This window comes from Alistipes intestinihominis (assembly GCF_040095975.1).
In the GTDB taxonomy this organism is placed as follows: domain Bacteria; phylum Bacteroidota; class Bacteroidia; order Bacteroidales; family Rikenellaceae; genus Alistipes; species Alistipes senegalensis.
Window position 1 is genome coordinate 1 of the sequence record NZ_JBBMFL010000010.1, and the last position, 57,671, is coordinate 57,671.

35 protein-coding genes and 1 pseudogene (1 of these 36 running past the window's edge) are annotated in these 57,671 nt (G+C 56.4%); 26 read left to right on the forward strand and 10 right to left on the reverse strand.

All coding sequences use genetic code 11. The features are described 5' to 3' along the window. The 7 genes and pseudogenes from WMO46_RS09360 to WMO46_RS09390 all read right to left on the reverse strand — a co-directional run. Positions 1-268 (reverse strand): annotated as a pseudogene (locus WMO46_RS09360) (restriction endonuclease subunit S); the annotation flags it as partial. A gap of 3 nt (positions 269-271) precedes the next feature. Continuing rightward, a complete protein-coding gene (locus WMO46_RS09365) occupies positions 272-2,047 on the reverse strand; it encodes an AIPR family protein (protein WP_349094225.1) in 1,776 nt (591 codons plus the stop codon). A gap of 15 nt (positions 2,048-2,062) precedes the next feature. After that, complete coding sequence (locus tag WMO46_RS09370) at positions 2,063-2,533, reverse strand: Fic family protein (protein WP_019129799.1); 471 nt, start codon at positions 2,531-2,533, stop codon at positions 2,063-2,065. Beyond that, on the reverse strand, positions 2,526-3,542 hold the full coding sequence (locus WMO46_RS09375) for a DNA-binding protein (protein ID WP_349094226.1): 1,017 nt from the start codon (positions 3,540-3,542) through the stop codon (positions 2,526-2,528). Before WMO46_RS09375 ends, WMO46_RS09370 begins: the two co-directional genes overlap by 8 nt. A gap of 15 nt (positions 3,543-3,557) precedes the next feature. Beyond that, a complete protein-coding gene (locus WMO46_RS09380) occupies positions 3,558-5,063 on the reverse strand; it encodes a class I SAM-dependent DNA methyltransferase (RefSeq protein ID WP_349094227.1) in 1,506 nt (501 codons plus the stop codon). An 11-nt stretch (positions 5,064-5,074) separates the two neighbouring features. After that, a complete protein-coding gene (gene hsdR, locus WMO46_RS09385; protein WP_349094279.1) occupies positions 5,075-7,468 on the reverse strand; it encodes an EcoAI/FtnUII family type I restriction enzme subunit R in 2,394 nt (797 codons plus the stop codon). A 64-nt stretch (positions 7,469-7,532) separates the two neighbouring features. Next, a complete protein-coding gene (locus tag WMO46_RS09390; RefSeq protein WP_349094228.1) occupies positions 7,533-7,739 on the reverse strand; it encodes a helix-turn-helix domain-containing protein in 207 nt (68 codons plus the stop codon). Between the two features lie 117 nt (positions 7,740-7,856). Here WMO46_RS09390 and WMO46_RS09395 point away from each other — a divergent pair, with 117 nt between their 5' ends. Then, positions 7,857-8,933: a ComEC/Rec2 family competence protein gene (locus WMO46_RS09395; RefSeq protein WP_349094229.1), complete on the forward strand. Its 1,077-nt coding sequence runs from the start codon at positions 7,857-7,859 to the stop codon at positions 8,931-8,933. Next, positions 8,930-9,889: an HAD family hydrolase gene (locus tag WMO46_RS09400; protein WP_349094230.1), complete on the forward strand. Its 960-nt coding sequence runs from the start codon at positions 8,930-8,932 to the stop codon at positions 9,887-9,889. Before WMO46_RS09395 ends, WMO46_RS09400 begins: the two co-directional genes overlap by 4 nt. 194 nt (positions 9,890-10,083) lie before the next feature. Here the strand turns inward: WMO46_RS09400 and WMO46_RS09405 are convergent, their stop codons facing one another. Continuing rightward, positions 10,084-10,848 (reverse strand): class I SAM-dependent methyltransferase, encoded by a 765-nt coding sequence (locus WMO46_RS09405; RefSeq protein WP_349094231.1) that lies wholly within the window; start codon positions 10,846-10,848, stop codon positions 10,084-10,086. Next, positions 10,835-11,683: a CvfB family protein gene (locus WMO46_RS09410; protein WP_019150044.1), complete on the reverse strand. Its 849-nt coding sequence runs from the start codon at positions 11,681-11,683 to the stop codon at positions 10,835-10,837. The genes WMO46_RS09405 and WMO46_RS09410 overlap by 14 nt, the downstream gene beginning before the upstream one ends. Positions 11,684-11,853: 170 nt before the next feature. Between WMO46_RS09410 and WMO46_RS09415 the strand changes: the two genes are divergently transcribed. The 4 genes from WMO46_RS09415 (at position 11,854) to WMO46_RS09430 (ending at position 18,666) form a co-directional block, all read left to right on the forward strand. Further along, a complete protein-coding gene (locus WMO46_RS09415) occupies positions 11,854-13,662 on the forward strand; it encodes a CocE/NonD family hydrolase (RefSeq protein WP_349094232.1) in 1,809 nt (602 codons plus the stop codon). A 5-nt stretch (positions 13,663-13,667) separates the two neighbouring features. Beyond that, entirely contained in the window at positions 13,668-14,432 is a 765-nt protein-coding gene (locus WMO46_RS09420) for a nitrilase-related carbon-nitrogen hydrolase (protein ID WP_349094233.1), read from the forward strand. Between the two features lie 108 nt (positions 14,433-14,540). Next, positions 14,541-17,357: an excinuclease ABC subunit UvrA gene (gene uvrA, locus WMO46_RS09425; RefSeq protein ID WP_349094234.1), complete on the forward strand. Its 2,817-nt coding sequence runs from the start codon at positions 14,541-14,543 to the stop codon at positions 17,355-17,357. A gap of 766 nt (positions 17,358-18,123) precedes the next feature. After that, positions 18,124-18,666, forward strand: a complete 543-nt coding sequence (locus WMO46_RS09430; RefSeq protein ID WP_019150048.1) for a DUF4251 domain-containing protein — start codon at positions 18,124-18,126, stop codon at positions 18,664-18,666. Between the two features lie 73 nt (positions 18,667-18,739). On the opposite strand, the gene ispF is transcribed toward WMO46_RS09430, so the two are convergent. Further along, positions 18,740-19,219, reverse strand: coding sequence for a 2-C-methyl-D-erythritol 2,4-cyclodiphosphate synthase (gene ispF, locus WMO46_RS09435; protein WP_195496528.1), 480 nt, complete (start codon positions 19,217-19,219; stop codon positions 18,740-18,742). 66 nt (positions 19,220-19,285) lie between these two features. On the opposite strand from ispF, the gene WMO46_RS09440 reads away from it, so the two are divergent. The 20 genes from WMO46_RS09440 to WMO46_RS09535 form a co-directional block, all read left to right on the forward strand. Further along, positions 19,286-20,737, forward strand: a complete 1,452-nt coding sequence (locus WMO46_RS09440; RefSeq protein WP_349094235.1) for an aminoacyl-histidine dipeptidase — start codon at positions 19,286-19,288, stop codon at positions 20,735-20,737. Positions 20,738-20,787: 50 nt separating this feature from the next. Continuing rightward, on the forward strand, positions 20,788-24,849 hold the full coding sequence (locus WMO46_RS09445) for a hybrid sensor histidine kinase/response regulator transcription factor (RefSeq protein WP_349094236.1): 4,062 nt from the start codon (positions 20,788-20,790) through the stop codon (positions 24,847-24,849). A gap of 327 nt (positions 24,850-25,176) precedes the next feature. Beyond that, positions 25,177-28,191 (forward strand): SusC/RagA family TonB-linked outer membrane protein, encoded by a 3,015-nt coding sequence (locus WMO46_RS09450; protein WP_019150052.1) that lies wholly within the window; start codon positions 25,177-25,179, stop codon positions 28,189-28,191. Positions 28,192-28,204: 13 nt separating this feature from the next. Continuing rightward, on the forward strand, positions 28,205-29,929 hold the full coding sequence (locus tag WMO46_RS09455) for a RagB/SusD family nutrient uptake outer membrane protein (protein ID WP_349094237.1): 1,725 nt from the start codon (positions 28,205-28,207) through the stop codon (positions 29,927-29,929). Between the two features lie 101 nt (positions 29,930-30,030). Continuing rightward, a complete protein-coding gene (locus WMO46_RS09460) occupies positions 30,031-31,290 on the forward strand; it encodes a SusE domain-containing protein (protein WP_349094238.1) in 1,260 nt (419 codons plus the stop codon). Between the two features lie 118 nt (positions 31,291-31,408). After that, positions 31,409-32,980, forward strand: coding sequence for a hypothetical protein (locus WMO46_RS09465; RefSeq protein ID WP_026076378.1), 1,572 nt, complete (start codon positions 31,409-31,411; stop codon positions 32,978-32,980). Positions 32,981-32,993: 13 nt separating this feature from the next. Further along, the gene (locus WMO46_RS09470; RefSeq protein ID WP_349094239.1) at positions 32,994-34,865 is read left to right on the forward strand and encodes an FAD-dependent oxidoreductase; all 1,872 of its coding nucleotides are present in this window, start codon (positions 32,994-32,996) and stop codon (positions 34,863-34,865) included. A 31-nt stretch (positions 34,866-34,896) separates the two neighbouring features. Continuing rightward, a complete protein-coding gene (locus tag WMO46_RS09475) occupies positions 34,897-36,969 on the forward strand; it encodes an alpha-galactosidase (RefSeq protein ID WP_349094240.1) in 2,073 nt (690 codons plus the stop codon). A gap of 21 nt (positions 36,970-36,990) precedes the next feature. Next, complete coding sequence (locus WMO46_RS09480) at positions 36,991-38,775, forward strand: glycoside hydrolase family 2 protein (RefSeq protein ID WP_349094241.1); 1,785 nt, start codon at positions 36,991-36,993, stop codon at positions 38,773-38,775. Positions 38,776-38,787: 12 nt separating this feature from the next. Beyond that, positions 38,788-39,975 (forward strand): glycoside hydrolase family 88 protein, encoded by a 1,188-nt coding sequence (locus WMO46_RS09485; RefSeq protein WP_349094242.1) that lies wholly within the window; start codon positions 38,788-38,790, stop codon positions 39,973-39,975. Continuing rightward, positions 39,972-41,234 (forward strand): glucuronyl esterase domain-containing protein, encoded by a 1,263-nt coding sequence (locus WMO46_RS09490; protein ID WP_349094243.1) that lies wholly within the window; start codon positions 39,972-39,974, stop codon positions 41,232-41,234. The genes WMO46_RS09485 and WMO46_RS09490 overlap by 4 nt, the downstream gene beginning before the upstream one ends. Positions 41,235-41,255: 21 nt before the next feature. Then, the gene (locus WMO46_RS09495) at positions 41,256-43,973 is read left to right on the forward strand and encodes a sugar-binding domain-containing protein (RefSeq protein WP_349094244.1); all 2,718 of its coding nucleotides are present in this window, start codon (positions 41,256-41,258) and stop codon (positions 43,971-43,973) included. A gap of 12 nt (positions 43,974-43,985) precedes the next feature. After that, positions 43,986-44,759: a beta-galactosidase gene (locus WMO46_RS09500; protein ID WP_349094245.1), complete on the forward strand. Its 774-nt coding sequence runs from the start codon at positions 43,986-43,988 to the stop codon at positions 44,757-44,759. A gap of 26 nt (positions 44,760-44,785) precedes the next feature. Continuing rightward, positions 44,786-46,990: a glycoside hydrolase family 3 N-terminal domain-containing protein gene (locus WMO46_RS09505; protein ID WP_349094246.1), complete on the forward strand. Its 2,205-nt coding sequence runs from the start codon at positions 44,786-44,788 to the stop codon at positions 46,988-46,990. Positions 46,991-47,178: 188 nt separating this feature from the next. Beyond that, positions 47,179-49,602 carry a TonB-dependent receptor gene (locus WMO46_RS09510; RefSeq protein WP_349094247.1) on the forward strand — a complete coding sequence of 808 codons (2,424 nt, stop codon included), beginning with the start codon at positions 47,179-47,181 and terminating at the stop codon, positions 49,600-49,602. Between the two features lie 90 nt (positions 49,603-49,692). Next, positions 49,693-50,799 (forward strand): alanine dehydrogenase, encoded by a 1,107-nt coding sequence (gene ald, locus WMO46_RS09515; protein WP_349094248.1) that lies wholly within the window; start codon positions 49,693-49,695, stop codon positions 50,797-50,799. Positions 50,800-51,185: 386 nt separating this feature from the next. Next, on the forward strand, positions 51,186-52,637 hold the full coding sequence (locus tag WMO46_RS09520; RefSeq protein WP_349094249.1) for a fibrobacter succinogenes major paralogous domain-containing protein: 1,452 nt from the start codon (positions 51,186-51,188) through the stop codon (positions 52,635-52,637). Between the two features lie 34 nt (positions 52,638-52,671). Continuing rightward, positions 52,672-54,441 (forward strand): hypothetical protein, encoded by a 1,770-nt coding sequence (locus WMO46_RS09525; protein WP_019150068.1) that lies wholly within the window; start codon positions 52,672-52,674, stop codon positions 54,439-54,441. A 97-nt stretch (positions 54,442-54,538) separates the two neighbouring features. Further along, positions 54,539-57,658 carry a SusC/RagA family TonB-linked outer membrane protein gene (locus WMO46_RS09530; RefSeq protein WP_349094250.1) on the forward strand — a complete coding sequence of 1,040 codons (3,120 nt, stop codon included), beginning with the start codon at positions 54,539-54,541 and terminating at the stop codon, positions 57,656-57,658. Between the two features lie 6 nt (positions 57,659-57,664). Further along, positions 57,665-57,671 carry the 5' end (the start) of a RagB/SusD family nutrient uptake outer membrane protein gene (locus WMO46_RS09535; protein ID WP_129650121.1) on the forward strand. The gene runs 1,637 nt beyond the window's last position, so 7 of the gene's 1,644 nt are visible here — the first part of the coding sequence; its start codon is at positions 57,665-57,667; the stop codon falls past the right edge of the window.

Sequence of the window (57,671 nt, forward strand, 5' to 3'; positions counted from 1 at the left end):
TACTTGGAATTGCAAACGGAATCTCCTCGTCAATGCACTTCTCCTCCCCTGTGGCGAGAAACTTCTCATAATAGGAATTGTCCTCACCACGATAGATGATAGATTCGTTCTTGTCTTTTTTGATTTTCTTCTCTTTGACCAACCGAGCCTTTTCCTCCCTAATCCGTTCAAGAAGTACTGATGCAGGTTCGTCATTCGGATCTTGCGGTACAAGTTTTCCCTGTATCGCCCATTGAAGTATGCTGTTTTTTAATTGCTTTCCGTTCATTTATTAATCTTCGGCTTGTACTCTATATGAGAAATACTTGGAGTCTATCTTTACTCCATTTTTAAGTTTTGAATCCATCTCCTTATTCATTGTTGGGAGAAAAGAAAAATAATTTTGAATAGCAGACATAATGCCGGCATTGCAACTCTTGTTTTTTACCCAATTCTGGGGAATAAAACTTTTGTTGTTCTGTTCGCAATTGTTTTTTTCTGCTGAAATAGCACTGTTTAAACAGTTTGCAGCAATATTAATTATGCTATCAACAAGATTGTTTTCAGAGGCAACTTTTAAGCACTCACTTGGTGATGGTACATTTGTTTGATTGTTACACTTTGCAAAAACCATTGATATGGCAAAAAGAAGATGATATGGAGCATAAGCCTTCATGGTTAGCAGTTCCTCTTCCAATCCTAATGGGTTCTCCTGAGTCCAAGAATCCATTATTTTTCTCATCCAAAACGACAGTGCATAAGCATCTTCTGGCAAATAATCGTTCTTGAACAATGTATTGAAATACTTGTCAAAAATCTTAGTTTCACCATAAGATAAATTCGGTCTTTGCATGTACCAAGCTGTAAGATTCTTACCTAGATATGACAATTCTATACAGTACTGCTTGTCCTTGTCTGCTGGTATGGTTTCACCTCTTTTGGTCGCAAAGAATCCATTAGAATATTTTGCTTCATATGCCTTTTTGAGTTTCAATACCTGCTTACTGTTACTACGTAAATCTCTTGCCTTTACTGCACTTTGTGTGTTTGTGTTAATGCTAATAGAATCTGCTCTATCTCTTTGAGGAATTTCATAGAATCTGAATAGGACATAAGCATCATTACGCTTTCGCACATTTTCACTACAACTTAAAATAGTATTCAATGATTGACATCCATTTACAACATTCAATCCATAAAGTTTAAACTCGCCATTGCCACATTCTTCAATTTTGTTACAAATGGCTGTTATTCCATTATGAAAGAAGAAGAAGTCACCACATTTATTCGGATCGTTTATGGTTTTCTTGATCTTTTTATTTACAGTATTGTTAATACCTAAACTTTGTCGAACATTTTTCTGGAACAACGATCCATCTTTTATACCAGGGAGTTTTATACATTCTTTTAAAGGCATGGCTGCAACTATTACGCTTGTCCCCCCCCCTAATTCTGTCGTCATATATTTACCAGCTTCAAGCTTGATAGTATGGTTTAAAGTTGGATTCGTTTGTTCAATAACACAGCTATAAGCATCTTCTAAGCCTTGTTTATCAACCACGGAGAATTGGGTACTATAATTCAATTCAGCATCATCTTCCTCTGATAATTTGGTTTGGAATGAATGTATATCATCCATAGCCGAATCCGTAAAGATAGAGGTTGTTATTAATTCAAAACATACACAGTAAGAGTCATCTTCTAATGCTGTTGCTATTTCTGATATTTTGGTTTTTAATTTAGGATTAGCATTTTCCTGTAATTGGGCTAAGTTGCTAAACTGGCTCCAAGCAGATATAACTTCTCTCACAGGTGTTGCATCAATAGATTCACCTAGATAGTATTTCCCTTGCACGATATATATTTTTTGCTCGTCTTCATCAATATATACAGCATCTATTTGCTTGTCATTTGCTCCATCTGTAATCGCATCTTTAGCTTGCCTTTGATCTAAAAGATGTATGTTACGCATATACCACGCAACAAAACGTTGACCATCATTAGGAAAATTGTTTTTATAATAGTCTTGTGCAATTTCGTTTTTTATTATTTCAAGTATATTAGCCATAATATAATCAAATTATTAGTAATCTTCGCCTTGTATTCCTAACTCTCCTTTGCTCATAGCATTGGCAATATCTATTTTCAGTTCTTCGTCATAATCTTTACTTGTCAAAAAGCTATTGACGATGCGTAGCAGCAAATCTTGGTCGATGTTCGATGCTGCCACGTGATAAATAATAGATTCCAATGTTCGCATACAGATACAAGCGTGCCAATAGTAATTGTTTTTGTGTAAGAAGTATGCACCCAAAGTCAGCGCAATACGTTTATTCCCATCATTGAAGAAGTGCCCGGAACAGAATCTATACATCAGATAGGTTAATTTGTCGGCAAAAGTAGGATAGTATAAATCGTTTTGCACAAAATCCAATGCAGCACGAATACCGCCTTCATCACGCACCCCCTCAAAGCCCCCATTACTGGCATCAATCATTTTGCCATAGATATTTAAGACTTCATCGTAATCTATGTAAATAATTTCCTTACTCATCCTCTGCCTGTTTTAAGCGTTTCAGTACATCTTTATTGTCCGCTAAAATACGGTCAAAATCAATAGACTGGTCACCTATAAACCGTTCAAACTCCTCAGGAGTAACAGCTTGCAGGTAGTCTGCAATGTTACCATGATACGCATCCCGGAAACTGAAATCCCTTGAAGCCATTTTTGTTCTGGCATCATTCAGATAAGGTTTCTGCATGGGATGTTCTGCAAGATCATTTACAATACGCTCCACTTCGTCAATAGTAAGTTTCCTACCACCATTTTCCTTGAATCGTTCATTGATAGCTGCCCCTATACCGTTTTCAAATGAAGAAATTACCAATAACACCTCTGAATACAGCGTATGCCTAACATTATCCTTTGTGTCTAATTTCAATACTTCCCGGTACTCCTTGGCATTCTCCTTGAATACAGCCTTGTATATGGCATCTGTAATTTGAGAATATTTGTATGTGGGATGTCCGTCCACATATTGATTGATGGCAGAAGTGAGATTTTTACGATAGTTTTCCTCTGTGATTGCGGCAGGAAGATAATTCACATCTCTACGATTAATATATTTTGTTCCTCCACCTGTCTTTTCATTAATGGTCGTAATCACAAAATCCAAGATAAGACTACGGACTTTTTTAGCTTTCTCACTCTCTGTAAGCAGCATACCTATATTTAAGAAAGAGCGGAAATTAAATAATCCGAGCTGCGTTGTTTTGCTCGCCTCATTAATAAGGTGAGCAAATTCCAACTTAAACTCTTTCAGCTGTTTACCTTTACATAAAATATATCCATTATGCTTCAGCTCATCAGAATTTGATTGCAAATAACGATCTATTGTAGACGTATCAACTTGATAGAAGTCAGCAACCATTTTTTTTGTAAAGCGGTATTCTCCATCAAAGAGCATTCCTTCTATATCAAGATGCTCCTGTACCTTACTGACCGCGAAACGATTGTTAAGTACATTCTGTCTTTCTATGTTTGAGATTGTCAAATCTTTCATATCACTTCACAATTATCAGTTACACGATTTTATATCTATGCCGAGAATCTTTTGAATCTCGGCCAATGTCTTATCTATTTCATGGTCAAGAGCTGCCCGTTTCTTGTAATAATCAGCAAGTAGTTCGGCTGGAGGCAAAATTTCTTCATCTTCTTTTGGGAACTTGCATAAGTCGAAATTGCAATCAGAGTCAATCAGATCTTTGACTGAATAGCAACGTGCTTTCTCGTTTCCTTCCTCAATAATGATTTCCTTACGGTCATTCCACCATTCTTTAATAGAATTACAATGCTCAGGACGCATCGGTTTTGTTTTGGAAAAATGTTTATATCCATCCGGCATATCCAAACGATAAAACCATGTCTCCTTAGTAGAGTAATCTACAGGTGAATCTTCTGCCTTTTCGTTATTGAAGAACAGAATGTTGGTTGCAATAGGGGTATATGGTGCGAAAATACTACCCGGCAATCGGATAATAGTATGCAGATTGAAGTCTCGCAGCAATTTTGTCTTGATAGCAATCTTGGTATTATCTGCCCCAAACAGGAATCCATCTGGGACAATGACCGCAGCACGACCGTTCTTCTTCAACCGGTACATAATAAGTACCATGAACAGGTCAGCAGTCTCGCTGCTTCGCATGTCAGATGGGAAATGCGACTTGACATCAGATTTCTCATTGCCGCCGTATGGGGGATTCATGAGTACTACGTCAAATTTATTATCCTCTGTATAGTTGAGAACATCTTTAGTCAGTGAATTGTCATGAAATACCAATGGCTTATCAATGCCGTGGAGTAAGAGATTTGTTACACACAGCATATAAGGGAATTGTTTCTTTTCTATACCAAATACGGATTGATTAAACTTCTCCCTGTCTTCAGCAGTAACCACGCGCTTGTCAAGTTCTCCAAGCCAACTGGTAATAAAGCCACCGGTTCCACAAGCAAAATCTGCCATTTTCTCCCCAATCTGTGGTTTGATTATTTCCGCCATAAATTCAGTTAAAGCTCTCGGCGTATAAAACTCGCCGGAAGATCCGGCGGACTGCATTTCCTTGAGTATGTTTTCATAAATTTCACCGAAAGCGTGACTTTCTTCATAGTCGGCAAGATTGAGATCATCAATTACATTCAGAACCTGTCGGAGTTGTACTCCGTCTTTCATATATTGGTTGGCATCCTCAAAAACAGTTCTTACAATTGCTTGCCGGATAGGTGTGTTGGGAGCAATCTCTATCTTCTTGAGTTTATCAAATACCACATTGTTGACAAATGACAGCAGGTCATCTCCCGTCAGGGCATGCCCGCTTCCATCATCATGAGCCCAATTGCGCCAACGGCATTCTTCGGGAATAATAGATATATAATCATCCTCCATTTCCCAGTCATTCTCTTTCTCGTCATAAACTTTAAGAAAGAGCATCCATGCCATCTGCTCTATGCGCTGTGCGTCACCATTGATACCGGCATCATTGCGCATTATATTACGTATCCGTTTTACGAAATTTGACAAACTCATATTTTACTTTTTTATGCTACATTATATATCAGTTGAGTCAGATTGTTTACGGCATTAAGGTAACCTTGCTTGCCGCCAAACAGTCTGGCTATGTTTGCCGGGGAGCCAAATCTTCTGAACGGGTCGTTTTTCAAAACCGAAAGATTCTCCAGTTCAGAAATACCCTCGTCCATATATTTGTCAAGCAGGGCTTCAAGAACGAGTCTGGCTTGCTCTCCATATTTACTAAAGACATCTCGTTTCTTTACTTGCTCTGCTCGTTCTCGCCTTGTCAAGGTCTTCTTTCCGTATGCAATATGACATATAAAGTCAAAGTCATCCACATCATCCATATTCCGGTCATGCTTAAGAGCAACAAGGTCAATACCGGCTTCTTTAAGCATTTCCGCTATCTCGCTTTTCCTTTTTAGGGTATTCCACTTAGTCGTAAAGGTTTCTATTGTCGCATATGTATCGATAATATTCTTCTTTGTATAATCTGTGATGCTTTCTGTGCGAAGCAGTTTTCCGTTTGTATCATAAACGGAAACTACCTTATTGATAACTTTTACTTCACAACCATTTTTATCCACAATAGGTTTTGGTCGTGGCACCGGTGTCGGGCACTCACAAGGATTTTTGCCACAGACGGGACATGCCGAAGGTGGAGTAGGTTTTGGACAGACACAAGGATTTTTGCCGCAAACAGGACATGGCTTCGGAGGATAGTCCGGATCAATCTCTATCGGACCATCCCAATCCGGATCAGCAAAAAGGCGTGTCACATTGCGAAAGTCCATTACTACAAAATGTGTTTTGCCTTCTTTTTCACGAATGCGGGTGCCTCGTCCTATAATCTGCTTGAACTCTGTCATTGAGCCGATCTGTTGGTCGAGGACTATGAGTTTGACCATTTTGCAGTCAACACCAGTTGATAGTAATTTACTGGTCGTAGCTATTACCGGATATTTTGATGCAACAGAAATAAAATAATCCAGTTTCCCTTTGCCATATTCATCGCTGCCGGTAATGCGGACTACATAGTCGGGATTCTTTTTGCACATGTCTGCATTGGCATTGACCAGTGCGATTCGCATTCTCTCCGCATGCGCTTCATCAGCACAAAATACAATGGTTTTTGCCATACGGTCTGTGCTTTTGAGATAGTTGGTTATTTCTTGCGCTACCTCCCGATGGCGATCTTCAATCACGATGTTATAGTCGTAGTCACTGTTGTTGTATATCCTGTCTTCGATTTCATTGCCGTAAATATCCTTTTGGCCTTTGATTGGTCGCCACTCATCTCCGATGTTTGTTGTAATATTTATGACTTTAAACGGAGCAAGGAAGCCATCTTCTATCCCGTTCTTCAAACTATATGTATAAACAGGCTCGCCAAAATATCCTATGCTTGATTGATAACGTGTTTCTTTTGGCGTTGCAGTCATGCCGATGTGTGTTGCAGAGGAAAAATAATCCAGTATAATGCGCCAGTTACTGTCATCTTTGGCACTTCCTCTATGACACTCATCAATGATTACGAGATCAAAATAATCAGGATTCGGGAAAAGCTCCTGATAGTTTTTTGCATCATTTTGTCCAATAAGTTGCTGGTAAAGCGCAAAATACACTTGATGAGAAAGCAATTCCTTCAATTTGTCCTTGTCTTTGGAATAATCTATTTTATGGATTACTTTTTCCAAAGGCTTGAAATCTTGTTCAATGGATTGATCTACCAATATATTGCGGTCGGCAAGATAAAGAACTTTTTTCTTCAGTCCGCTTTTAAGTAGTCGCCAAACTAGTTGAAACGCAGTGTATGTCTTACCTGTACCGGTAGCCATCACAAGTAAAATACGGTTTTGCCCTTTTGCAATGGCGTTGATAGTACGATTTATAGCATTTAGTTGATAATATCTTGGAGGGAAAATATTTTGTCCACTACACAATGACTGGTTAATGACAGCTTCCTCCTGTTCATTAAGCCCGTTTCCTTCGTTTATCTCTTTTTTATACCGCTCAATCAATTCTTCGCGGGTTGGAAATTCATCCATAGCGAAAAATCGTTCCTGTCCGGTTAGAAAATCATGCTCGGCAAAACCTTCTCCATTAGAGCTGAACGCAAATTTGACATCAAGCATTTTTGCGTATTCCATTGCCTGTTGTAAACCATAGGAAACAGTGTGCTTGGTATCTTTTGCTTCAATAATAGCAATTGGTGTAGCTTTATTCACATAAAGCACATAGTCAGCAAACTTTGGTTTCTCACGATGCACAATATTGCCATGCAAGCTGATTTTACCATCGGTAAATTTCACTTGTTGTTCCATGAAAATACTATCTTTTGTCCATCCCTTGCTTGTGATGGCATCGTTGATGTAGCGGAACTTTATATCTTCCTCTGATAATTCATGACTAATGCCCATGTTCATATAATATTTTATTATCGGAAGTTACAGACCAAAATAAATAGCCCCTATCGGCTAAACATCATTGGCGTTCATTCTTGTCCGTTATTAAATCTTTCAGGTCAACCTGAAGAATTTCTGCAATTTGCTGAAGAGTCTCCAAGTTGGGCTGGATTCTATTGCAAGCATAGGAATTGACCATACTGAAACTCTTATCCAGTTTTTTTGCCAACCATGTTTGAGAAATACCCTTCTCTGCCAAGACGGCTTTTATCCTGTTTAATTTCATATTATGCCTTGATTGAATAGTGCAAATATAGGGAATAATATTCGATAAATGAGTATATTTTATTATATTTGTATGATGTAAGTAATTGTAATGTCAGTAACATAAATGTTAAACAATATGGGATATGAATTAGATTTGCTTCCTGTTGGAAACGGTGAAAAAAGTGGAGATGCTATTCTTTTACGTTGTGGTGATTTAAATAGGGGAAAATCATCGCAATGTGTAATCGTAATTGATGGCGGATATAAATGCACAGCAGAAAATATTAAGTCTCAATTACAAAAATATTATAACTGCATTAATGACTCGGGACGTCTTCAGATAGATTTAATGATACTGTTGCATCCTGATACAGATCATGTCAGTGGACTTGTAGAATTGGCTAAAGATCCAGATATACAAATTAATAATATTTTGATGCATAGGCCTTGGGAAGAGATTGGTGTTACATGGTTCCAAGATGGTAGAATTACAAAACATTCATTAAAAGAACGACTTGCAGATGCTTTTGAAAAGGCTTATGAGTTAGATCAAGCAACACGAAATGCTACAAAATTATCTCCTGCCCCTACAACTTATACATGTTGCGGGGCTAAATTACATATATTAGCTCCATCAACTAATTTGTATAAAACTTGTATTGCTAAATGCGAGAAGACCCCAACTTCCATTTTTGAATCAACTGTAAAAAAAGGAATATCATTTTCCAAGATTACTAACGAGGAAAATTATTCAGAAGGAGATAGGATAAATTGGTACTATGATGAGCAAACTTCTGAAATCAACGAATCTAGTTTTGTTATATTGTTTGAATATGAAGGTGATCAAATTTTGCTAACAGGCGATGCTGGAAAAAAGGGACTTAAAGAAGCAATAGAGTATGCCAATGCTAATGGATTAGATTTATCCAAGGTTGGAATAATAAAAATGCCACATCATGGTAGTAGAAAAAATATCACTCCTGAAATTATGGATAAATTAGGAGCTAGTGGCTCATCGTGCTATATCTCTTGTGTTAAAAATGATGAGGGACATCATCCTTCAAAACGTTTAGTGAATATGTTAAATCAGAAAGGCTTCAAGGTATATGCAACGCAGGGATCTATTTTACATTATGGTCGAAATGCGCCTACTAGAGAAGGCTATATAACTGTATATCCCAAAGATAATTATTCGAGAATGGAAACAAAATGAAAACAATATGTATTGATATAGATGGCACAATTTGTAGTTATACAGAATGGATTGACGCCACACACTTTGGAGATATTATACCGGGTGCTGTAGAAATGATTAGAAAGTTACACGATGATAATTGGTATATTATAATATATTCGACAAGATCTGATAACATCCTTATTGAAAAATTCTTAAAATCAAATCATATTTATTTTGATTCAATTAATCATAATCCATATCAGCCAATCAATGCGATTGGAGCTAAACCTCTTGCAGATGTGTATTTAGATGATAGGGCTATTACTTTTAATGGGGACTGGCATCAAGCATATATGGAAATCACAAAATTTACACCTTGGCAATTAAAGATGACGACAATGAATACACCAGATTGTGAATACCAAAAAGATTTTCTTCTTGCCGATTACGAGCAAGCAATGGAAATGCTTCGGCATTATGACAAGTTTCATTGGGATATAACAAAATTTTGTTTTAGTCAAATTTTAGTTGTCATTGGAGCATGTTGGTATATATATGAAAAAGCAAACGCAAATTTCAAAGTGTTCAATTTCTTCGGAATAGAGCTGTCAATTATTGTTTTATTACTTATAGTGTCTGGATTATTTGCCTTATTGTGTATTTTTGCCTTATTGCGTAATAGAGGGTATTTCTGTAAGATGTCGAATTATATTAATGAACATCGAAATCATTGCTTAAAGATGTCTCCTTTAGGATTCACAAATCAAAGTAGAATGTGGACAGATTACAAGTATCCAAAACTTTTTGATTTGACAAGTACTCAATTTATTAGTGTATATTTACTGTCTGTATGCTTAGTCGCTTTTACATGTACATCTGCATATATGCTAATAAATAATTGTAAAATTTTGGCATGTATTGTCACTGGTTTAATAACATTGTTTATCATTATAGGATTGGGATGGTTAATATGTGCCAGAAATTATAAGTAATTGATTTGTTTGTCCACCCATTCCTCCTATCGCCTCAGACCGTCTCAGACGGTGCGGTTTGTTTGTGCAAAATTTATTGATTTTACGTAATATATTGATAATCAATATATAAAGATCTCTTCAACGAGGAGGAATACTAATGAAAATGCGGAGTTCGGGCTCCGCATTTTTTATTGACAGGCTTGTGCTGTCCGCTATTTCGTGGCGACGTAGAACAGGTCGAAACAATCCGCCCCGACCGGACCGATACGGTAGTCGTCCATCCGGATCGAGGTCGTCAGGTCGGTGTTCTGACGGAGGAGCTTGCGGCGGTTGAACCGGTTCAGCAGGTCGTAGGGCAGTTGCAGCAGGCGGCGCGGCAGGCGGTGCTGGAGGTCCAGAACGTCGAACCGCGTGATGCGGCGGACGCTGCGGCGGTTCTCTTCGTAATAATCCATCACTTTTTCATTTCCGAACACCCCGAGGGTCTCGACCGTGGAAAAACTCCCGGCGAGGAGCCTCCGGAGTTCTTCGGCCGTGTATTCGCGCATGTGCCACGGATTGCGTGTCAGCGACATCGGCGCGTTGGGGGTCGTCACGATGAAACGTCCGCCCGGACGCAGCACCCGGGCGATCTCGCGCACGAAATCGCCGTCGCGCCGGATATGTTCGATCACCTGGAACGAAATCACGCAGTCGAAACTTCCGTCGGGAAAATCCAGCGGCGGCACTTCGGCCTGCCGGAATTCGACATTGGGCAGTTGCAGCAGTTCCGGCGCCGGGACGTGCTTGTCCACGGTGACGAACCGCCGGGCGCGCGGTGCCACGACTTCGATGCCGTAGCCGCTTCCCGTGCCGATTTCGAGCACGTCGCCCGCGATGCGTTCCGCTGCGGCGTGGTAGGCCAGCAGCGAGCGTTGGAATACGAAATTGTCGGAAGCCTCCGCCGACACGCGCTCTGCGGTGTTAATCTTCGTCATGGGTCTTGCTCTTTATTCCCTTTTCATCGACCTCGACTTCGCCGCGCTTCAGGAGCATTCCCAGCGAACGCTTGAAGACCTTCTTGCTCATCTGCGTCAGCCGCACCACCTCCTCCGGGGCGCTGTCGTCGTTCAGGGGGAGAAATCCGCCGTTGTCGCGGACCAGCCGGAGCAGCGTTTGCGCCGAGTCCTTCACCTGCGCGAATCCGGCCTGCTGGAGGCTTACGTCGATGCGGTTGTCCTCGGTGATGCGGCGGACGTAGCCCGTCAGGCGGTCGCCGACGGCCACCGGACGGAAGATCTGGTTGCGGTAGATCATGCCCCAGTGGCGGTTGTTGACGATCACGCGGTAGCCGATCTCGCTTTCCGAGGCGACGAGCAGCGAAACTTCCTCGCGGGGTTTCACCGAGATCAGATCGTTGTTGATGAAGCCCTTGAGTTTGGTCGTGGCCACGCAGCGGCCCGTGATGCTGTCTTCGTAGAGGTAGACGACATAGCTGTGCCCGGCCAGGATGCCGCCCTGCTGGTTGCGGTTCGGGAGGAAGAGGTCCTTGCCGTGGAGTCCCCAGTCGAGGAAAGCTCCGTGGGCCGTCTTGTCCACCACGCGCAGGAAGCCCGCCTCTCCGGCGCGCAGCAGCGGCGTTTCGGTCGTGGCCACCAGCCGGTCTTCGGAGTCGTGGTAGAGGAACACCTCTTTCCGGTCGCCGACCTTGTCTGTCAGCGAGGTGTAGCGGTTGGGCAGCAGAACTTCGTTCTGTTCCTCGTCCGCGAGGTATAGTCCGTATTCCGATATGCGGCTTACGGTGAGGGTTTGTGTGCGTCCTGCTCTGAGCATTGTCGTTTGTTGAGAGATACGGTGCAAAAGTACGTTTATTTTCGCCCGAATCCAAACATTGCAGTCCTGCCGGTCGGAAGAAATCGCGCTTTTGTCGCGGCTTGGGCCTCTCTTTTTGCGTTTTGACCGGAAAAAGGCTATCTTTACCGGAAACAGAAAACGATCCCGCCATGAATTTCCGCCGATTCCTGCCGCTGCTCTGGGGCGGACTGCTGGCTGCCGCTGCCGCATGGGCTCAGCCTGTCAGCACGCTCTACGACAAGGCCGAATACCGTATCGCCATGCGCGACAGCGTGCGCCTCCACACCTCGGTCTATACCCCCAAGGCCCCGGGGCGCGCCCCGATCATCATTTTCCGCACGCCTTACGGCACAGGGCCCTACGGCGCGGACGCATTCCCCGCCGGGCTCGAAAAAGGCTACCTGCGGAGCTATGTCGATCGCGGCTATATCATCGTCCAGCAGGACGTGCGGGGGCGTTACATGAGTGAGGGCGAGTTCATGCACGTCCGTCCGGTGGGATTCGGTGACGTGGACGAGGCCACGGACAGCTACGACACGGTGGAGTGGCTCGTGAAACACATCTCCGGCAACAACGGCCGCGTCGGGTTCGCGGGCAGCTCCTATCCGGGCTTCTACGCCCTGATGGGGGCCCTGAGCGGACACCCTGCGGTGAAGGCCGTCTCTCCGCAGGCTCCCGTGACCGACTGGTACATGGGTGACGACGTGCACCACAACGGCATTCTGATGCTGAGCGACGCCGTGCGGTTCCTCAATTCGATGAACACCTCTTCGGGACACACGCCGACGGACCGGATGCCCCGGCGCGAACTGACCTTTTCGCCCGATGACCGCACGTTCTTTCTGGAACACCCGACGCGGGCCGACCTGACGACGCTGCTGGCTCCCAACGCCTTTTGGGAGGAGATGTCCGGACACCCCGACTACGACGAGTGGTGGCGGGCCCGCGACACGCGCCGGGCGTGCTACAACATCCGCCCGGCGATGCTCGTCGTGGGCGGCACCTACGACGCCGAGGATTGCTACGGGGCGTGGAATCTCTACCGGGCCGTGGTGCGGCAGAGCGCGCAGACTCCGGTGCATCTGGTCGTGGGGCCGTGGTCCCACGGGGCATGGCGCGGCGACGGCCGCAGGCTCGGGGACTTCGACTTCGGCGAGGAGGCTTCCGGACGCTATTACATGGAGCATTTCGAGGCGCCGTTCTTCGACTGCCACCTTTGGGCCCGCGATACGGTCGATCGGCTGCCGCCCGTGGCGGTCTTCTCCTCGGGCGACGACCGCTGGCATGCGTTCGGTCGCTGGACGCCCGCCGGGGCCCGCCGGATGACCTTCTACCTGGCCGACGGAGGCCGCCTCACGACGGAGAAACCCGCGGCCAGGAACTCTTCGACGAGCTATCTGTCCGATCCGGCCGATCCCGTGCCGTACCTCGAAACTCCGGGTCTCGGGCGGCCCAAAGAGTATATGGTCGCCGACCAGCGGTTCCTCGCGGGCCGCAAGGACGTGCTGACCTTCGTAACCGAACCTCTTGCGGAGGATATGACCCTCGTGGGACCCGTCGAGGCGACGCTCGAAGCGGCGTTATCGACCTCGGACGCCGATTTCGTCGTGAAGCTGATCGACTGCTTCCCCGACGACGGCGGCGAGGCCGGGATGCAGATGCTCGTGCGGGGCGATGCCGTGCGGGGACGCTACCGCGACGGATTCGCACGCCCGAAAGCCTTTTCGCCGGGCAAACCCGAGTGCGTGCGGCTGCGCATGCCGGACATCGCCCATACGTTCCGTGCCGGACACCGCATCATGGTGCAGGTGCAGAGTTCGTGGTTTCCGCTCATGGAGCGCAGTCCCCAGCAATTCGTGGATTTGTGGAGCTGTGCGGCGTCGGATTTCGTGCCCTGTCGGGTGACGCTCTTCCACCAGCGCGACCGTGCTTCGTTCATCTCCGTCCACAAACTCTGATTCCGATGCAGTTGCGTATCGCTCTCTGTCAGACCGACATCGCGTGGGAACAGCCTGCGCGGAACCTCGCCTGGCTGGAGCCGCTGGTGGCCGGTGCCGATGCCGACGTGGTGGTGCTGCCCGAGCTGTTCGCCACAGGCTTCACGCTCGATCCCGCCCCGGTCGCCGAAGTCCCCGGCGGGGAGGTCGTCACAGCCTTGCGCCGCTGGGCCGTGCAGTACGGCAAGGCCGTCGCGGGCAGCGTCGCTGTCGCCGAAGGAGGCCGCTTCTTCAACCGGATGTATTTCGTGACGCCCGACGGCGGGTGCGCCCGCTATGACAAACGCCATCTGTTCGCGCCCGGCGGCGAAGCCCGGAACTACACGCCCGGCAGCGACCGCGTGGTGGTCGAATACCGGGGTTTCCGGTTTCTGCTGCTCGTCTGCTACGACCTGCGGTTCCCGGTTTGGAGCCGCTGCCGCGGGGATTACGACGCCATCCTGTGCTGTGCTTCGTGGCCCGCGTCGCGCCGCGAGGCGTGGCGGACGCTGCTGCACGCCCGGGCTGTCGAGAACCAATGCTACGTCGCGGGGGTGAATCGGGTGGGGGACGACCCCTCGGGGCATTACGCCGGGGATTCGCTCCTCGTCGATTTCAAAGGCCGCACGCTGGCCGAGGCCGGCGACCGTGAGCAGACGCTCTCCGCGGCGTTCGACGCCGATGCGCTGGCGGCTTTCCGTACCGAATTCCCCACTTGGCGCGACGCGGACGATTTCCGGATTCGAATGTGATTCGCATGGCTTGTTTTTCAGGCGCAAATGTCGTATCTTTACGCACTTTTCGCGCCGGATTCCCTGTGCACTCAATAAAAGGGGCCTCCGGTACGTTTTCTGAGGACAATGGAAGATACGATCAAAATACTCGGCGCCCGGGTCCACAACCTCCGGAACGTGGACCTCGAAATCCCGCGCCGCAAACTGGTGGTCATCACCGGGCTTTCGGGTTCGGGCAAATCGTCGCTGGCCTTCGACACGATCTATGCCGAGGGACAGCGCCGCTATATGGAGACGCTCTCGACCTATGCCCGGCAGTTCGTGGGGACGATGGAGCGTCCCGACGTGGACAAGATCACGGGACTGAGCCCCGTGGTGGCCATCGAGCAGAAGACCACCAACAAGAATCCCCGTTCGACGGTAGGCACCGTCACCGAGATCAACGACTTCCTGCGCCTCCTCTATGCGCGGGCGTCGCGGGCCTATTCGCCCGTCACGGGCGAGGAGATGGTCCACTATTCCGACGACCAGATCGCCGATCTGATCCTCACGGGTTTCGCCGGGCGCAAGATCGCCCTGATGGCCCCCGTGGTGAAGGGCCGCAAGGGCCACTACCGCGAACTGTTTGAATCGCTGGCCAAGAAGGGCTACATCTACGCCCGCATCGACGGCGAGATCCGCGAAATATCCTCCGGGATGCGTCTCGACCGTTACAAGATACACACCATCGACCTGGTGGTGGACCGTCTGTTAGTGAACGACGAATCCCGCGAGCGGCTGATGACCTCGCTGAAGGAGTCGATGCGGCAGGGCAAGGGAACGATGGCCGTCTACGACTACGGCACCGAACAGCAGCGCTTCTATTCGCGCCACCTGATGTGCCCCTCGACGGGCATGGCTTTCGAGGACCCTGCGCCCCACACCTTTTCGTTCAACTCCCCGAAGGGCGCCTGCCCTCATTGCAACGGACTGGGCGAGGAGGCGGTGTTCGACATCGGGAAGATCATCCCCGACACCCGGCTTTCGTTGCGCGACGGGGCCGTCGAGCCGCTGGGCAAGTACCGCAACAACATGCTCTTCGCCATCCTCGAGATGCTGGGCCGCCGCTACGATTTCACGCTGGACGACCCCGTCGAGAGCTTTTCCGAGGAGGCGTTGAACGCTGTGCTGTACGGCGATTCCGAACCGCTGACGGTCGATCTTTCGGAGTTCAGCTCCCCGGGCGGACGGCAGTTCCTTTCGTGGGAGGGTGTCGCCGAGTATATCGGCCGCACCGAGGACGACGATTCGAAACGCGGCCAGAAGTGGCGCGACCAGTTCCTCGTCTACCGCAAATGTTCGGTCTGCAACGGCACGCGCCTCAAAAAGGAGGCTTTGCAGTTCCGCGTCGCCGGCAAGAATATCGCCGAGGTCTCGGCCATGTCCATCGCGGAGTTTTCGGAGTGGGTGCCCACGATCCGCGAACAGATGACGGAAAAGGAGTGGAAGATCGCCCAGGAGATCGTCAAGGAGATCCGCGAGCGCCTGCGCTTCCTGATGGACGTGGGGCTGGGCTACTTGTCGCTGGCGCGTTCGTCGCGTTCGCTGTCGGGCGGCGAGAGCCAGCGCATCCGCCTCGCCACGCAGATCGGGTCGAAGCTCGTCAACGTGCTCTACATCCTCGACGAGCCCTCGATCGGCCTGCACCAGCGCGACAACCAGCGGCTGATCCGCAGTCTCGAAGAGCTGCGCGACGCGGGCAACTCGGTGATCGTCGTCGAGCACGACGAGGACATGATGCGCGCTGCCGATTTCATCGTCGATGTGGGGCCCCGCGCGGGCCGCAAGGGCGGCAATATCGTCGCCGCCGGAACTTTCGATGACATTCTGAAATCGGACACCATCACCGCCGACTACCTCACGGGACGCCGGCGGATCGGGATTCCCGAAACGCTGCGCAAGGGTACGGGCGGGAGCATCGTGATCCGCGGGGCCCGGGGCAACAACCTCAAGAACGTCACGGCGGAATTTCCGCTGGGCAAGTTCATCTGCGTGACGGGCGTCAGCGGTTCGGGCAAATCGACGCTGGTCAACGAAACCCTGCGGCCGATCCTTTCGAAGGCGCTCTACCGCTCCTTCGATCAGCCGCTGGAGTACGATTCGGCCGAGGGCATCGACCGCATCGACAAACTGGTGGTCGTGGACCAGTCGCCCATCGGGCGCACCCCGCGGTCGAATCCCGCGACCTATTCGAACGTCTTCGCCGACATCCGCAAGCTGTTCGAAATGACCCCCGACGCCCAGATCCGCGGCTTCAAGGCAGGGCGTTTCTCGTTCAACGTCAAGGGCGGCCGCTGCGAGGAGTGCCGGGGCGCGGGCGTGCAGACGATCGAGATGAATTTCCTGCCCGACGTTTACGTGCGCTGCAAGGCGTGCGGCGGCCACCGCTACAACCGCGAAACGCTCGAGGTGAGATACAAGGGCAAAAACATCGACGACGTGCTGAACATGACGGTCAACATGGCCGTGGAGTTTTTCGAGAACATTCCCAATATCCATCAGAAACTCAAGGCGATTCAGGAGGTGGGCCTCGGCTACCTGACGCTCGGGCAGCCCTGCACGACGCTGTCGGGCGGTGAGAGCCAGCGCATCAAACTCTCCTCGGAGCTGTCGAAGCGCGACACGGGGCGCACGCTCTACATCTTGGACGAGCCCACGACGGGGCTCCATTTCGAGGACATCCGTCTGCTGCTGGAGGTGTTGAACAAACTCGTCGATCGCGGCAACACGGTGATCGTCATCGAGCACAACCTCGATGTCGTGAAGGTCGCCGACCATATTATAGATATAGGTCCCGAGGGCGGGGACGCCGGCGGTGAGATCATCGCCGCGGGGACGCCGCACGAGATCGCGCAGTGCGAACGCAGCTACACGGGGCAGTTCCTTAAAAAGATCGGGTTGTAATTTGATGATATCGTTAAAAACATTACTTTTGTAAGACGTGATTGTATAATTTATTCGCTTATGATATAGTACAATAGATACGTACATTTAATTCGGAAAAGCGTTTAGTTTTTATTCTTGCTTTTGAAACTTCGACACTTTCAATCTACCAAGGAATAAAGCGATGACGCTCACGCCGTATGGCGTGGGCTTTACTCGTTTATTTGGTAGATAGGTAGTCGAAGACCTCAAAAGCAAATAGAGAGTTTTGTCCGCGCTTTTTTTGTGCGTATATCAATACATTATGAAGGACAAACGTAAAAATCAAACAAAAAACATGAAAAATGATGGAACGTTTTTGGAGATTAGTACTTATCTCTTGTTTGGCAATTTTCGGATCAGCTTGCAGTAAAGATGACGAAAATACCGGGAGTGATGTTGAAAGGCCGGCTGCAATCTATTATGTAAAATACGCAGCGTCACATCCATTTTATTATTTGGAATCGGTCTGCGTTACGACGGAAAAGGGTCCGCAGAATTTCACGGTAAGAAATAACAGTTGGACGCAGACTTTTGGACCGGTTTCTAAAGGATTTAGGGCATCTATTTCCGTAAGCGGGCGTAGCGGTTATACTCTCCAGATTTATGTCTCTAAGGATAACGGCCCGTTTGTTTATAAAGGATCGTCTTCGTATGTGATAGACTTTTGATAGCGGTCAGGCGGATCTGTTGATTCTGTCTTCTGGTATGGTTCTTGCTTTCATAGCCGTAACAAACCTTATGTGCTATGAAAAAAACAGTCATTATCGTCTTGGGGCTGCTGCTTGCCGCAACGGCCTTCACCGTGATTGGACAGAAGAAGATCCTGTCGCCCAAAGAGGAGCGCCGCGAGGTGCGCGAGAAACGCCGTGCGGAACGCATCGCCAACTACGAGAAGTTCATGGACTCGCTCGTGCTGTCGCGCAACTTCCAGTTCAATCCCTCGACCATGCAGCGTCAGCCGGCAGGTCCCATGCGCCAGATCATGAACCCCGCGTTCAACGTCGGCGTCTGGGACGGCACGATCGACATCTGCCTGCCCTATATCAAGGGATACGTGCCGCCTTACTACGTGACGGTCATCAACTATACGGTGCCCGACGTGCAGGGCTACACCACCGAGCAGACCCACGAAGGATGGATGGTGACCTTCTCGACATCGTTGTTCTCGGCTTCGACCTACACCTTCACCTTCGAGATATTCTCCCGTACGGGCGGCGCCAACCTCACGATCACCAATCCGTGGTACAGCCCCGTGCAGTATTCGGGTTCGATTTCGCAGTTGTATTGACCCGCCGTTTTCGGCCGGATTGACAAAAGGGTGCCTGCGGGCACCCTTTGTCGTTCGTGCGGGCTCTCGCAGCCTATTTTTTGTAGATCAGCGCCACGGCGGAGACGGAGATGCCCTCCTCCCGTCCCTCGAAGCCCAGCTGTTCCGTGGTCGTGGCTTTGACCGACACCCGGTCGCCGTCTACGCCCATCGCTTCGGCCATCGCGGCGCGCATGGCGTCGATATGCGGCCTCAGTTTGGGCCGCTGCGCGCGGATCGTGCAGTCCGCGTTTCCGATCTCGTAGCCTTTTTCGCGCAGCAGCGCCGCGACCTTCCGCAGCAGGATCTTCGAGTCGATTCCTTTGAACTCGTCCGACGTGTCGGGGAAGTGCATCCCGATGTCGCCCAGCGCCGCAGCCCCCAGCAGGGCGTCGCACAGGGCGTGGATCACCACGTCGCCGTCCGAATGGGCGACGCACCCCTTCGTGTGGGCGATCTCGACGCCGCCGAGCACCAGCGGCAGACCCTCGGCCAGGGCGTGTACGTCGTATCCGTGTCCTATTCTGAAATCCATCGGTTTCCGTATTTTATATTGCCAAAGTTACGGATTTTTCCTAACTTTGCAAAAACGCAAATACCTATGTCAGAAATTACCTCGCTGGAGCCCCGCCTCGTGTGGGAGCAGTTCGACGCCATCACGCGCATTCCGCGTCCTTCGAAAAAGGAGGGCAAGATCATCGACTTTCTGGTCGGTTTCGCCAAAAAACACAATATCGAGTATAAAAAGGATGCCGTCGGCAATGTCGTGATGCGCAAGCCCGCGACGCCGGGCTTCGAAGGACGCCCTGCGGTGATCCTCCAGTCGCATATGGACATGGTCTGCGAGAAGAATTCCGACGTGGAGTTCGATTTCGACAACGATCCCATCCGCACGCGCATCGACGGCGGGTGGGTCCGGGCCGAGGGCACGACGCTGGGTGCCGACTGCGGTATCGGCATGGCCGCTGCGCTGGCCGTGCTGCTCGACGAATCGGTGGAGCACGGGCCTCTCGAAGCGCTGTTCACCGTCGATGAGGAGACGGGCCTCACGGGCGCGTTCGAGCTGGGCGAGGGGATGCTTACGGGCAAATACCTCCTCAATCTCGATTCGGAGGACGAGGGCGAGATCTTCATCGGCTGTGCGGGCGGCATCGACACCATCGCCACGTTCCGCTACACGATGGAGCCTGCGCCGAAGAATTACGCTTTCTTCCGCGTTGACGTTTCGGATTTGCAGGGAGGGCACTCGGGCGACGACATCGACAAGGGCCGCGTCAACTCGAACAAGACCGTGGCGCGCCTGCTGTGGGACGGCATGCAGTCGTGCGAACTGAAACTGAGCTACTTCAACGGCGGAAACCTCCGCAACGCCATTCCCCGCGAAGCCTACGCCATTTTCGGCGTGCCGGAGCGGCTCAAAGGCGAGTTCGTTAAACGCTATAATTTGTTCGCCGCCGACCTGAAGGCCGAATTCCAATTCCGCGAACCCGATTTCCGCATCACGCTCAACGAGATGCCGCAGGTCGAGGAGGTGCTCGACGCGCGGACGCAGTTCGCGCTGGTCTACTCGATCGTGGGCGTGTCCAACGGCGTCATCGCCATGTCGTTCGCCGTTCCGGGGCTGGTCGAAACCTCCACGAACCTCGCGTCGGTGAAGTTCGCCGACGGCAACCGCATCGTCGTCACCTCGTCGCAGCGGTCGTCGGTCGAGAGCGCCAAGACCTATGTGATGCAGATGGTCGAGTCGGTCTTCGCGCTGGCGGGCGCCGACGTGGCCCATTCCGACGGCTATCCCGGCTGGAATCCCAATCCGCAGTCGCGGCTGCTGGAGGTTACGGTCGATGCCTACGAACGGCTGTTCGGAACCGAGCCCAAAGTCCGCGCGATCCACGCCGGACTGGAATGCGGCCTGTTCCTTGAAAAATACCCCGACCTGGAGATGGTTTCCTTCGGCCCGACGCTCCGCGGCGTACATTCGCCCGACGAACGGCTGGAGATCGCCACGGTCCCCAAGTTCTGGAATCTGCTGTGCGAAACGCTGAAAAGTCTGTAACCGCCGCTTCATTTTTTGCAATGGGGTGTTTCCCGACACGGACCGGATGGTTGTTGACTGCGTTTTTCAGCGTGGTCGTATCGTCGATTTCCCCCCCCCTCTGCGCTGCGCTGAACATCTATGACTACCGGTTCCACACCATGCCCGAAACCTCCTATTACGGAGGTATTCACAGCATCGCCAAGGACAGTATAGGACGAATCTGGTTCAGCGGATACGATGCGCTGTTCATGTATAACGGCAGTGCGTTCGTCCGGATGGACGATTTGGTCACGGGCCTCTCGCCGAGTTCCTATTGGAATTACGGACAGGTGGTTACGGACCGCCGCGGCGGTCTGTACGTCGGAACCAACCACGGACTGCTGCGCTTCGACTACGGCTCCCGGAGTTTCGAATCCGTACTGGACGGAAACATCGGTTCGGTCATGGTCAACGGCGACGGTACGGTGTGGCTGATCCGCAACAACGACATCGAATCGTTCGATCCGGAGCGTCTGCCCGAGGTGGTGCGTTACGAGCGGCCTCCGGACTGCTCGGTTTCGTCTTTGGCGCTGATATGCACCCGCGAATACGTTTATGCCGCGACGAAGGGAAACCTCTACCGGCTCAACCGCGAGACCGGACAGTACACGTTTTTCACGACCGTGGGCGGCGACGGCTGCGTGATCCGCGATGTCGTGGAGTGCGGCGGGTCGGTCTATGTCCTTACGCTCATGGACGGCCTGTATGAATGCGACGGGGACGGCCGTGTCACACGGTATTTCAGGCTGCCGGTCGAATACGAGAAGTCCGCCGGAGCCAAGGAGTTGTTTCTCGATGCGTCGGGCGTTATCTGGGTGGCCACGCAGTCGGGGCTTCTCCTCCTGGACCCTGCGACCGGCAGTACGCACCTCCTGCGTTCGAACCTCCATTATCCCTATTCGCTGCCCAACAATTCGGTGTGGTCGATCTTTCCCGATCCCGACGGCGGGGTATGGGTCGGCACCTACGGGGGCAAACTGGCCTACATGACGCTGGCGGACAACGGCGTGAACTATTTCAAGGCCACGCCGGGCGGGCTGAACCATCCCATCGTCAGCTGTTTCGAGGAGGACGACGCGGGCAACCTGTGGATCGGTACGGAGGGCGGAGGTCTGAACTACTGGGACCGGAAGAACGACCGCTTCGTCTACTATACGCAGGAGAGCCGCAGCGGCATTACGTCGAACATGATCAAGCGGCTGCGCTACGACAGGGACGGAAGGTTGCTGATTTCGGCTTTCAACGGCGGCATCAAGTCGTTCGACGCGCGGCGGGGGCGTTTTTCCGACCTGCGCATGTATTATCCGGCCTCGCCGCAGCCGCTGAGCGTTTACGATTTTTTGCAGGAGGGCGATTCGGGAATCTGGCTGACGAATCCCGATGCTGCGTTGATGTACGGAGATGCCGGGAGCGGCATCGTCGGGGCCGTGCACCTGACGGACGACCGCGGAAACGAGGTCCGGCCGCACGTCGAAACGCTCTTCCACGACGGACAGGGCCGTCTGTGGCTGGTGACGCACAACGGAGCGTATGTCGTGGATGCCGCTTCGCGGCGGATTTTGGCGCATTATTACCTCGACGACGCTCCCTATTCGGAGAACAACCTCTGTTCGTATTGCGTCACGTCCGGTTCCGAAATCTGGTTCGGGACGCGCGGCGGGGGAGTCAACCTGCTGAGCCGCGACGGGGAGTATGCGAATTTCAAGGACCGGACCGGCGAAGGACTGTCGGGAAAGACGGTTTTCGGCATTCTGGAAGACACGGTTTCGAAAAACGTCTGGTTCAGCACCAACAGCGGACTCTATTATTACGACTATGTGAGCCGGATGATCCGCAAGTCGCAGATCGACAGCCCGAACCTTTGCGGGGCCTACTACGTGCGGGCCTGCTATAAGACTTCGCGCGGGGAGATGCTCTTCGGGGGAACCGACGGATTTATCCTGTTCAATCCGGGAAAGATCGGGCACAACGAGCAGAAACCGAAGGTTTTTTTCACCGACCTGCTGATCAACAGCGAACCCGTGAGGCCCGGTGCCAAAGACTCGCCCCTGCGGAGGTCCATAACCACGATGGCCTGCGACGGGGACGACGGCAGCGCCATCGAACTGTCGCACCGGCAGTCGAATCTCGAAATCTGCTTTTCGGCGAACAGCTACCTGGACGCCGGGAAAAATCAGTATGCCTACCGGATGCTGGGGCTTTCCGAACGCTGGTCCCTGCTCCCGCGGGGTCAGAAGGCGGTGCAGTTCTTCAACCTGCCTGCCGGGAGTTATGTCTTCGAGGTCAAGGCCGCCAATAACGACGGATTGTGGGGCGACGAGGTTTCCTCCCTGCGCTTCGAGGTGAGCCCCTCGCCCTTTCTTTCCCGCTGGGCCTATGCCGTTTACGCGATGCTCCTGCTGGCTGTCGCCAGCTTTATCTGGCGCTATTTCACCGACAAGAAGATCTTCCAACAGCGGCTCGAACTGGAACGGATCAAGGAGCAGAACATGAAAGAACTGACCCAGGCCCGGATCAATTTCTTCACGAACATCTCCCACGACCTCAAAACACCGCTTACGCTGGTCATCGATCCGCTGAAACAGCTGAAACAGCATTTGCCCGGGGACGCCCCGTGCAACGACTATGTCCGCCTGATCGAAAAGAACGTGGGGCGTATCCAGCGAATGATCAGCCAGCTGCTTCAATTCCGGGAGATCGAGAGCCAGAAAATGACCCTGAACCGGCAGCCGGGCGACCTGATCCGGTTTATCGACAGCATTTTTTCGTTGTTCGAGTTCTATGCCAGCAAAAAGGGCATCGAAACCGATTTCAGTTCCCGCTACGAGAGTTTCTACACCAGTTTCGACCACGACGTGATCGAGAAGATCTTCACCAACCTGTTCTCCAACGCGATCAAATACACCTCTGAAAACGGCTACGTAGGGGTGAAGATCGGCCGGGCTCCCCGGGAGCGGTGGCCGAAAGGGGCGGTGCCAGCCGCCGATACCGAATACCTTTCGTTTACGGTCACCAATACCGGGGCGGAGATTCCCGAGGACAAGAAGGATATTATTTTCGAATCGTTCAACCGCCTCTCCGCGCGCCGTCCCGAGTTCGAGAGCAGCACCGGCCTGGGCCTCGCCATCGTCCGGGAGCTGGTCGGCAACCTGGCGGGGAGCATAACCCTGCATTCGGGAAATTCGAAGGTCGCTTTCACGGTGGTGCTTCCCTTCTCGCGGAGCGCCGAAAAGACCAACAGCGCCGCCGAGTCGTACGACTACACGGTTTCCGAGATCGACAACCTGCTGAAAGAGTCCGATGCCGCGGACCGGAACGACCGGCGTGTCCGCAAGGCATACGACATCGTGGTCATCGAGGACGATCCGGACCTGAGAAGCTACCTGGAACGGCGGCTGTCGGAATATTATAATGTATATACGGCGGACGACGGCCGGGAAGGCATTGCCAAGGTGGAGAAGATCTATCCCCAGATGGTCATCACCGACCTGATGATGCCGGAAGCCGACGGTTTCGATGTCTGCCGTTCCCTGCGGTCGAACATCAAGACCAGCCATATCCCGGTCATCATGCTGTCGGGGCAGGGCAAAGATGCCGACAACAAGATCAAGGCGCTGGAGTGCGGCGCCAGCGTGTTCATCGACAAGCCCTTCGACATGGATTACCTGCTCGGGCAGGTGGCCAACCTCATCAAGACCCAGAACGAGCTGAAACAGCGTTACAGCCGGAAATACATCGCCGAACCCTCGAAGATCACGATCTCCTCCGTGGACGAAGAACTGCTGAAAAAGGCGATGAACTACATCGAGCGGAACATCGACAACAACGACTACGACGTGGAGTCGTTCGTGTCGGACATGGCCATCGGGCGGACGCTCCTCTACCAGAAGCTGAACGACATTACGGGCATGTCGATCAAGGAGTTCATCATGGACATACGGCTGAAACGCGCCGCCCAGCTGCTCCGGGAGTCCGACCTGACGATCTCCGAGATTTCGATCATGACGGGCTTCGCCAATCCGAAATATTTCAGCATCTGCTTCAAGCGCCACTTCGAGCTGACCCCTTCCGAATTCAAGAAAAAGGCGTAACGTCTGCCGGCCGGCCGCGCCGTTTCCGCCCTGCGCGACAAGGGGGAGGCCGTGTTCGGCCGGGAATGGTTCCATTTTGTGCGATTCGTACAAAATGGAACCATTTCTGAATAAATGGCTACCATGTTATGAACTCATTTTCTGGATATTTGCATTGCCGGGAGCTGAAACGGACTCTCCGGAAAAACTAACCGAAAATGCGAATTAAAACCGAATGCTTATGGGAAAATGACCTGAAAACCGCCCAGGGACGACCGGGTTCTCCTGCCGTCCGCACAATCTTTTGAAGATGCAATTTTAACCCAAACGGAACCTTTTATGATAAGAATGTACAAAATGCTTAAAGGCACTCTGGCGATGACCGTTTTGCTGCTGTTGTCGGCCGGACCTTTGTTTGCACAGAATGCGATTAACGTGACCGGAAAGGTCACCGATGAAAACGGAGCGCCCCTGGCGGGTGTCGTCGTACTCGTAAAGGACGGCGGGAACAACAATGCCACCGTCACCAATACGCAGGGTGTTTATGAGATCAAGGCCCCCGCGGCCTCGACGCTGGTTTTCTCGTGCCTGGGTTATTCCAGCCGGGAGATCGGGATCGGCACGTCCAACGTCGTGGACGTGAAGATGGCGCAGGATGCGCAGTCCCTCGACGAAGTGGTCGTCGTGGGTTACGGTACGCAGAAGAAGAAGGACCTCACGGGAGGTCTTGCCGTGGTCGGCAAACAGACGCTGGAGATGGTTTCGACCAACAACCTGATGGACCGTCTGGTCGGACAGGTCGCCGGTCTGAACATCACCACCGGCAACGAGGCTCCGGGCAGCAACCAGACGCTGCTGATCCGCGGCCAGAACTCGCTGACGGCCAGCAATGACCCGCTGATCATCCTGGACGGCATTCCCTATTCGGGCGGCCTGGCCGACCTCGATCCGAACATCATCGAGAGCCTGTCGGTGCTGAAAGACGCTTCGGCGGTTGCGATCTACGGTTCACGCGGATCGAACGGCGTCATCCTGATCCAGACCAAGCGCGGATCGAAAGGCAGTTTCCATGTGACCTACAAGACGAAACTCTCCGTCGCCGAACCGATGCAGCGCATCGAGACGATGGGTCCCAACGAGTTCATCCGTTTCAAGCAGGACATGGGCCGACTCAAAAACAATTACAGCGGCGAGCAGCTCGATCCGCTGGTGGGTTCGATCATCAGCGCCAGCGAGAAGGTCAACTACGCCAAAGGCGTCACCAACGACTGGCAGGACTATGTTTTCCGCACGGTCTTCACGATGGACCACCAGCTGAGCTTCCAGGGCGGCAGTGAAAAGACGACCTACATGGCCGCCGTTTCCTACTTGGACAATCCCGGCGTCGTCTACAACTCGAATTATCAGCGTACGACCGTTTACGCCAGCATCAACCAGACGATGAACGACTGGTTGTCGGTGGGCCTCACCACGCAGTTCGTCAACCGCGAGAGCGGCGGTGCGACGCCGAACCTCGAACACGCCATCAAGCAGAGCCCGTGGGGCATCTACAAGGACGAGACGGGCGGTTATTACGAGGAGCCGATGGACTATTCGAACCTGCCCAACCCGATGAAGGATGTCAACGCCGATCAGAAACGCACGGGCCGCAACTTCATGGCCAACGGTTTTCTCGACATCAAACTTCCCGTCGAGGGGCTCTCGTTCCGCTCGCAGTTCGGCTACAACTACCGCAGCCAGCTGAACGGCACCTACTACGGCCGCAACACCGTGACCGGTAAGAAGGTGGACGGCCGCGCCGAACTGGATAACAATCACACGACGGACTGGACGTGGGAGAACGTGCTGAAATTCGACCGCAATTTCAAAAAGCACCACATCGACTTCACGGGATTGTTCTCCATGCAGGAAACCCAGTATACGGGCGCTTCGCAGAGCGGCGAGGGCTTCGTGAACGACGATTCGAGCTTCTACCGGATGGACGGCGCCGAAAACAAGATCACTATCGGTTCGTCCTATTGGAAGGAGAATTTCGTTTCGGGCATGTTCCGCGTGAACTACGGATTCGACAGCAAGTATCTGCTGACGCTGACCGGACGCGCCGACTCGTTCTCGGGATTCGCCGAAAATCATAAATGGGCCTTCTTCCCTTCGGCCGCCGTAGCCTGGCATCTGGGCGAAGAGAGTTTCATCAAGGACAACGCTTCGTGGATCGACATGCTGAAAATCCGCTTGTCGTACGGCGCTAACGGCAACAACGCCATTTCGCGCTACCAGTCGCTCGACCGTCTTTACGCAACCAACGGCGTCAAGTACATTTGGGGCGACGGCGGCAGCGCCGCCAACTCGGCCTATCTGCCGAGCGATGGCATCGGCAACCCCGACCTGAAGTGGGAGACGACCTATACGGCCAACCTCGGTATCGACTTCCAGTTTTTCAACGGACGCTTGGGCGGTACGATCGACATGTATCTTTCCAATACGCACGATCTGCTGATGTCGCGCTCTGTGCCTATCATGAACGGTTACAGCAAGATTCTCTACAACGTCGGACAAACCCGCAACAAGGGTATCGAGTTGACGCTCCATTCGCAGAATATCCGCAAGACGAATTTCCGCTGGGAGACCGATTTCACCTTCTCGCTCAACCGCGACGAGATCGTCGAACTGCGCGGCGACGGCAATGACGACATCAACAACAAGTGGTTCATCGGCAAGCCGCTGTCGGTCTACTACGACTGGAACATGATCGGCATCTGGCAGCAGGGCGACGAGTTCACCTTCACCGACAAGGACGGCAAGGAGGTGGCTCATCAGACGGGAGCCACGCCCGGCGCCGCCAAATTGGAGGATGTTGACGGCAACGGCGTTATCGACTCCAATGACCGGAAAGTCATCGGAAGCAAACAGCCGAGTTTCACGATGTCGATGGGTAACCGTTTTACCTACAAGGATTTCTACTTCTCGTTCCTGTTCAACGGCGTCTTCGGCAAATGGATGACCGACAACGTGGCCAACATCGGTTCGTATACGTTCGGTTCGGGCAACTACATCCACGGCGTGAGATACTGGACGCCGGAGACTCCCGATGCGGAGGTCGTTTCGCCGGGCTACCAGGCCTCTTTCGACCACGGCTACTACAAGAAGCTCAATTACGTGCAGCTGCGCAACATCACGCTGGGCTACCGCGTCAACCAGAAATTCGTCCGCAAGATCGGCCTGAGCGCCATCGATGTCAATTTCAGCGTGAACAACGTGTGCGCCTTCTCTAACATGCGGCAGATGCTGAACTACGACAACACCTGGTTCGCATCGTTCCCGACCGCCCGTTCCTATGTGTTGGGATTATCCTTAACCTTTTAAGTAAGAACTGATTATGAAAACGATGAATTATATCAAACTCAGCGCCGCATGCTCGGTTCTGGCAATCGTTGCGGGTTGTACCTCCTTTCTGGAAGAGGATTTGAAAAGTTCGTTGGCTCCCGACAACACCTATACCAGTTCGCTGGGCTTCGAGGTCGGCTCCACGGGACTCTATGCCATCGCCCGTTCGGAGTACAACACTTGGGGCGAGCAGGGTGCCTTCATGCACAACGGTGCCTGCGCCTACGAAGTGTTGCAGATTTCGACCGATCTCTGCCGGATGGGCACCGTCCGCGACGGTTCGCTCGTTCCGTTCGCCGAGCTGACGCTCAATCCCTCGACGCTTTTCGTCGGATCGTACTGGAACTGGGCCTATAACCTGATCGGTTCGGCCAACGAGCTGCTGATCTATTCCGAGAAGAACGACAACTGGGATTATCCGACCGACAAACAGCTCTATCAGGCCGAGGCGCGGTTCTTCCGTGCATACGCCTATCGCACGCTGGTCTATCTCTATGGCGACGTGCCCTGGGTCGAGACCATCCAGAAACCCTTCCTGCTTTCGTTCTCGCGGGACCCCAAGATCGAGGTGCTGGGACACATCATCGACGACCTGAAATTCGCCAAGGAGCATCTTCCCGAAGATCCCGATGCGGTGAAGGAGGGCAAGCTCACGACGTGGGCCGCACGCCACCTGCTGAGCGAAATGTACCTGCTGCGCGGCGCTGAGGGCGATTACAAGCTGGCCGAGGAGAATGCCCAGGAGGTGATCGACAGCAAGCATTACAGCCTGGTGAAGAGCCGTTACGGTGCCGACAAGAGCAAGCCCGGCGACTATTTCAGCGATATGTTCCTCGAAAACAACCAGAACCGTTCGGCCGGCAATACCGAGAGCATTTGGGTCATGCAGTTCCAGTACAACACCGTCGGCGGCGGCACGAACTCCGATGATTGGACCCGCCGCGCCTGGAATCCCCAGTACCATGCTATCGACGGTTTTGCGCTGGCCGATTCGCTCGGCGGCCGCGGTCTGGCGCAGATCTATCCGCTGAAATGGTGGATCGGCGTCAAGGGCACGAACGCCACGACCGACGGCGAGACGATTAAGGAAGTAGACACGAATGGCAATATCATTTCCTCTAAACCAATCTCTTCTGATGGTATCTTCGACGACGGCGACATCCGCAATTCGGAGTACAACATCAAACGCAACTGGTACTACAACAACCCGCTGACGCCCAATAAACTCGGCCAGAAATGTCCCATCGACGACAAATCGTGGTCGCAGGCCCAGCTTTTCCCGGCGCTGAAAAAGTTCTTTTTCGGAAAAGAGGAGAATTTGCAGCTCACCGGTTCGTACAAGGACCGCACGAAATTCCGCCTGGCTGAAACCTATCTGCTGCTGGCCGAAGCCTACCTGCGTCAGAATATGCCCGACAAGGCTGCCGATGCCGTGAACGAGGTGCGCCGCCGTGCCAAGGTGGCCGACGTTTCCGACGACGAGATGACGATGGACTACCTGCTCGACGAGCGTATCCGCGAATTGTACGGCGAGGAGAGCCGCCGCTTTACGCTGGTGCGCACGGGCAAACTGATCGAGCGTGTGAAGAAGTACAATCCTGAGGCGCGCGACCTCATCCAGGATTTTCATGTGCTGTGGCCCATTCCGCAGGCTGTCCGCGACGCCAACACCGGAGAATTCCCGCAGAACCCCGGTTACGAAGGCTACGAGGGCTGATGACCGGTCCGACCGGTTTTCGGCCCCGCCTCCGGGCGAACAAGAAAAGCAATGTGTCCGGACGCTTCCGGACCCTATCAGCAAACACGAAAAAAACAGCTATGAAAAAGATGAAATTTGCATGTAACATATCGCTGCTGACCCTTGTGGCACTCGGCCAGTGGGCTTGTGCGTGGGACCCGTACGAGCATGACAGCGACCCGGTCAGGGAGACCCTCGAACTGACCGCCTCCGCCTCCCAGATCGCTCTGGACGAAAACAACCTGACGGCTACGGTCCTCACTTTCGACTGGACGCCGGCGCGTCCGATGTCCGACGAGTATCTGGTCTCCTACAAGACCAAACTGGACCTGCTGACCAACAACTTCGGTTCGGCCACGACCATCGAGACGAGCGAGGACGACGGAATATTCAGCCGGAGCTACACCTCCGAGCAGCTCAACAACTGGGCCAACGAGCGCTGGAAAGTGCCCGTGAACAAGACCTTTACGCTGGCGTTCCGCGTCATCGCGGAGTATGCGGGCGGTCCCACTTATGAAATGCCCGAGGTGCGGACCGTCGAGGTGACCGTAACCCCGATCAAGGTCGATGTCTTCGACGCCGACAAGGTGTCGCTCTCCGGTACGGCTCTCAGCAGCGTCACGGAGATCGAAAAGACGGTCGAGAATGCGAACCTCTATGCGTGGTACGGTGCGCTGAGCATCGGCGAGCTCCAAATCCCCGTCGAATTGGAGGGCCAGACCTATTATATCGTTCCGAGCGACGGCAACGGTGCGCTCCGCGACGGCGAACTCGTTGACGTGAAGATGCAGGACGATCCCGTTTCGTGGGCCATTCCGGCCGCCGGCAACTACCGTCTGCTGATCGACATGGAGAACAAGCAGGTGCGCATCTACTCGCCGGCGACCGACCTGAAACCGCTTTCCGTGACGTTCCGTCCGAGCGGTGCCGAGGCCAATCCCGAGACGACGATCGAGGTGCTCGACCTCTGGGCCTACGGAGCCGGTACGGGTTGGGGCGTCCGCAAACTCAACCTGAAACAGAGCCTTGCAGATCCCCAGGTGCTGATCTACGATGCCGAGGAGCATAACGGCACCAAATTGTCCAGCGGCATGAAGTTCTGCGTGGCCCAGAATTTCACGGTCGGCGGTGTGGACTACAACCAGAACAACGCTTACTGCTTCACCAACCCGCTGACGGCTGACGGCAAACGCCAGAACCTCACGCTGGTGCTCGATAAGGAGAGCGAACTGCACGGCGGCGCCGACGGCGAGACGCGTAACTCGTATTACACGATTCCCGCTTCCGACCTGCTGATCTTCGATCTGCGGCACAATACGATCCTTGCGCGGAACAAATAGGACCGCGGCCATCTGAAACAGCGCCGTATCGGACTGGATACTGGGTTCCGGCCGACAGAACGATACGGCGCTGTTTTTCCGACATGTTGTCCATCAATTCAAAAACGATATGACTGCTATGAAAAATCTGATGACGGCCTGCCTTTTGGCCGCGTTTCTGTGCTCCGCCTCCTGCGGATGTTCGAAAGACAGCGGCGGAGGGGAGGATGACGGCGGCAAGATCGCCGGCGTAACCGTGAAACCCGCATACAACAAATCGCAGGTGCTGCACAATCCGCTGAACGGCTGGGTGATGTATGTGAGTGCCGACTACGATCCTTCGTATTTCGACAAGGAGATCTACGTGCCTCTGCTGGGCAAGAACGTGAAGGTGGCGGACTATGCCTCCGCCTGCTACATCCGCACGAAATGGTCCGTGCTGAATCCCGCCGACGGCGAATATGCCTGGAAGAATCCCGATTCGAAGATTTACAAGCTGGTTCAAGCGGCCCGCGAACGGAAACTTCCCATTGCGTTCCGCGTCGTGGTGGACGGCCGCGATCAGGGAGCGAACACGCCCCAGTTCGTTTACGACGCCGGGGCCGAATATGCGATGTCGGAGCCGAAGTACCCCGACCGCAAGACTCCCATGCCGCAGGACCCGGTTTTCCAGCGTTACTACGAGAAGTTCGTCGAGGCTTTCGCCGCGGAATTCAACGATCCGGAAAACACCTCGTTCATTGACGGCTACGGCCTCGGGAAATGGGGCGAGGGTCACAGCGTGGCCTACAACAAGGACGACGTGTCGGCCGTTGACGCGAATACGGAGACGGTCAAGCGCGAGGTGCTCGACTGGATCACGAAGCTCTATGCCAAGTATTTCACGCAGGTCCCCCTCGTTATCAACTACCACCGCGTGCTGGGACATCCCACGAGCGAGGGCACGGCCAATCCGAACAGCGAGAGTTTGGTCGCCTTGTCCGTGGCCAACGGCTATTGCCTGCGTCACGACGCCTTCGGCATGAACAACGCCAGTTGGGGTTACAGCACCTGGGAGAAGGCCATCGCCGCGCAATGGCGCTATAAGGTCCCCATCATCATGGAGGGCGGTTACATCGTCAGCAGCCACAGCTACTGGAACGATCCGGCGGGCTATCGCCAGGGCCATCCCGAAGATGTCCGCCAGGGTGAATTCGACTCTTCGGCCGAGGCGCACGTCAATATGATGGACTTCCGCGTGGGGCAGGAGACCGAGTCGTGGTTCGGCGACGCTTTCAACCTCGTGCAGCGTTTTGTTTCCGAGGGCGGTTACCGCCTCTATCCCGACCAGGTGACCCTTCCCGATCAGGTGAACGCCGGCAGCCGCGTCAAGGTCGCTTCGCGCTGGCGCAACATGGGTTGGGGCTATTTCCCGAACAACCTTCCGCAGTGGAACTACAAATACAAGGTGGCCTATGCGCTGCTCGACGCTTCGGGCAAGGCGCAGCGGGTCTTCGTTGACGGGGAGTGCGAGCCTTCGACGTGGGTCGAGAGCAAACCTTTCTCCTATACGTTCGAGACGCCTGCCGTCGATCTCCCCGCCGGAAAATATACGTGGGGCATCGCCATCGTCGATACGACGAAGGAGAACGTTCCGGCCATCGAACTGGCGGTGAACGACGAAAAGACCGCCGAAGGTTGGGTCAAACTGCTCGACGTTCAGATCCATTAGTGCCGGGTAAGTTATGAAACGGGTTGTTTTGCTTGCCGCCGCGTTGCTGCTCTCCTCGACGACGGCTTTCGGGACCGGCGTTTGGGTCGAGGCCGAGAGTTTCCGCGACAAGGGCGGCTGGTCCGTCGATCAGCAGTTCATGGATCTGATGGGATCGCCGTATCTCATCGCACACGGCATGGGCAAACCCGTGGCGGATGCCGTTACGACCGTCGAATTCCCCGAATCCGGGACTTATCACGCCTACGTGCGGACGTTCAACTGGGTCGCTCCCTGGTACGACGGCGAGGGCCCCGGGAGATTCTCCCTCCGGGTGGGGAAACGGACGCTGCCCGAGGTGCTGGGAAACCGGGGCCGGGAGTGGATGTGGCAGTATGCCGGACGGGTCGCTGTCCGGAAGGGGCCGGTCGAAGTTTCGCTGACCGACTTTTCCGGCTTCGACGGCCGCTGCGACGCCGTCTATTTCACCCGGGATCAGGAGGATGTGCCTCCTGCCGATTCCGGGGAGCTGGCGGCTTTCCGTCGCAGGATGCTGCATATTCCCGATACGCCGCAGCGCGTGGAGTCGTTCGATTTCGTCGTGGTGGGCGGAGGCATCGCCGGGATGTGTGCTGCGGTGTCGGCTTCGCGGCTGGGATGCCGGGTCGCGCTGGTCAACGACCGTCCGGTGCTGGGCGGCAACAACAGCTCCGAAGTCCGCGTACATCTGGGCGGTGTCATCGAGGTCGGCCCGAACAAGGGGCTCGGGCGCATGATCCGCGAATTCGGCCACTCGCGCGGCGGCAACGCCCAGCCGGCCGGGAACTACGAGGATGCGAAAAAGGAGGAGTTCATCGCCGCCGAAAAGAACGTCGCCCTGTTCGCCGGCTGTCGGGCCGTTGCCGTGAACACGACCGGCGGCCGGATCGCTTCGGTGGTCGTCCGCCACATCGAAACCGGGGAGGAAACGCTTCTCGAAGCGCCGCTTTTCGCCGACTGTACGGGCGACGGCACGGTCGGGTTTCTGGCCGGGGCCGATTTCCGGATGGGCCGCGAGAGCCGGGACGAATTCGGCGAGGAGCTGGCCCCTGCGGCCGCCGACAGGATGACGATGGGTTCGTCGGTGCAGTGGTACTCGGTCGATGCGGGTAAAAAGACGGATTTTCCGGTGTTCAGCTATGGTCTGAGGTTCGACGAAACGAACTGCGAGAAGGTGACGATGGGCGAGTGGAAATGGGAAACCGGCATGAATCTCGACCAGATCGCCGATTTCGAACGCATCCGCGACTACGGTCTGCTGGTGGTCTATTCGAATTGGAGTTTCCTGAAAAACGGACTCCGTGACAACGGCGAATTCCGCAACCGCGAACTGGGCTGGGTGGCCTACGTCGCCGGCAAACGCGAATCGCGCAGGCTGCTTGGCGATTACGTGCTGAAACAGGACGACATCGACAAACACGTCTTCCACGAAGACGCCTCTTTCGCCACGACCTGGGACCTCGACCTGCATTTCCCCGACTCGCTCAATTCCGTGCGCTTCCCGGGCCGGGAGTTCAAGGCGGCCACGAAGCACGTCCATATCTATCCCTATGCCGTGCCTTACCGGTGCCTCTATTCCCGCAACGTGGACAATCTGTTCATGGCCGGGAGAAATATCAGCGTGACGCACGTGGCGCTGGGCTCCGTGCGCGTGATGCGCACGACGGGCATGATGGGCGAAGTGGTCGGCATGGCGGCTTCGCTGTGCCGGAAATACGGAACCTCGCCCCGCGGGGTCTATCAGCGGCATCTGGACGAACTGCGATCGCTGATGCGCGAAGGCGTCGGCAGGAAGGACGTTCCCGACAACCAGCGATTCAACCAGGGAGCTTCGCTGAAGGCTCCCCGCGCATTGCGCAACGATTGAAAACGACGACGAAACGGATTTTTCAGAAACGATGAAACACACATTCCCGATACTTGCCGCGGCGCTGTTGTGCGGCGCCTGTGCATTTGCACAGGACGATTGTTACAGCCGTCTGCGAAACGACACCCTGACGATCGGCAACTCCCGGATCGAGCGGAAATTCGTCTGGAACGGCGGAAACCTCGTGACGTACAGCCTGACCGACAAGTCGTCGGGGCAGGTGTGGCTGAACCGCACTCCGGCGCCCGATTTCGAGATTCCCGGCGATGCCGAAGCCTCTGCCGGAACGTATTCGTCGGCCCGGATCGGCGAGACCGTAATCCATCCGGAATACCTGGAAACGACCGTGGAATTTTCGCTGGGCGCGCTTGTCGTCCGGCGGGTCTACCGGATTTACGGGGATACTCCGGCCATTGCCTGCGACACCTACCTGAAAGGACGCGCCGCCGGAGCGCTTGCCGGCGACCGTGCCGCGAACCTCGGCGACCGGAAGAACATCGAGTCGAAAGAGGATATGTGTGCGCTCGGGAGTTCGAACGTGCTCGACCGGTTCAATCCCGGCGGGTTTCATTGGCAGACGCGGATCGTCGAGTTTCAGGACGTTACGGACTGGAACAACAATCTGGTCTTCGAGACCGACGTGATCCCTTACCGGAAGAACCACTACCGGGGCAATCTGCTATTCGCCCGCAGCGGGGAGAACGACCGGGGCTTCTTTTTCCTGAAAGAGGCTCCCTGTTCGAACGTGCAGCCGGCCTATCAGGGTTACGATTTCACGGCCGAATTCGGGAATTTCACGGTTTCGGGGCTCGGTCTTACGGAGCGGGACCTCGACGGCGGGGAGTGGATGAGGGCCTACGGATGCGTCGTCGGCGTCTGGTCGGGCGGGGAGCTGGAGCAGCTGACCGCTCTGCGGAGCTATCAGAAACAGCTGCGGAAACAGCTCCCGGGGCGCGACGAGATGGTGATGATGAACACGTGGGGCGACCGCAGTCAGGATACGAAGGTCAACGAACGCTTTTGTCTGGAGGAGGTCCGGCGGGCCGCACGCCTCGGCATCACGCATTTTCAGATCGACGACGGCTGGCAGGTCGGCAAAAGCCCCAATTCGGCGGTGGCGAAAGGCTCGTTCCGGAACATCTGGGACAATCCCGACTATTGGAAACCCGATCCGGAGAAGTATCCGAACGGTCTGCATTCCGTCGTGGAACTGGGTCGGGAGCTGGGGGTGGAGATCTGCCTCTGGTTCAATCCGAGCGTGCAGGACGGCTATGCCGACTGGGAGAAGGACGCCCGGGCGATGATCGCCCTGCATGACGAATACGGCATCCGCACCTTCAAGATCGACGGTCTTGCGATTCCCGACAAACGCGCCGAGGCCAACCTGCGGCGGTTGTTCGACCGGGTGCTGGCCGAAACGGACGGCAGGGTGGTGTTCAACCTCGACGCCACGGCCGGTCGCCGCGGAGGTTACCACATGTTCAACGAGTACGGCAACGTTTTCCTCGAAAACCGCTATACCGACTGGCAGAACTATTACCCTTACTGGACGCTGCGCAACCTGTGGATGCTGTCGAAATACGTCCCTGCCGAGCGGTTGCAGATCGAATTCCTGAACAAGTGGCGCAATGCCGGAAAATATGCCGGCGACCGCTTCGCTCCGGCGAACTACGGTTTCGGATACCTTTTCGCCGTGACGATGGCCGGGCAGCCGCTGGCCTGGATGGAGGCGGGAGGGCTTCCCGACGAGGCGCTGGCCCTCGGCCGGGAGATCGGACGTTACAAGGAGGTGCAGCACGATTTCCACAGCGGGGTGATCCTGCCCGTGGGCGACGAACCGTCGGGACGGTCGTGGACCGGATTCCAGTCGCTGAACGGCGACCGGGGCTATTTCATCTTCTTCCGCGAGCAGCATCCCGACCGGCGGACCCGTATCGGAACGTGGCTGCCGGAGGGGGCGACGGTGCGGCTGACGCCCGTGCTGGGCAGCGGGAAGGCTGCCGTGCGGAAGGCTGGCCGCCGCGGAGAGCTGGAAGTGGAACTGCCGTCGCCCGACGACTATGCGATGTACCGTTATGAGATAATCCGTAAACCGAAACCCTGAATTTACGAATCTGAAACGAACATGAAAACGCTGACAAAATTTGCAATAACGCTCGCCCTGTCGTTCCTCGCGGTGACGGGAGTTCGGGCGCAGGACCTTATCGCCAACGTTTACGGACGCGAGATGCAGTCGCTGAACGGGAAATGGGACGCCATCGTCGATCTCTACGATCAGGGACGCAAGAACAAGATTTACCTGAACCGCAAACCCGAGGGGAAAACCGATTTTTACGAATATGCGTTCGAAAACGGGCTGCGGCTGGATGTTCCCTCGGACTGGAACTCCCAGACGCCCGAACTGAAATACTACGAAGGTACGGTCTGGTACGCCCGGCGGTTCGACGCTCCGCGGCAGGACGGACGGCGGCTGTTCCTCCATTTCGGGGCCGTAAGCTACCGTTGCCGGGTCTATCTCAACGGCGAGGAGATCGGGAGCCACGAGGGCGGTTTCACGCCTTTCCGAATCGAGGTGACCGGCAGACTGAAACCGGCGGATAATTTCCTCGCCGTGGAGGTGAACAACACGCGCACGCCCGATGCCATTCCGGCAATGGCTTTCGACTGGTGGAATTACGGCGGCATCACGCGCGACGTGTCGCTCGTCAGCGTTCCCGAAGCCTTCGTCGAGGACTATTTCATTCGTCTCGACAAGGATTCCGCCGACCGGATCAGCGCCGATGTCCGGTTGTCGGGGGCTCCTGCCGGGACCTCCGTGCTGGTCGAGATTCCCGAACTGAAAGTCCGGGAGACGGCTTCCGCCGACGAACGGGGTGCGGCGGCGCTTTCGTTCCGGGTGAAGAGCCTGAAACGCTGGTCGCCCGAGGACCCGAAACTCTACCGGGTGATCGTCTCCGCGGGCCGCGACCGGGTCGAGGAGATGATCGGTTTCCGCAACGTGCGGGTCGAGGGCGAGGACATTTATCTCAACGGCGCGCCCGTGTTCCTCAAATCGGTCAGCTTCCACGAGGAGATACCGCAGCGCATGGGCCGCGCGTTCTCCGAGTCGGACGCCGTGATGCTGTTGTCCGAGGCTCGGGCGCTGGGCTGCAACATGATCCGCCTGGCCCACTACCCTCAGAACGAATACATCGTCCGTCTGGCCGAAAAGATGGGTTTCATGCTTTGGGAGGAGATTCCGGTCTGGCAGGGCATCGACTTCGCCAACGACGCCACCCGGCAGAAGGCGGGCCGCATGATCCGCGAGATGGTCGGACGCGACAGAAACCGCTGCGCGCTGACTTTCTGGGGTGTGGCCAACGAGACGCAGCCGTCGGAACCCCGCAATGAATTTCTCCGCTACCTGATCTCCTGCTGCCGGGAGTTGGACGACACGCGGCTGATCGTCGCGGCTTTCGATCTGGTGCGGTTCGACCGCGACCGTCAGCTGTTCGTGATGGACGATCCGTTCATCGAGGCGCTGGATGTCGTGGCGGTCAACAAATACATGGGCTGGTACCATCCGTGGCCCGTCACGCCCGATCGGGCTGTGTGGGACGTTGCGCGGGGGAAACCGCTCATCATCTCCGAATTCGGCGGCGAGGCCCTTTACGGACAGCACGGCGCGGCCGATACGGCCAGTTCGTGGAGCGAAGAGTATCAGGAGGCCCTTTACCGGGACAACCTCTGCATGTTCGAGAACATTCCCAACCTGCGGGGCGTGTCGCCGTGGATTCTCTTCGATTTCCGTTCGCCGTTCCGGTTCCATCCCACGAATCAGGAGGGCTGGAACCGCAAGGGGCTGGTTTCGGACCGGGGATACCGCAAGAAAGCGTGGTATCTGATGAAAGCCTATTACGATAAACGCTAAAAATACAAGACGATGAAGAAGATATTGCTATGTATGGGGCTGTCCGCGCTGTTCGCGGGTTGCGGCGGCCGGGAAAAACCGCTGGCGGAGGTCGTGGACGAGGCGCTGGCCCGGGCCGAGCGGCAGGTGCTGCTGATGGCCGAAAAGTACAGCGGCCGCGAAGGCCGCCTGCCGCGCACGTGGGAGAACGACGAGGACGTTTCGTCGGATTCGCGCTGGTGGTGCAGCGGATTTTTTCCGGGAACGCTGTGGTACGTGTATGAAAACAGCCGCGATCCGAAGGTTTTGGAATACGCCCGGATGTACACCGCGCGCGTCGAACGCGAGAAGTATACGACCGACAACCACGACGTGGGATTCATGCTGTATTGCAGTTTCGGCAACGGACTGCGCCTCACCGGGGACAAGTCCTACGAAGAGGTGCTGCTCACCGGAGCCCGGTCGCTGGCGACGCGTTTCAAGCCGGAAGTGGGTCTGATCCGCTCGTGGGACCACAACCGCGACAAGTGGCAGTACCCGGTCATCATCGACAACATGATGAACCTCGAACTCCTGCTGTGGGCGGCCGGTTATTCGGGCGACGAATCCTTCCGGGAGATGGCGGTTTCGCACGCCGACAAGACGATGGAATATCATTACCGCCCCGATTTCAGTTCGTGGCACGTGGTCTCCTACGACACGGTTTCGGGCAAACCCCATGTCCGGCAGACCCATCAGGGCTTCTCCGACGATTCGGCATGGAGCCGCGGACAGGCGTGGGGGCTCTACGGCTACACCTGCATGTTCCGTCTGACGGGGGAGGAACGTTATCTGCAACAGGCCCGCCGCATCGCGGCGTTCCTTCTGAACCATCCGAATATGCCGGCCGACGGGGTTCCCTACTGGGATTTCGATTCTCCGGAGATTCCCGACACGCCCCGCGATGCTTCGGCCGCGGCGATCATGGCTTCGGCGCTGATCGAACTGAGCGGTTTCGCAGAGGGCGCCGAGGCGGACGAATACCTGGCTTTCGCCGAAAAGCAGATCCGCAGTCTGGCTTCGCCGGAATATACCGCACCGGAGGGGACCAACGGGGATTTCATTCTCATGCACTCCACGGGGGCCTATCCCTTCTCGTCCGAGGTGGACGTGCCGCTGACCTATGCGGACTATTATTACCTGGAGGCCCTCACCCGCCTCAAACGCAGATTGCAGTCATGAGACTCTTTCACAAATACGCGCTGTTGTTGTGTTGTCTGGGCGTGTCGGGCGTCCGGGCGCAGGAGCCGGCGATGAATTACGACGAATCACGGGTTCCGGCCTACACGCTGCCCGATCCGTTGACGATGTCCGACGGCCGGAGGGTCGCCGACACCGAAGGCTGGATGTCCGAACGCCGTCCCGAACTCCTCGCCCTGTTCGAGTCGCAGATCTACGGAAAGGCGCCCGGGCGTCCCGAAGGAGTGCATTTCGAAGTGCTGAGCGAAGACCGTTACGCCCTGAGCAACATGGCCACCCGGAAGGAGATCGCGGTCTATTTCACCGACGACGAAGAACACTTCATGACCCTCCTGCTGTACGTGCCCAACAAACGCACGGATGCCGTTCCGGTGTTCCTCGGGCTGAATTTCAAGGGCAACCATACGATTTGCGACGATCCGCTCGTCACGCCCTCGACGCTTCGGACGGAGCCGGGGAAAGGCCCCTCCGAGGGATTTCCGCGGGCTGCGGCGGCTTCGCGCTGGCCGGTCGAGATGCTGATCGCCAACGGCTACGGGCTGGCGACCGTCTACCGCGGCGACATAGATCCCGATTACGACGACGGCTTCCAAAACGGCGTCCATCCGTTGTTCTACCGCGACGGCCAGACCCGTCCTGCTCCCGACGAATGGGGTACGATCGCCGCATGGGCCTGGGGGCTCAGCCGGGCGATGGATTACCTCGAAACCGACGAGGATGTCGATGCCGGGCGCGTGGCGGTCATCGGTCATTCGCGCCTCGGGAAGGCCGCGCTGTGGGCGGGAGCCGTCGATACGCGTTTCGCCCTGGTCGTTTCCAACGATTCGGGGTGCGGAGGCGCGGCATTGGCCCGGCGTCGGTATGCGGAGACGGTGGCCCGGATAAACCGGCTTTTCCCGCACTGGTTCTGCGACAATTACAAACGCTACGCCGGCGACGAGGACGCGCTGCCCGTGGACCAGCACGAACTCATCGCACTGATAGCTCCCCGTCCGGTTTACATAGCGAGTGCGGCCGAGGACAAGTGGGCCGACGTGAAAGGCGAGTTTCTCGCGGGAGTCCATGCCACTCCCGTCTACGAGCTGTTCGGATCGGAGGGGCTTTACGGCACGGAGCCGCCGCCGGCCGACGAACCCTGCATGTCGGGCCGGATCGGTTACCACGTCCGTTCGGGCGGCCACGACATCACGCTTTACGACTGGCGGCAATTCGTGAAGTTTGCCGACAACTATTTGAAATAACCCTAAAACAAACGACGATACATGAAAAACCGGTTTCTAAAACTGTTCCTTGCCATCGTGTTCCTGGAAACTTTCCCTTCGGCGTCCGCGCAGACCTGCGAAGTGGACCTTTCGGGAGAGTGGCGGTTCCAGACGGACGTGATGGATTTCCGCCGAGGATCGCTTTCGCCCAGGTACAACCATGAACTTCAAGAGACGATCACGCTTCCCGGCATCACCGACGACTACAAGATCGGGTATGAATCTCCCTACCGGCATGTCGATCGCCTGACGCGCGTCTACGAGTATATGGGTCCGGCGTGGTACCAGCGCGACATCGAGTTTCCCGCCGACTGGAAGGGCAAGCGCATCTTCCTCTATTTCGAACGTACGCACTGGCTCAGTTCGGTGTGGGTGGACACCAAGGAGGTGAGCCGCATCGACTATATCAGCGTTCCGCACAACCACGACCTGACCGATTTCGTCACTCCGGGAAAGACGCACCGTATCACGGTGTGCATCGACAACCGCTTCCAGTACAATACCCACAAGTGGGACCACGCCCATACGGAGTTCACGCAGATCAACTGGAACGGCATTCTCGGCGAAATGAAACTGGTGGCCGTGGACCCGGTCTTCGTCGAGGACATGCAGCTTTACCCGCGCATTTCGGACCGGAGCGTCGAGGTGCGGATGACGATCGCCAACCATACCCGGAAGCCGTTCGAAGGCAAGGCGCTGTTCACCGTCTCGGGGAACGGGCTCGAACTGACCCGGGAAGTGCCCGTGAGCGGCGACGGGGAGACGGCAGACCTGACGGAACGCATTCCGCTGGGGCGGGATGCGAAACTGTGGGACGAATTCGATCCGAATCTTTATACGGTGACGTGCCGGCTGGCGACGACCGTCGGCGGACGAGCCTGCGAGCATGAAAAATCGGTTGTGTTCGGCCTGCGCGAGGTGGCTCAGGGCCGCAACCATGTGCTGCTGAACGGCCGTCCGATCCACCTGCGGGGTACGGTCGAGAACGCCGTTTTCCCGAAAACGGGACACGCGCCGCTCGACGATGCCGAGTGGGAGCGGATCATGCGGATCGTCAAGGAGTACGGCTTGAACCACGTCCGTTTCCATTCGTGGTGTCCTCCGGCCGCCGCTTTCCGCATGGCCGACAAGTACGGCGTCTATTTCGAGATCGAAATGCCCATGTGGGGCAAGGATGCCGAGCCCGACGAGGCGCGCTACGACTTTTTCCGGCGTGAAATGCGGGCGATCCTCCGCGAATACGGCAACCATCCGTCGTTCGTGCTCTACTGCAACGGCAACGAGATCACCGGCAATTTCGACTTCATCGAGGAGCTGACCTCCGACGGGCGCAAACTCGACACGCGCCATCTTTACAGCGGTTCGACCGCCCGCACACGGGTGCCTTCCGACCAGTATTACGTTTCGCAGCAGACCAACAAGGGGCCCGTGAAGGTGTACGAAGGCCGTCCTTCGACCGACTGGGACCGCAGCGTCGAGTCGGATGTGGACGTGCCCGTCATTTCCCACGAGTCGGGACAGCGGTGCGTATATCCCGATTTCCGGGAGATCGAGAAGTTCACGGGGCCGGTGCAGGCCCGGAATTTCGAGCTGTGGCGCGAAATATTGGAGGCGAACGGGATGCTCGATCAGGCCCACGATTTCTTCCGGGCGTCGGGAGCGCTGACCGTCGTGGAGTACAAGGCCGTGATCGAGGCGCTGCTCCGTTCGTCCAAGTCGGCCGGATTCCAGCTGCTGTCGCTCAACGATTTTCCGGGGCAGGGCTATGCTCCGGTGGGTGTGCTCGATCCGTTCTGGGATTCCAAAGGGCTGGTGACGCCCGAGGACTGGCGGGCGTTCTGCGCTCCGACGGTGGCTCTGCTGCGCTATCCGAAAAGCGCGTGGTTCTGCGATGAGACCTTCACGGCGAAAGCCGAGGTGTACAATTTCAGCGGCTCGGCCCTCCGGAATGCGAAAATCCGCTGGTCGATGACCGACAGCGCCGGAAAGACCGTCGCCAGGGGATCGCTGAAAACGCAGACCGTCGGCGTCGATGGCGTTTTCCCGGTCGGGGAGTTCTCGATCCCCCTGAACAAGGTGGAGGGAGCGCAGAAAATGACCGTGCATCTGAGCGTCGGCGGGGAGATCGGCAACAGCTGGGACATCTGGGTCTTCCCGCGCAATCCGTCGCTGATGCGGTCGGACGACGACGTGCTCTATACGACGGAGTTCGACGACCGGGCGAAATCGTATCTGGCCGCCGGGAAAAAGGTGGTCTTCACCCCTGCGCCGGGCAAGGTCAAAGGGCGTAAATCGACTTTCCACAACCATTTCTGGAATCCGATCATGTTCGCTTGGGCGCCTATGACCATCGGCTGTCTGATCCATGCCGACGAACCGGTATTCGCCGATTTCCCGACATCGTACCACACCGACTGGCAGTGGTGGGACATTCTGGAAAATGCCAAGGTGATTGAGATGCAGCAGACGCCGCGCGAACTCTGTCCGTTTATCCAGGTGATCGACAGTTTCGACAACAACGAAAAGCTGGGCATCGGCTTCGAAGCCCGCGTCGGCGGCGGCCGGCTGCTCGTGCTGGCCGTCGATACCCGGAAGAAACTCGACGAGCGTCCCGCGACGCGCCAGCTGCTCGAAAGCATCGACAAATACGTCCGGAGCGATCGTTTCGATCCTCAGGTCGAGCTGGACGAATCGTTCATCCGTTCCTTCGTCCGATAAACCGTGAATCGCATGAACAGAAAGACGATACTGCTCTGCGGCTTTTTGCTGACGGCTCTCGTCGGAGGGGCGCAGGAGCTGAAAATGACCGGAAGCGCTCTGCTGACGCAGGTTTTCGGCGAGTCCGTCGAATCCGACGAACCGCTTCCGATGAACGATCTCGGGATGGAGTTCGGCTATGTGCTCTATGAAGCGGAGGTGACGCTTCCCGGAGGCGATGCGGAATTGGAGCTGGCGAACGTGCGGGACTATGCCGCGGTGTATCTCGACGGGGAGTTCCGGGGTACGATGACGGACAGCCGGAAAACGCTGACGCTGCATGCCGAAGCGGGATCTCATGCGCTGCAACTCTATGTGGAGAATATCGGCCGCATCACCTACGGTCCGGAGATCCTCGACAATTCGAAAGGGTTGTTCGGCAGCGTCCGTCTCGGCGGCGAAGAGGTCGCCGGCTGGAGGATCACGCCGCTCGAAGTCCGCGATGCCGACACGGAGTCGCTCGATTTCGGTCCTCTGGGGCCCTGCAACGTTCCCTGCTTCCGCCGTGGGTATTTCGACTGTGCGGCCGGAAACGGCGTCTATCTCGACGTGTCGGGATGGGGGATGGGCGAGGTGTGGATCAACGGCCGTTACCTGGGCGCCTTCTGGGACGAGGAGAAGCAGCAGTCGATCCGGATTCCGGACGACGTTCTGGAACCGAAAGGGAACCGGATCGTCGTTTTCGACATCAGGAACAACGATCCGGATGCGGCGATGCGTCTTTCGGACAAACCCGTGTTCAAATAATCAGTACGAATAATCAATACGACCGAATGAAAAAGATCCTTATCCTCTGCCTGGCGGCGGTCTCCGTGGCCGGAGCCCGGGCACAGAAAACACACGGACGCATACCCGTTTACAAGGACGCGTCCCGTCCCGTCGAGGAGCGCGTCGGGGACCTGCTGTCGAGAATGACCCTCGAAGAGAAGGTCATGCAGCTCAACCAATATACGCTCGGCCGGAACGACAACGCCAACAACATGGCCGATCCGGTGAACGACATTCCGGCCGAAATCGGCTCGCTCATCTATTACGGCAGTTCCCCCGAACTGAGGAACCGGGTGCAGCGCAAAGCCGTGGAGGAGTCGCGGCTCGGCATTCCGATTCTCTTCGGGCACGACGTGATACACGGTTTCCGCACGACCTATCCGATCTCGCTGGCGCAGGCTTGTTCGTGGAATCCCGGTCTGGTGGAAAAGGCCGCCGGGGTCGCCGCGCAGGAGGCCCGGATGTCGGGAGTGGACTGGACCTTCTCCCCGATGATCGACGTGGCGCGCGATCCCCGTTGGGGGCGTGTGGCCGAAGGTTATGGCGAGGACCCCTACGCCAATGCGGTCTTCGGTGCGGCCACGGTGAAGGGCTATCAGGGCGACGATCTGTCGGACGACCGCCATGTGGCTGCCTGCCTCAAACATTTCGCAGGTTACGGCGCTTCGGAGGCGGGGCGCGACTACGTGTACACGGAGATTTCGCGGCAGACGCTCTGGGATACCTACCTGCCGCCCTACGAGGCGGGCATAAAGGCCGGAGCCGCAACGGTGATGAGCAGTTTCAACGACATCAGCGGAACTCCCGGATCGGCCAACCGCTATCTCATGACCGAGGTGCTTAAAGAGCGGTGGGGACACGACGGGTTCGTCGTGTCGGATTGGGGCGCCATCCAGCAGTTGAGGTCCCAGGGCGTTGCCGCCGACAAGAAGGAGGCGGCTGAAAAAGCCTTCGTCGCGGGACTCGAAATGGATATGATGAACCGCTGTTACGACGCCCATCTGGCCGAACTGGTCCGTGAGGGGCGTGTCTCGCAGGCGCAGCTCGACGATGCCGTCCGGCGGGTGCTTCGGGTGAAATTCCGGCTGGGACTGTTCGAAAGGCCCTACACTCCGGATTCGACCGAAGAGGAACGTTTCCTGTTGCCCGAGAGCCTCCGGATCGCCGAGGAGCTGGCCGCGGAGTCGATGGTGCTGTTGAAGAACGAAGGCGACGTGCTGCCGCTGAAAGGCGTCCGCCGGATCGCGGTCGTCGGTCCCATTGCCAAAAGCCGTTATCACCTGCTGGGATCGTGGTCCTCGAAAGGCGATGCGGAGGACGTGGTGAGCGTCTTCGCGGGACTGGAAGCGGAATACGGGGACAAAGCGGAACTGCTCTATGCCCAGGGCTGCAACTTCGACGGAGAGGATGCTTCCGGCTTCGGGGAGGCCGTCGCCGCGGCGTCCGCCGCCGACGTGGTGGTGCTTTGTCTAGGCGAGAAGCGGGATTGGAGCGGTGAGAACGCTTCGCGCTCCTCGATCGCGCTGCCCGAAATTCAGGAACGGCTGGCGCGCGAACTGGCGAAGACCGGCAAGCCGATCGTGCTGGTGCTTTCGAGCGGCCGTCCGTTGGAGCTGTGCCGGCTCGAACCGCTGAGCGCGGCCATCGTCCAGATGTGGCAGCCCGGTCTGAGGGGCGGCGGTCCGCTTGCGGGAATCCTCGCGGGACGGATCAATCCGTCGGGCCGGCTGGCGATGACCTTTCCCTATTCGACCGGCCAGATACCTATTTATTATAACCACCGCCAGAGCGCACGCACGCATCAGGGCAAGTATCAGGACATTCCCAGTACGCCGCTGTACGGGTTCGGCCACGGGCTCAGCTACACCACGTTCGAATACGGCGATCTGAAACCGTCGGCCGTGACGTTCCGGCGCGGTGACAAAGTGACGGTCGAGATCGCCGTGACCAACACCGGAAAGATGGACGGAGCCGAAACGGTCCATTGGTTCGTGTCGGACCCGGTGTGCACGATCTCGCGTCCGGTCCGGGAGCTGAAACATTTCGAGAAACAGCCGATCCGGTGCGGCGAAACGCATCTCTTCCGGTTCGAGATCGACCCCGAGCGGGATTTGAGTTTCACGGACGGCGACGGCCGGAGATTCCTCGAAACGGGCGATTACTATGTGATCGTCAAGGACCGGAAAGTGAAACTGACGCTGACGGAGTAGCCTCCGGCGGAGGTCGCGCCGAAACTGCCCGTGCGAAATTCGTTTCGCACGGGTGGTTTGTGTTTTCCTCGCCTCGTTCCCGGCCGGGTTTCGGTGTCGCAACGACACTTTTATGGGGCACACCGTTTCTCCGCGCCGCATCCGATTCGATTTTTTGCTATCTTTGTCTTTCGATAAGTCGTGAAAGTATGCCGAAAAGTCGTTGCTGTCTGCTGTTCCTCTTGCTGTCGGGCCTGCAAGCTGCGGCACAGCATCCCGACGACGAATACTATCCCTATGCCGAACGCGAGGAGCTGCGCGAGACGCTTGCGACCGATTCCGCGATCTTCTACCGCGCCGTGCAGGGCGTTTCGGACCTCTACGGCGACCATACCGACTTCAATCTGCCGCAGGTGGCGCGGAAGCGCCGCGGGTTGGATCACCGCGCCGTGCGCACGTCGCTCTCGGGCGTGGATTTGTCCTATCGTTATCTGCCGCTTCTGCGCCTGCTGGGGGCCGAAGAGGAGCGTTGCGCGGGGCTTGCGGCGGCGCCCGGGGAGTGGGCTCCTGCCGGCGGCGTGAGGATGTTCCGGTTCCCGGAAGGGGAGCCGCTGCAACCTTATTTCGCTTCGGTGCGCTTCACTGACCGCAACTATCTTTTCGGGGCCCGGGTCGCCGCTTCCGGGACCCTCGGCAGCGGATGGAGCCTTTCGGCCGCCGCCGATGTCCGCACGGGCCGCGACATGCACGTCGAAGGGGTCTTCACCAACGCCCTGACCGCCGGACTGCGCCTCGCGCGGCGCTTCGGTCCGGGGCACGAACTCGCCCTGCTCTGCATCGTGCCGCCCTCGACGCGGGGCACGCGCCTCTCCTCCTCCGAGGAGGCTTTTTCGCTGACGGGCGACCGGCTCTACAACCCTGCGTGGGGATTTCAGGACGGCCGGGTCCGCAACTCCCGCGTGCGGCGCGAGACGATCCCGCTGGCCGTCGTCACCTACGGCGTTCCGCTGTCGCCCGCGACCTCGTTCACGGCGGCTTTCGGCGTCGAGGCGGGCATTTCGAAATACAGCGTGCTCGACTGGTACGACGCCCGGACGCCGATGCCCGACAATTACCGCTACCTGCCGAGCTACGCCGGCGACCGGGAGACCGAACTGGCGTGGCGTTCGAACGACCCGCGCTTCACGCAGATCGACTGGGACGAACTGATCCGCCGCAACCGCATGGCCGGAGGGCACGCGGTCTATGCGTTGGAGGACCGCGCCGAACGGCTCTGCAACCTCTCGCTGAACGCACTTTTCACCACCGATCCGGACCCGCGGCTGACACTCCGTTACGGGGTCGCCCTCCGGCGCGGGACGACCCGTTCCTACAAACAGATGCGCGATCTGCTGGGTGCGGAGTACGTCACCGACATCGACCGGTTCCTGGTCGATGACGACACGTACAGCAATCTGTTGCAGAACGATCTGCGGCATCCCGACCGTACGATCCGCGAGGGCGGCCGCTTCGGCTACGACTATGCGCTCACCGTCCGCACGGCCTCGGTCCGGGTGCAGGCCGACTACCGCTCCGACCGCTTCCGGGCCGATCTCTTCGCCGAGCTGGGCAGCGGGGCCGTCAGCCGCCGGGGCTATTATGAAAAGGAGCTCTTTCCCGGGGCGCAGTCCTACGGACGCTCGCGGGTGATGCGCTTCACGCCCTATGCTTTCCGGGTCCTTGCCGGCTGGGCCTTCACCCCGCGCTGTTACCTCGAAGCCGCCCTGCTGGCCGACGCGCGGATACCCGCAGCGGAGGACCTCTTCTATCAGCCCCTTTACAACAACCGCACGATCGACGATCCCGTGCCCGAACGCACCTCCGCCGCCGAACTCGGCTGGCGCCTCACGGGCCCCGTCCTCGATTTGCAGGTCACGGCCTTCGCCGTGCTGACGCTCGACGGCACCGAGACGCGCCGCTATTACGACGACATGGCCTCGGTCTACTGCGATATGTCCGTCACCGGGATCGGACGCCTCTCCTGCGGTGTCGAAGCCGCCGCCGACATCCGGTTGTCCTACCGCTGGCGGCTGTCGCTGGCCGCCTCGGCGGGACGTTACAAATACGCCCGCGATCCGGTCGTCACGGTGATTTCCGACGTGGACAATTCGGCCGTGGACATGCGTGCCGTCAGCCGCATGGGCGGCTGCGAGACGGGAGGCGCTCCGCAGCTGACCGCCGCGGCCGAACTGGCCTGGTTCGGGACGAAAGGGTGGGGATGCCGCGCTTCGGCAGGCTTCGCCGGACGGCGTTTCGTCGAGCCGATGCCCCTGCGCCGCACCGACCGCATCGCCGGGCAGGCGGGCATCACGCACGAGGCTTTCGACGCCTTCACCCGGCAGGAGCGGCTGGCGGACGCCTTTACGCTGGATGCGTCGTTCTTCAAAACCGTCCGGTTCGATCGCTCGCGGCTGACCGCGGCGCTGATGCTGCGCAACCTGTTGGGCGACGCCGATACGCCCTACGGCGGTTACGAATCGTTACGTGTGCGCCGCATCCGGCCGGGCGACGACACCCTTTACACGCCCCATGCCACGCGCTACACCTATGCGTGGCCCCGTTCGTTCTATCTTACAATCTCTTACCGATTCTGAGCGGATCGTAAAAAAACGTCCGGTTTTTTTGGATTTTACGATGAAATTCGTATTTTGTAAGGGCGAAAGAACCCTAAAACTTCCAAAACCATGATTATCGGTATTCCAAAAGAGATCAAGAACAATGAGAATCGCATTGCTCTTACCCCTGCGGGCGCTCAGGAGTTCGTGAAGCGGGGACACAAGGTTTATGTGCAGGCTTCGGCCGGTGTGAACAGCGGTTTTGCCGATGATGATTATATAGGTGTGGGGGCCGAGGTGCTCCCCACCATCGAAGAGGTCTATGCCCGGGCCGAAATGATCCTCAAGGTCAAGGAGCCGATCGCCCCCGAGTACAAACTCATCCGCCGTGACCAGCTGGTCTTCACCTATTTCCATTTCGCCAGCAGCGAACCCCTCACGCGGGCCATGATCGACAGCGGGGCCGTCTGCTGCGCCTATGAAACCGTCGAACGCGCCGACCGTTCGCTGCCGCTGCTGATTCCGATGTCGGAGGTCGCAGGCCGCATGGCGACGCAGGAGGGGCGTTATTTCCTCGAAAAACCCCGCGGCGGCAAAGGCGTGCTGCTGGGCGGCGTCCCGGGGGTGAAACCCGCCAAGGTCTTCGTGATCGGCGCCGGGGTGGTCGGTACGGCCGCCGCGCGCACGGCCGCCGGAACGGGCGCCGACGTTACGATCTGCGACATCTCGCTGCAACGTCTGACCTATCTGGCCGACGTGATGCCCAAGAACGTCAAGACGCTGATGTCCTCCGAATACAACATCCGTCAGGAGCTGAAACACGCCGATCTGGTGATCGGCTCGGTGCTGATTCCGGGCGCCAAGGCCCCGAAACTCGTCACGCGTGACATGCTGAAAGATATGGAGCCCGGCACGGTGATGGTGGACGTGGCCATCGACCAGGGCGGCTGCTTCGAGACATCGCATCCCACCACCCACGAAGACCCCGTTTATTATGTCGATGGGATGCTCCACTACTGCGTGGCCAATATCCCGGGCGCCGTGCCCCGCACCTCGACCCTCGCGCTCACCAACGCCACGCTTCCCTATGCCATCCAGCTGGCCGACAAGGGCTGGCGGCGCGCTGCGAAGGAGAATCCCGAACTGGCTTCGGGTCTGAACATCATCGGCGGCAAGGTGGTCTGCAAACCCGTCGCCGACGCCTGGGGGCTGCCTTACGAACCGCTGGAACTCTGACGCTTCCGGCTCCGCGGCGGCCTTCCGGGTACCGGAACGCTCCGAAAGGCCGCCGCGATGCCGCAAACCGGCCGGTTATCATCCGAAAATTCGGCGCCATTCTTTTTGAAATTCTTGAAAAATTTGTATATTTGCAAGTAAACGAATGGGTTACGATGGTCGTTCGTGTTTCGAACCGTGCGAAAAACAGGCCGGAATATCATGCGATTCGTAGGAATACGGCGGGTTTTCATTACAGATCGTAATCAAAAGGTCCCGAAATTTAGGTACGAGGTTCGGCGGTGTGCGGGGTGTTCCGGATGCCGGGCACCGGACGACGGTTTCCCCGTACCGACTGAATATAGTGCGCCGCCTCAGAAACCGGGCGGTAATAAAAACTAAGAGTCATGAAACAAATCGCCAAGAATCTTTCCTTCGCAGGGATGTTGCTGCTCGCCGGCTTCTTTGCCTCGTGCAAGGACGACGAAGATCCCATTAAGGATTTGACCGTCAGAATTTCCCCCCCCCTCGCGGATGAATATGTAATCGAGCAGGGACAGCATTTAGAAATACCCTTTACGGTAGGTGAGGCGAAAAACGCCGAACTGACCGCCACGGCTTCGGCCGACAAGACCGAATACACGGTCGCAGCGACTCTTTCCGAATCCGATCCCGGATCGGGAGTCATCACGGTAACGGCCCCCGATCTCATCCTTTCTCCCGTTACCGTCACCGTCACCCTCAAAGTTGACGATTCCAAAACACAGCGTTCCGCAACCGGAACGGTCGCCGTATCCTCGAAACTCATCGACGGATTCACCGAAATCACCGCTCCCGCCAACTGCTATGTGGCAGCTCCCGGAGCTCTCGTGAAATTCCCCGCAAATATCGGCAACACGACCGAAAAGGCCGTTTTCCAGACGGCGGATCTCCTGTGGCAGGACGTCGCCGGAATGGTCGAGCAGCTCATCGCCGCTCCCGAAGAGAACTGCGTCTATGCAGTCCTCAAATCCGGTGTGAGCGGCAATGCCGTCGTCGCCGTCAAGAACGCCGACGGAGCCGTCGTGTGGAGCTACCACCTTTGGGTGGCCGATTTCGATCCCGATGCGAACGTCATGACCTGGACCGATTCCGAGAGCGGCACCTCTTATAAGATGATGGACCGCTATGTGGGTGCCGTCAGCAACCAGCCGGGCAGCGACCTTTCCAACGGTCTGTTCTACCAGTGGGGCCGCAAGGACCCGTTCGGCTCCTCGAATTACGAAGGCAAGCTGAAGGCCATGTACGACATGGCCGGCGAAGAGGTGACGCGCACCGTCGAAGCCTGTGCCGCCGAGGACAACATTCCCAATTCGATCGCCAATCCGCTGACCCATTATTCGGGTGTGAGCGGAGGCAATTACAGTTGGCTCACCACCGTGAAGGCAAATATCGCCACCGATGTCATCAAGGACCTCTGGGGTGCCGAGTCGGGTACGCAGACCAAATACGACCCGTGTCCGGCGGGTTGGCGTGTAGCTCCTCAGGCTGCCTGGAAATTCTACAACGATGCTGCTGTGACCAAGGAGATCGTCTTTGCCGCAGGTGTCGAATCTCCGGCGAACAAGGACCAGTTGGGACGTTACATTTCGACCGATGGCACGACGAAGTTCTGGTTCCCGTCTCAGGGTGAGATCGCCCACGGCGGTAGTTACTCGAACGGCATCGGTACGAACTATCCTTGTGGAAGAGCCTGGACTTCGACGGTAGATGCCGCTAATTTCCGTTCGTTCGGAACGACGGTTTCGCCGACCTCGACCAATTATACGGGCGGGTACTCTCAGGGTTACGAACTTCCCGTGCGCTGTGTGAAACTCTGATCGGATTCCAAAAACCTTTTTAACTCAAATACGTATGATTTCAATCAACAAACTCGGCAAGAGCCTGCTTGCCGCATTGCTGCTGACGGGGGCTGCGACCATCGTGTCGTGCGGCTCGGACGATTCGGACGACGGTCCGAAGCTCGGGGAACTGAAAGCGATCTTTTCGTCGGATAATTTCTCGGTCGAGGCCGGCGGGACCGTGTCGCTTCCCTTTACCGTGACCGGAGTCGAAGGCGCCACGCTCGCTCTGAGCGCTTCGGCTTCCAATACGGCTGCCGCGACGAGCGTCACCACCGACGCCAACTATTCGGGGTCGGTCGAGTTTACCGCTCCGGCGATTACCGACGGTGAGACGATCTCCGTGACGCTGACCGTCACCGACAGCAAGAACAACCGCTCGACGACGGCCCAGACCTCGGTGACCGTGGGGGCTTCGGAGAAACTCGCCGTCGCGCTGAGCGCCGACATCAAGTCGATGGCCACCAAACCCGGCGGTTCGTTCGAACTGCCCTTTACGGTGACGGGCATCGGCACGGCCACGATCGCTTCTGACGTGACCCTGACCGCCACGTCGGGTTGGAGCGCCGCGTGCGAATGGGGTTCGGACAAGAGTTCGGGCAAGATCAAGGTGACGGCTCCGGCCGCTCTCACCCCGACGCTCGCGCTGTCGATGACCATCTCCGACAACCACAACCGCACGGCGAAGCTCGAAGCGACGCTGACGATCGTCGAGATCTCGATCGCAGCCAATGCCGCCAACTGCTACATCGTGGCTCCGGGCAGCACGCTGACCATCAAGGCTGTCGAGGGCAATTCGACGACGGAACTCAATTTCAACAACGCCGCGCTCGTATGGCAGGACGCTCTGGGCATGGTGAAGTCCGTTTCGGCGAACAGCACCGAAAAGGTGGTGGTCGTACAGCTCAACCCCGGGATTGCGGGCAACGCCGTCGTGGCCGCCAAGCTCGACGACGTGATCGTTTGGAGCTGGCATGTCTGGGTCGCCGACTACGATCCGATGAGCGATCCGTTCGTCTGGACCGACAAATCGACGGGTACGAGCTATACCTTCATGGACCGGAACCTCGGTGCCCGGAATGCTGAGAAATACAGCGCCGGTGCGCTCGGCCTGCTCTACCAATGGGGCCGCAAGGACCCGTTCGTAAATGCTGACGGCACGGAATCTTCGGTTTACGTGGCCAAATACGACATCGACGGCAACCGGGTGCGCGAGGTCAGCGAGGAGCGTCCGACCTATCCGTCGAGCGACTACGAGAGCACCAACCTTCAGTTGGCTATTCAGAATCCGACCATTTTTTATACGGCACCCAGTTCGTCGTATCCCGTACAGGATTGGCTGACCGACGACGCGCAGCGTCAGGACCATGACCTGTGGGGCGGCGTTTCAGGTTACAAGACCAAGTACGATCCGTGTCCCGAGGGCTGGAAGGTTCCCGTTGCGGGTGCTCCGTGGGGATTCCGTAGTGAATATAGGAAAACAGGCGGTTTGCAAGATGATGGTGCTTATGATGCTACTGCTCCTTGGTACTGCGACTATGTTAATGATAATGGTTTCCGTTACAAGCAGGCCGATTCGGGCAAGGAGTACTGGTTTCCTTTCACTGGTAAAAAAGACGTTGTGACCGGCGTGTTGAACGGGGTCGGCAGTGGTGCCAACTACCATACGGCGACTCGTCAGAACACGTTGGCCATTATGGAGTTGTTCGCGTGGGGCAATCCGGCCAGCGAGACGGGGCTCAACCGTCCTTACGGTTCTTCGGTTCGTTGCATCAAGGAGTGATGACCGCCCCGGAAGCGTAGAAATCGGAGGGGTTGCCGGCCTGTCAGGCGGGCAACCCCTTTTATCAGCAATTCAAACCCGCTTAAAACAGCATGAAATGAAGAGATTTCTGGCAACAGTCATAGCCTGTGCGGCGATCTGCGCCGTGTGGGCCCAGTCCCGTACGGTGCGGGGCACTGTGACCGATGCCGCCGACGGATCGCCCGTGGTGGGCGTCGCCGTCACGGTGGAGAACGGGACCGCGGCTGCGGTCACCGGGCTCAAGGGCGACTATACGATTAAGGCCTCTCAGGGGCAGACGCTCGTCTTCTCGTTCCTGGGCATGACCACCCAGCGGCACAAGGTCGGCGCGGCCGACGTGATCGACGTGAAGATGGCTGCCGACAACAAGGTGCTCGACGAGGTGATCGTCGTGGCTTACGGAACGACCAAGAAGGAGACGTTCACCGGCTCGGCCGAGATCGTCACGGCCGAGAAGCTCAAAGACCGTCCCGTGACCGATGTCACCAAGATGCTCGACGGACAGGTCGCGGGCGTCATGTCCACCTCGGGCGGCGGACAGCCGGGCAGCGGCGCCGAGCTGCGCATCCGCGGCTTCGGGTCGATCAACGCTTCGAACTCCCCGCTGCTGGTGGTTGACGGCGTGCCGTTCGACGGCGACCTGAATTCGATCAACAGCAGCGACATCGAGTCCATGTCGGTGCTCAAGGACGCTTCGGCCGGAGCCTTGTACGGGGCCCGCGGCGCCAACGGCGTGATCCTCATCACGACCAAGCAGAACGCCGGACGGGGCGAATCGCTCAGCGTGAGCCTGAGCGCCAAGGTGGGCGTCAGTTCGCGGGCCATTCCCTCCTACAACACGATGTCGGCCCGCGAATATATGGAGCACATGTACCTGGCGTGCTACAACGATCTGGTCTACACGGAGGGTTATCTTCCGTCCGTGGCAGCGGGGATGACCGCCGACCGGCTGGCGCGCCAGATTCTCGGCACGGACAATATCTATAATGTCTACGACAAGGAGGTCGGGCAGCTTTTCGACCCGAACGGAAAGATCGTGAAGGACGCCCGTCAGAAATACAGTGAGAACTGGCTCGACGAGGCCGAGGCCGAATGCCCGATCCGTCAGGAGTATCAGGTCTCGGTCAACGGCTCGGGCAAGAACAGCCGCTATCTCGCTTCGCTGAGCTATCTCAACGAGGAGGGTACGCTCAAGACCACTGGTTTCGAGCGCTATACGGTGCGCGTCGGCGCGGATTTCTCGCCCAAGAAGTGGCTCGATTTCGGCGCCAACGTCAATTATGCGCACACCGACAGTCAGTTCTTGGGTTCGGAGGGTACGGCCAACAACACCAATGTCTGGTACTCCGCGATGCTGATGGCCCCGATCTACCCGGTCTACAAGAAGAATCCCGATGGCAGCACCGTTTACGAGGAGGGCCGGAAGGTCTTCGACTACGGTTCGTCGCGTCCGGCCGGAGCGCAGAACAACCGCAATTCGGTGGCGACGCTCTTCGACGACGACTATTATACGCTGACCGACAACGTCAGCACCCGCGCCTATGTGGGCTTCAACTGGAAAGGGCTGAAATTCACCTCCAATATCGGCGTGGACAACGTCAACGCCTACGAGACGACCAATTACAATCCCTTTTCGGGCAACGCCGCCGGCACGGGGCGCCTCACCAAGGAGAGCAGCCGCATGATGAGCTATACGTGGAACCAGCTGCTGTCCTACAAGACGCAGATCGGACGGCACAACCTCGATGTCATGGCGGGCCACGAGTTCTACAACTACAACATGCGCTATATCGTCGCCGAGCGCACGGGCTTCCCTTTCGCCGACTACGACGATCTGGGCATGGGTTCGACGCTCGCCGAGGCCAATTCGGCGTCCGACAACTATTCGATCAACTCCTATCTGTGCCGCGTCAACTACGACTTCTCCGACCGCTACTATCTCTCGGCGAGCTTCCGCATGGACGCCTCGTCGCGTTTCAAGAAGGAGAACCGCTGGGGAGCCTTCTGGTCGGTGGGGGCTTCGTGGCGCATCTCGCAGGAGAAATTCCTGAGCGACGTGAGCTGGATCGACAATATCACGCTCAAAGCCAGCTACGGCGTGCAGGGCAACGACAACCTCGGCTCCTACTATGCCTGGCAGTCGCTCTACGACATGAACTATCCGAACGCCAACCAGTCGGGTGCGGTCATCAACTCGATCGAGAACCGGGACGTGACGTGGGAGAAGAACGGCAACCTGAACGTCGGCGTCGAATTCCGCCTGTTCGACCGCCTTACGGGCACCGTCGAGTGGTATAACCGCAAGACCACCGATCTGCTGCTGGAGTACCCGATGGCCATTTCGCTCGGCTTCCCGGGCTATTACGCCAATGTGGGCAGCATCGTCAACCGCGGTTTCGACATCACGCTGGGCGCCGACATCGTCACGACGCGCGACTGGCGCTGGAACGTCACGGTGATGGGCTCCACGCTGAAAAACAAGGTTCTGAAGCTCACCGGCAACGGCGAGGACATCGTCAACGGCGTCTACATCATCCGCGAGGGGCAGGAGATCAACACCTTCTACATGTCCAAGAGCGCGGGCGTCGATCCGACCACCGGCGAGCAGCTCTACTGGGCCTATGAGAAGAACGCCGACGGCAGCATGAAGCCCGGTTCGGAGTACGTGACCAACGACGCCACGGTGGCCGCCAGCTGCAAATACCTGCAAGGCAGCCGTATTCCCGACATCTACGGTTCGATCTCCTCGTCGCTGAAATTCCGCGGCTTCGACCTGGGGCTGTTGTTCACCTATTCGCTCGGCGGCAAGATCTACGACTCGATCTACAACGCCCTGATGGAGCCTTCGTTCGTCGGGCAGACCTACCACCGCAACGCCCTGCGCACGTGGACCGCCCCGGGGCAGCGGACCGACGTGCCGCGCACGACGACCACCGCTTCGACGCAGATCACCGACCGTTACCTGATCGACGCCTCGTATTTCGCCGTGAAGAACATCTCGCTGGGTTACAGCCTGCCGAAGCAGCTGCTGGGCAAGGTCGGCATCGAGTCGCTGCGCATCTACCTCGCGGCCGACAGTCCGTGGATCTTCACCCATCTGAAGGGCATGAACCCGCAGGCCAGCTTCACGGGATCGACCTCCTATTCCTATACGCCCAACCGCACGTTCACGCTGGGCGTGGACTTAAAATTCTAAACCGCGATGAAAA

What these genes read in the sequence shown, in the direction of transcription:
- WMO46_RS09365 (WP_349094225.1), bottom strand. Translation starts at nt 2,047, where the DNA reads ATGGCTAATATACTTGAAATAATAAAAAACGAAATTGCACAAGACTAT.
- WMO46_RS09370 (WP_019129799.1), bottom strand. Translation starts at nt 2,533, where the DNA reads ATGAGTAAGGAAATTATTTACATAGATTACGATGAAGTCTTAAATATC.
- WMO46_RS09375 (WP_349094226.1), bottom strand. Translation starts at nt 3,542, where the DNA reads ATGAAAGATTTGACAATCTCAAACATAGAAAGACAGAATGTACTTAAC.
- WMO46_RS09380 (WP_349094227.1), bottom strand. Translation starts at nt 5,063, where the DNA reads ATGAGTTTGTCAAATTTCGTAAAACGGATACGTAATATAATGCGCAAT.
- hsdR (WP_349094279.1), bottom strand. Translation starts at nt 7,468, where the DNA reads ATGGGCATTAGTCATGAATTATCAGAGGAAGATATAAAGTTCCGCTAC.
- WMO46_RS09390 (WP_349094228.1), bottom strand. Translation starts at nt 7,739, where the DNA reads ATGAAATTAAACAGGATAAAAGCCGTCTTGGCAGAGAAGGGTATTTCT.
- WMO46_RS09395 (WP_349094229.1), top strand. Translation starts at nt 7,857, where the DNA reads ATGGGATATGAATTAGATTTGCTTCCTGTTGGAAACGGTGAAAAAAGT.
- WMO46_RS09400 (WP_349094230.1), top strand. Translation starts at nt 8,930, where the DNA reads ATGAAAACAATATGTATTGATATAGATGGCACAATTTGTAGTTATACA.
- WMO46_RS09405 (WP_349094231.1), bottom strand. Translation starts at nt 10,848, where the DNA reads ATGACGAAGATTAACACCGCAGAGCGCGTGTCGGCGGAGGCTTCCGAC.
- WMO46_RS09410 (WP_019150044.1), bottom strand. Translation starts at nt 11,683, where the DNA reads ATGCTCAGAGCAGGACGCACACAAACCCTCACCGTAAGCCGCATATCG.
- WMO46_RS09415 (WP_349094232.1), top strand. Translation starts at nt 11,854, where the DNA reads ATGAATTTCCGCCGATTCCTGCCGCTGCTCTGGGGCGGACTGCTGGCT.
- WMO46_RS09420 (WP_349094233.1), top strand. Translation starts at nt 13,668, where the DNA reads ATGCAGTTGCGTATCGCTCTCTGTCAGACCGACATCGCGTGGGAACAG.
- uvrA (WP_349094234.1), top strand. Translation starts at nt 14,541, where the DNA reads ATGGAAGATACGATCAAAATACTCGGCGCCCGGGTCCACAACCTCCGG.
- WMO46_RS09430 (WP_019150048.1), top strand. Translation starts at nt 18,124, where the DNA reads ATGAAAAAAACAGTCATTATCGTCTTGGGGCTGCTGCTTGCCGCAACG.
- ispF (WP_195496528.1), bottom strand. Translation starts at nt 19,219, where the DNA reads ATGGATTTCAGAATAGGACACGGATACGACGTACACGCCCTGGCCGAG.
- WMO46_RS09440 (WP_349094235.1), top strand. Translation starts at nt 19,286, where the DNA reads ATGTCAGAAATTACCTCGCTGGAGCCCCGCCTCGTGTGGGAGCAGTTC.
- WMO46_RS09450 (WP_019150052.1), top strand. Translation starts at nt 25,177, where the DNA reads ATGTACAAAATGCTTAAAGGCACTCTGGCGATGACCGTTTTGCTGCTG.
- WMO46_RS09455 (WP_349094237.1), top strand. Translation starts at nt 28,205, where the DNA reads ATGAAAACGATGAATTATATCAAACTCAGCGCCGCATGCTCGGTTCTG.
- WMO46_RS09460 (WP_349094238.1), top strand. Translation starts at nt 30,031, where the DNA reads ATGAAAAAGATGAAATTTGCATGTAACATATCGCTGCTGACCCTTGTG.
- WMO46_RS09465 (WP_026076378.1), top strand. Translation starts at nt 31,409, where the DNA reads ATGAAAAATCTGATGACGGCCTGCCTTTTGGCCGCGTTTCTGTGCTCC.
- WMO46_RS09470 (WP_349094239.1), top strand. Translation starts at nt 32,994, where the DNA reads ATGAAACGGGTTGTTTTGCTTGCCGCCGCGTTGCTGCTCTCCTCGACG.
- WMO46_RS09475 (WP_349094240.1), top strand. Translation starts at nt 34,897, where the DNA reads ATGAAACACACATTCCCGATACTTGCCGCGGCGCTGTTGTGCGGCGCC.
- WMO46_RS09480 (WP_349094241.1), top strand. Translation starts at nt 36,991, where the DNA reads ATGAAAACGCTGACAAAATTTGCAATAACGCTCGCCCTGTCGTTCCTC.
- WMO46_RS09485 (WP_349094242.1), top strand. Translation starts at nt 38,788, where the DNA reads ATGAAGAAGATATTGCTATGTATGGGGCTGTCCGCGCTGTTCGCGGGT.
- WMO46_RS09490 (WP_349094243.1), top strand. Translation starts at nt 39,972, where the DNA reads ATGAGACTCTTTCACAAATACGCGCTGTTGTTGTGTTGTCTGGGCGTG.
- WMO46_RS09495 (WP_349094244.1), top strand. Translation starts at nt 41,256, where the DNA reads ATGAAAAACCGGTTTCTAAAACTGTTCCTTGCCATCGTGTTCCTGGAA.
- WMO46_RS09500 (WP_349094245.1), top strand. Translation starts at nt 43,986, where the DNA reads ATGAACAGAAAGACGATACTGCTCTGCGGCTTTTTGCTGACGGCTCTC.
- WMO46_RS09505 (WP_349094246.1), top strand. Translation starts at nt 44,786, where the DNA reads ATGAAAAAGATCCTTATCCTCTGCCTGGCGGCGGTCTCCGTGGCCGGA.
- WMO46_RS09510 (WP_349094247.1), top strand. Translation starts at nt 47,179, where the DNA reads ATGCCGAAAAGTCGTTGCTGTCTGCTGTTCCTCTTGCTGTCGGGCCTG.
- ald (WP_349094248.1), top strand. Translation starts at nt 49,693, where the DNA reads ATGATTATCGGTATTCCAAAAGAGATCAAGAACAATGAGAATCGCATT.
- WMO46_RS09520 (WP_349094249.1), top strand. Translation starts at nt 51,186, where the DNA reads ATGAAACAAATCGCCAAGAATCTTTCCTTCGCAGGGATGTTGCTGCTC.
- WMO46_RS09525 (WP_019150068.1), top strand. Translation starts at nt 52,672, where the DNA reads ATGATTTCAATCAACAAACTCGGCAAGAGCCTGCTTGCCGCATTGCTG.
- WMO46_RS09530 (WP_349094250.1), top strand. Translation starts at nt 54,539, where the DNA reads ATGAAGAGATTTCTGGCAACAGTCATAGCCTGTGCGGCGATCTGCGCC.